Below are 57,424 nucleotides of genomic sequence, written 5' to 3' on the forward strand. Positions count from 1 at the left end.
GCGCGTGATCAACTGTTGTTTTCGACCAGCGTTTTCAAATTGGTCAAGCCGCGCTGGTAGTCGCCGCCCACCCAATTATCCATCATCAACCCCATCCATCTGGACATCGGATTAAGACCCAAATTAGATTCAAAGCCCCAGGTCACCAATGTCGCCCCTCCATCCGGTTCCAACAGGAAGAACGCCGAGGCTGTCCCCATCGGACCGAAATCCAGTTCCGTTAGGACCTGCTGATTCTCAGTACTTTCGACGATCACCTGCGAACCAGTACCAACCTGTGGATGGTCCGAGGCCCAGTTCAGAGTGTTTCCGACCCCACTGTCGGGTCCGGAATAGGTGAGTTGGGTGTCAGGATCACGGTGCAGCCAAGGAGACCATTGTTCCGTCTCTTGCATGGAATTCACGTAGGGAAAAATCGCCTCGGCTGGCGCATCGATGGTGATGCTGCGGGACACTTCGGCCTTGCCGGGCAACAGATACGACACCGCGGTCAGCGCAACAACAAGCAGGCCCAATCCCGCCAGAATGCGTAAAAAAACTTTCATCTCAATCTCCGAAACTGGAAACGCATGCACATATCATACAGGATTGCGGCTCTGAATCAGAACCGTAATGCGTTTCGTTTCTTCGATGTCAGATTGGTGTCAGACCGAGACAAACTTCTTTTGATGGGGATCAAAGCATTCCAGACCACCCGCGCCGATATCAGTCCACAAACCATGCAGGCTCAGCGCGCCCTCTTCGACCGCCGAAGAGATAAACGGGAAGGTCATCAGGTTTTCCAAAGATGCCACAACCGCCTGGCGTTCGAATTGCCTGGCTTGATCGACCGGGTCTTCGATGTCCGCGACCAGCCCGTATTTTGGTTTTAGGATGTCCATCCAACGGCCAACAAAGCTTTCTTTGGCTTCCAGTTGCGGCGCTTCGCCCTTGCACATGTCGATGCATCCCTGAACGCCGCCACATTGCGAATGGCCCAACACGATCAGATGCGCGACCTTCAGCGCGGTAACGGCGTATTCAATCGCGGCACTGGTGCCGTGGTGATCGCCATCAGGCGCGTAGGGTGGAACCAGATTGGCGATATTTCGGTGAATAAAGAAATCACCCTGGTCGGCCCCGAACATCGAGGTCACATGAACCCGGCTGTCACAGCAGGAAATCACCATCGCGCGGGGGCGTTGCCCCTCTTCTGCCAACCGCTTGTACCAAACCTGATTCTCGGAATAAGTTGTGGCTTTCCACCCGTGATACCGCTTGACCAGATAGGTCGGCAAAGGCTTGGCAAAGTCCATTATGATGTCCCAGTTCTTCTCGCTTTAGGACGCTCTAAACCGAATTCAAGGAAAATTCGACCCATTATCCGATTTCCCCGCAAGGTTTTGCAAAGGAATTTACCTCCAATATCAGTTCCACGCCGTGGGGGCGTTAGAACTAGGGTGAATGTGGTGGATAAGATTACAACGCTTGAACACAAAGAATCCGTCCGGCTGGACCCGGATCAACTCAATGGGCTGTACCGCCAATTGGGGGACAAGAACGCGCTGGACGTGCTGTGCCGCACGGTTGAAGAACTGGCTGTACGCCTTTCAAACTGCGAACGACACTGGCGGCATCGCGAATGGGCCAATCTTCGCAAATGTGCCAAATCGTTGGTCGCAATCTCTGAGCAAGTCGGGATGACGGCGCTGGCGCGTGTAGCCACTGATGTGGCCCAAACCGTCGATGCCGGTGATGCCGTAGCAGCGGGTGCAACGTTGGCGCGACTGATCCGCGTCGGTGAACGCTCTTTGACGGCCGTGTGGGATCAACAGGATCTTTCCGTCTGACAGGGGTTGCAGGCGGATCAGGCGCGGCTAGTCTGGGCTTAGAAATCAACTGCTGAGACACATATGACTCTGTCCTTTGCCGCATCCTCCGACACCTCGATACCGCTTCATGTAATCGCCCAACCGGACCTTGAAGCGTGGCTGCACGAACAGACGCAGCACGTGCAATCCTGGGTCGCAGTAAACGGGTTTTCAGCGGCGCTGGGTCAGACTTTGCTGGTGCCCGATGCAACTGGCACGGCAGAGGTCGCGCTTGCCGGATACGGAACCGATGAAAAGCGCGCGCGCAAACGGTTCCCACTGGCCGCTGCTGCCCTGTCCCTGCCGGAAGGCGTCTATCATATCGCGTCCGGCCTCCCTTCGGATCGGTTAGAGATTGAGTGTTTTGGCTGGCTGATGTCTGGCTATGCCTTTGATCGCTACGCCTCACAATCCGGTGGATCAGCGGCTTTGGTCGCACCGGATGGGGTGGATGCGGCGCGTATCGAAGCAATGGCGCAGGCCGAGGCTTTTACGCGCGATCTGGTCAACACACCGGCGTCAGATATGGGACCCGAACAGTTGCAACAGGCGGCAGAGGCATTGGCCGGAGAATTTGGCGCTGCGTGCAACGTTACCCTGGGTGACGCGCTGTTGGATCAGAACTTCCCGATGATCCACACAGTCGGGCGCGCCGCGGAACAGGCCCCACGACTGATCGAACTGAATTGGGGAAGCAGCGGCCCCAAACTGACGCTTGTGGGCAAGGGCGTGTGTTTTGACACAGGGGGGTTGAACCTGAAACCGGGCGCTTCGATGGGCCTGATGAAAAAAGACATGGGCGGGGCCGCCAATGTGCTTGGATTGGCACGCATGATCATGGCGCTGAATCTGCCGGTGCAGCTGCGTGTCCTGATCCCGGCTGTCGAGAACGCGGTTGCGGGCAACGCGTTCCGGCCCGGTGACATCTTGACCTCACGCAAGGGTCTAACGGTTGAGATCAACAACACCGACGCTGAAGGGCGTTTGGTTCTGGCCGATGCCCTGACGTTCGCGGATGAGGGTGAGCCCGATCTGGTGATCTCGATGGCCACGCTGACCGGCGCGGCGCGCGTCGCCGTGGGCCCCGACTTGGCCCCGTTCTATACGGATGACGAGACCTGTGCGTTGGCTCTGTTCAACGCTGCAGTTGTTTCGGCCGATCCGGTCTGGCGTATGCCGTTTCACACACCTTACGAGGCGATGATCGAACCCGGCATCGCCGATCTGGACAATGCGCCTTCGGGCGGGTTCGCAGGTTCGATCACCGCCGCCTTGTTTCTGCGCAGGTTCGTAGGATCACGCCGCTATATCCATTTCGACATCTACGCGTGGCAACCCAGCAAGGAACCCGGGCGCAGCAAGGGTGGTCTGGGTCAAGGGCCGCGCGCGATTCTGAACGCTTTGCCCGAGATGTTGGGCCTATGACTCGCCTGCGCATATCCAAGCCCGTGGTTGATCTTTTGCGCGACCCTGAAGGGCCTCGCGACAGGCAGGTGCTTTTCGGTGATACGGTTCAGGTTGCAGATGAAAAGGACGGCTGGAGCAGGGTCATCGCCGACAAAGACGGGTACACTGGTTGGGTGCAAACGGATCAATTGACCCATGACATCCCCGCCACCCATTGGATCAAAGCACCTGCGACTCATGCCTATGAAAACGCAGACTTCAAAAGCCGCGATCTGGTATCGCTCAGCTTCGGAAGCAAGATCCATGTTTTGACGGAAGCAGATCGGTATCTGGAAACCGAGTTGGGCTTTGTTCCGAAGGTACACACCGCACCAATCTCTGAGTCCCCACAAGACCCTGTCGCAGTCGCCAAGTTATTCCTTGGGACGCCCTATTTGTGGGGCGGAAACAGTCGGTTTGGTATCGATTGTTCCGGACTTATCCAAGCAGCGCTCTTGGCCTGCGGCGTGCCGTGTCCCGGCGACAGCGGTGATCAAGAACGTACTTTGGGCACGACACTCGCCGACGGGTCAGCCCCCCAAAGGGGCGATTTGTTGTTCTGGAAAGGTCATGTGGCCTGGGTGTCCGGGGACAACATGATTTTACACGCCAACGCCAGCCATATGGCGGTAGTGTTTGAACCTATGGATCAGGCTATTGAGCGTATTCAGGCGCAGGGTGATGGTCCGGTCACGGCCCGAAAAAGGCTCTAATCGGGCTTAACTGCTCGGATCAGCTTACGCTCCAACACCCGAAGAACCGCACGCAAATCGTGGCCGCGCTTCAGGATGCGACCGTCCATGCCGACAACCGAATACATCCCCTGTCGGGACCTTAGCCGCGGGTGTTTTTCGACACGATAGATCGGGTGTTCAGCAGTGCGCCGGAAGATCGAGAACACTGCCATGTCGCGCAGGTTCGAGATACCGTAGTCCCGCCATTCTCCGGCGGCGACCATCCGGCCATAAACGGACAGGATTTGGGACATCTCATGCCGGTCAAAGGCGACGGGCATCTGCGCTGCACTTGCCGAGAACCGGCTGGGAGGCTGCATATTCATACCTCCAGCCTTGCCGGAAATCGCGTTTGAATCAAGCCTGATGCGTTACGACCCCAGAATTCAGGCAGAAGTGTTACCGCCGACCAACCTGACGGCAAATCAGGATCACCGGCAACAAACCAACGGCCAGAATGACCAGTGATGGCACGGCCGCGCCCTCCAACCGCTCATCCGAAGCCAACCTGTAGGCTTGCACGGCCAAGGTATCAAAGTTGAACGGCCGCATGATCAGCGTGGCGGGCAATTCCTTCATCACGTCCACAAAAACGATCAACAGCGCCGTCAGAAGGGAAGGCGTCAGAATAGGCAAATGAACACGCCGCAAGGTCCCCAGCGGTGACTGACCCAGTGACCGCGCAGCAGCATCCATATTGGCGTGCACCGTGCTTTGACCCCCCTCATAGGCGCTGAGCGCGGCTGCTAGGAACCGCACCATATAGGCAGCGACAAGCAACCAGATCGAACCTGTGACCAGCAATCCGGTGGATACATCGAATGTCTCGCGCATCCAGGCATCCAGCGCATTGTCGAACCCGGCGAACGGTACGATCAGACCCACCGCAATCACGCCCCCAGGCACGGCATATCCCAACCGCGCCAGATAAGCCGTCGCAGAGGATGCCCGCCCGGGCCTTAGACGTTGGAAGAACCCGATGCTGATCGCCGCAAAGACAGTGATGACCGCTGCCGTCCCGGCCAGAGTCAGCGAGTTCTGGATGAATCCGATATAGCGCCGCGACAGCAGGTTTTGTTCCGATTCCAGCCCCATCTCGACCAGAATGATCACAGGCAGCAAGAACCCGAACAGAACCGGTATCGCACACAGCAGAAAGGCCCCAAAGGCGCGCAGGCCCGTCAGATCGGCTGCCGGTTGCGCAACATGTTGTTTTCCTGCCTGATAATACTTCGCCTTTCCGCGTTGGGTGCGTTCAGCCACAGCCATGAACAAGGCAAAGACCAGAAGGCACAGCGCCAATTGCGCCGCCGCCGCGCGGTCCGCCATGGAAAACCAACTGGTGTAGATACCGGTCGCAAAGGTCTGCACGCCGAAATACGAAACGGTGCCAAAATCCGCGATGGTCTCCATCACCGCCAACAGAACGCCGCCCGCAATCGCCGGCCGTGCCATAGGCAACGAAACGCGCCGAAACGCCAGCCACGGGTTGTTCCCCAACGCCCGGGCCGCCAAAAACGCCGTTGCGCTTTGCTGCAGAAACGCGGCACGCGCCAGCAGATAGACATAGGGGTACAGAACAAGGATCAGCATCACCGCTGCACCTTCGGTCGAGCGTATTTCCGGGAACCAATAGTCGCGCGGACCCCAGCCCGTTACGTCCCGCAATGTGCTTTGTACGATCCCCGGATGGTCCAGAATGAACGTGTAGGCATAAGCCAGAACATAGGCCGGGAAAGCCAATGGTAGAACCAGGGCAATCTCAAGAAACCTCACACCCGGAAATCGGGTCATCGTCACCAGCCAGGCCGCGCCGGTGCCGATGCAGAACGTACCTGTTGCGACAAGCACCACAAGGATCAGCGTGGTCACCGTATAGCTCGGCAGAACGGTTTGCATCAGGTGCGAGATCGTATCGGTCCCACCCGTCACCGCTGCCAGCACCACCGCAACCATGGGCAGCAGGCAAGCCGCCGCCACAAGGTAAGCGATCCCAGCCAGCAGGCGGGTTCCGCGTACGCCACGATTGCGCGATCCGTTTTGTGAGTATTCGATCTGGGCCATCATCCCGGCTTGTGACTGGCAAAGGCGAAGGGTTCGCCTTTAATCGACCAAAAAGCTCGGAAACACCAGTGCACCCGGCAACAAATCTGCGGCATTTAACGCCGCAGACGTGCTTTTTGCAGCTATTCGTAGACCCTTTGATCCTCGATGACCAAACCGTCTTTGGGAAGTGAGCCCGGGGCTACAACCTCGATCGCGCCTTTCAGCTTCAGCACTTCGGCCACCGACTTAGCATAGGCCGGGTTATCCCCGCCTGCGCTTTCGATTTGTACGGTCATCGTGTCCATCTCGCCTTGACGCATCGCGATGACGCGGGCTTTGACAATCTCGTCATGTTTGTCGACCAGTGCCGCCACCTGTTCCGGGCGCACGAACATACCTTTGATCTTGGTGGTCTGGTCCGCGCGGCCCATCCAGCCCTTGATCCTCGTGTTGGTGCGGCCGCAAGGCGAAACACCCGGCATAACGGCAGACAGATCCCCTGTCGCAAAGCGGATGAGCGGGTAATCAGGGTTCAAAGAGGTCACGACAACCTCGCCCACTTCACCCGGGGCGACCGGAATACCAGTGCCGGGGGTCACAATCTCGACGATCACATGTTCGTCGATGATCATCCCTTCCATTGCTGCGCTTTCGTAGGCGATGTTACCAAGATCCGCCGTCGCATAACATTGCAGGCACGAAATTCCGCGATCCGCATATTCCTGACGCAATGACGGAAACAGCGCCCCGCCGCCAACAGCAGCTTTCGAGAAGTTCAGCGAAACGCCCATCTCATCGGCTTTGTCCAGAATGACTTTCAGATAATCCGGCGTTCCTGCGTAGGCCGTACAACCGACATCCCGCGCGGCTGTAACCTGCAACTCGGTCTGACCAGTTCCAGCTGGCAGAACCGCCGCCCCGACTGCACGTGCACCGTTTTCAAAGATCATGCCCGCCGGGGTCAGGTGATAGCCAAAACAGTTCTGCACAATATCACCGGCGCCTACACCCGCGGCATTCAGGAACCGCCCCATGCGCCACCAGTCGTGATCCGTGCTGCCCGGTTCATAAATTGGGCCCGGCGACTGGAATACATGATGAAAATGCCGTGCCGGTTTCAACGTGAACCCTCCAAACGGGGGACGTTCGGCTTGCGCGCGGGTCAGGTCCGACTTTCGCAACACCGGCAAAAGCGGCAAATCTTCTGTTGAAACCACTTTATTAGTGTCTGAATCCGTCAGATGCGCCGCGAACCCGGGCGCGGATGACACGCGCTTGATCTGTTCGACAAGCGCTGCCGCCTGATCGGAGGCGCGTTGGTCTGCCGAACGGGTTTCGAGTGAATCGAAATAGGTCATCGCAATATCCTCCATCCGCTCACAGCCACCTCTTGCGACGGCGGTAAGACCGCACGTCACGGAAGCTCTTGCGGCCTTCATCTGACATGCCGAGGTAGAATTCCTTAACATCCGGGTTCTCGCGCAGCTCGGCAGCAGGGCCGTCCATCACCACGCGCCCGGATTCCAAAATGTATCCGTAATGTGCAAACCGCAGAGCCACATTTGTATTCTGTTCTGCCAAAAGGAAGGACACGCCTTCTTTTTCGTTCAGGTCTTTCACAATGCCAAAAATCTCTTCGACCAGCTGCGGCGCAAGACCCATTGAGGGCTCGTCCAACAGGATCGTTTCAGGCCGCGACATCAAGGCCCGACCCATAGCAACCATTTGCTGTTCACCGCCCGAGGTATAGCCCGCTTGTGACTTGCGGCGTTCTTTTAGACGCGGGAAATAGTTGTAGACCAGTTCCAGATCCTGCTGGATCGCTGCAGACCCATCTTTGCGGGTATAGGCCCCCGTCAGCAGGTTTTCTTCAACAGTCAGGTGTTCAAAACAGTGGCGACCTTCCATCACCTGGATGACGCCCTTTTCCACCAGATCAGCCGGGTCGCTTTCATGTACGCTTTGACCGCGATACTTGATCGAGCCTTTGGTGACCTCACCCCGTTCCGAATGCAGCAGGTTTGACACAGCCTTGAGGGTTGTCGTCTTGCCAGCGCCATTGCCTCCCAGCAATGCCGTGATACCGCCTTTGGGCACAGTCAGGCTGACGCCCTTCAGCACGAGGATTACGTGATTGTAGATCACCTCGATATTATTGACTTCAAGCAGGGTTTCCGCCTGCACGTCAGTGGTATTTGCCGCATCCAGCATCAGCGCGTGTCCTCATGCCTTGTTCTGTAGGAGCGGCAGAAAAACCGCCGCTCCGAACGGGTTACGAGGCCCAGACAAGACCTGGGCCTCGGGATTTGCTTACTCGCAGCGCTGCGAGATGTTGTTTTCGGCCGCATAGGCTGCCGAGTCTTCCTCGATCAGCGCGTTGATGACCTCGACGTCAGTTGGCTTGAAATCCTGAACAGGGTTCCATGTTCCAGCGGCTGCATCCCACTGGACAACACCGACAAGACCCGGACCGCCGTGATTGTCACACGAGACCGCGAATTCAGGTCCAAACCCGGCCATGCCCAGCGCTTCCATCTTGGCGTTGGTGATTTCAAGCGCTTCCATGCCATCGCGCATCATCGACGCGTCGATATCTGCGGTGCCGTGCATCTCTTGCGCGGTTTTCACCGCTTCAGCGGCAAGCATCGCGGCATAAAGACCACGGTTATACTGCACCGTGCCCAGCTGATCGCCCGCACCTGCGGCCTTGCCAGAATCGACAACGTATTTCTGCAGATCGTCATAAACCGGGTAATCGTCACCCAGCCCCGTGAAGGTCAGCGCCTTGTAACCGGTGGCCTTTTCACCTGCGGGTTGCACGTCGAATTCAGCGCCGGACCACCATACACCGATGAAGTTTTCCATCGGGAAGCGGATATTGGCAGCTTCCTGAACCGCAACCTGGTTCATGACACCCCAGCCCCACATGATGACAAAGTCAGGCTTTTCACGACGAATTTGCAGCCATTGCGACTTTTGTTCCTGACCAGGGTGGTCGACAGGAAGCAGTGTCAGGTCATAGCCATGCTTTTCGGCCAGTGTCTCGAGCGTGCGGATCGGCTCTTTGCCGTAAGCCGAGTTGTGATAGACCAGCGCAATCTTCTTGCCGCTCAGATCTCCGCCGTTTGATTCCAGTAGATAATTGATCGCGCCTGACGCGCCATTCCAGTAGTTGGCAGGATAGTTGAACACGTGGCTGAACACTTTACCGTTCGCCGCCGAGGTTCGGCCATATCCCATCGTGTGCAGCGGAATGCCGTCTGCGGTCACCTTGGGAATCAGCTGATAGGTAATGCCGGTCGACAACGGCTGATACACCAGCGCGCCTTCGCCCTTGGTGGATTCATAGCATTCCACACCTTTTTCGGTGTTATACCCGGTTTCGCATTCCAGCACGCGGGCAGGAACGCCTCCGATGCCGCCATCGCGTTCGTTCAGCAGGGTGAAATAGTCGGCATAACCGTCAGCAAACGGGATACCGCCTGCAGCATAAGGGCCAGTCCGGTAGCTGAGCGACGGGAACACAAGGTCGGCCATGACCGGACCTGCGGCCATCACGGCGCCCAGCGCCAGGGTTGCCAGTTTCTTGTTCATCGGGTGTCTCCTCCCTTGATTGATCCGATGTTGTGTTTCAGGCTTTCCGCCTGTCTTTTCCTTGGGCCAGCCCCTTAGTGCGGGAATGGCCAGAGCCTGAGCTTTTCTTTCGCAACGCGCCACAATTGGGCCAGCCCGTGTGGTTCGAGGATCAGGAACATGATGATCAGCGCACCAACGATCACGAGGTTCAGATGCGCCACGATATCTGTCGGCCAGCCAAGCAGGTCGACACCAAGCAGCTTTAGAACCACAGGTAGCAAAACCAGGAAGGCCGCCCCGGCGAATGACCCAAAGATCGAGCCTAACCCGCCAATAATCACCATGAAGAGCACCAGGAATGATTTCTGGATACCAAAGACCTCACCCACTTCGACTGCACCCAGGTAAACCGCAAAGAACAGCGCACCTGAGATTCCGACAAAGAACGAACTGACAGCAAATGCAGTGAGTTTGGCCTTGAGCGGGTTCACTCCAATGATTTCGGCGGCGATGTCCATATCGCGGATCGCCATCCAGGTCCGACCTGTTGTTCCACGGGTCAGGTTACGCGCAATGATGGCGCAGACTGTCAGGAAGATCAGACAGAACAGGTATGTGCCCCAGGCTGGCGCATTCGGACCGGTGATGATGATGCCGAACACGTCCCGTTCGGGCGCGTTGATCTGACCTGATGCCGAATAGTTGTAGAACCACGGCACCCGGTTGAAGAGCCACACCAGAAAGAACTGTGCCGCCAACGTGGCCACGGCCAGATAAAACCCTTTGATCCGCAGTGAGGGCAGGCCAAACAAGACGCCCACAATGGCTGTGATGCCCCCAGCGAGGATCACGTGGATGAACATGCTGACATCGGGGAAAGCGGTCATCAGCTTGTAGCAGGCATAGGCCCCGACCGCCATGAAACCGCCCGTACCCAGGCTGACTTGTCCGCAATAGCCCACCAAAATGTTCAACCCGATCGCGGCAATCGCATAGATCAGGAACGGCAGCAGCAGCGCGTTCGCCCAATAGTCGTTGATGATAAAGGGAATAATCCCAAAAGCCACCGCCAGGACGACGTAATACCGGTACCGGTCGAACTTGATCGGGAAGGTCTGGCTGTCATCAATGTACGAGGTTTTGAAATCCCCGGCCTCACGATAGAACATGTCTTACTTTCCCCATTCTTCCTGCGCCCGGTTCCGGGTCGCGGCGTCCAGTTGGTTGGATCCTTTGGCATATCCGCTCGCCTCTGAGGCGCGCACCAGTTTCAAGTAGGCCAGGACCCCCATGATCAGGCCCGCAAAGGCCAGAATCGCAGCGATGGTCAGCTGGCCTTCGGTCAGATCATCCGAAGTCAGGGCGATATACCCGAAGGCCCAGAACCCGGCCCATGCGATCACGTTGATGATGGCGATCAGCTTGGTCATGCACTACACCCTCTCAATGATCTTCTCGCCGAACAGACCCTGCGGTCGAAACACCAGGAAGATCAGTGCAAGAACATAGGCAAACCAGTTCTCGGTCGCGCCGCCCAAGGCGGGGCCAAGCGCGAATTCGAAGAGTTTCTCGCCCACACCGATGATCAGCCCGCCCACAATGGCGCCGGGGATCGAGGTAAACCCACCCAGCATCAGCACCGGCAGCGCCTTGAGCGCGATCAAAGACAGCGAGAACTGAACGCCCGATTTGGTGCCCCACATGATCCCTGCGACCAGAGCGACGAAGCCTGCCACCGACCAGACCATGATCCAGATGAAGTTCAGCGAAATCCCGACCGACAGCGCCGCCTGATGGTCATCCGCCACCGCGCGCATCGCGCGGCCTTGCTTTGTGTACTGGCTGAACGCGACCAGTGCTGCCACCAACAGTGCCGCGATGACCGTCGCTACGATGTCCAGATTGTCGATGAAGAAACCGTAATCGAAGATGTTAAAGGTCGTCTCGTCGATCCACAGGTTGATCCCTTGTGGCAGACCAACATCAAGCGTCTTGATCTCGGACCCCCACATCAGGTCGGCCACGCCCTCAAGGAAATAGGCCAGACCGATGGTCGCCATGAACAGGATGATCGGCTCTTGCCCGACCAGATGGCGCATCACGAAGCGCTGCACCGCCCAGGCCAACAGCACCATAACCGCCATTGTAAGAATGATCGCCACCAGCGCAGGCACGTTCCAGCCGAAGTAATGAATATGAGTGCCGAAGATCGCGTTGATCAGATGCGCAAACGGAACCTGCCCATTCATAATCCCAACCAGCGTCATCGCCGCAAACAGGGCCATAACCCCTTGCGCATAGTTGAAGATCCCGGACGCCTTGTAAATCAGCACAAAGCCCAACGCGACCAGGGCATAGAGCACTCCTGCCATCAGGCCGTTGAGGATGACCTCCATTGCAAAAACGAGTTGTTCAGGCATCTAGGCCTCCCCAAATATCTGTCCGGATATCAATCATGGCTGACCCCCAGATAGGCGTCGATGACCTCTTGGTTGTTGCGCACCTCATCGGGTGTTCCGTCCCCGATCTTCTTGCCGTAATCCATCACAACCACCCGGTCGCTCAGGTCCATCACAACGCCCATGTCATGTTCGATCAGAGCAATCGTGGTTCCGAACTCATCATTCACGTCGAGGATAAAGCGGCTCATGTCCTCTTTCTCTTCAACGTTCATGCCCGCCATGGGTTCATCCAGCAGCAGCAGCTTGGGTTCCGCCGCCAGCGCTCGCGCCAATTCGACGCGTTTTTTCAAACCATAAGGCAGGCGGGACACGGGCGTTTTGCGGATGTGCTGAATCTCAAGGAAATCGATAATCTTTTCGACTGCCTCACGGTTCTCCGTCTCTTCCGCCTCGGCCTTGCCCTTCCACCACGCCTGCTGAAACATGTTGGTTTTCATAAAGCTCAGCCGCCCGGTCATGACGTTGTCCAGAACGCTCATGCCTTCGAACAGAGCAATGTTCTGGAACGTCCGCGCGATGCCCTGCTGCGCCACCTCAAAAGGTCGCATTGGCGGGCGTTTTGAGCCGTGGAACCAGACCTCCCCCTCTTGCGGGACGTAAAAGCCCGAGATCACGTTCAGCATCGAGGATTTGCCCGCCCCGTTCGGGCCGATGATCGCCCGGATCTCTCCCTCGCGAATGTCGAACGAGATATCCTTGATCGCCACCACACCGCCAAAGCGCAGCGTGATGTTCTTCATCTCCATCACCACACCGCCAATCTGGCGGCCGTCTTCGGTGATGTATCCTTCGGAATTATCCAGCATCAGTTACTCCCTGACACGAAAACGAGAAGATGGGCGGCAGGTCGAGCGGCGCTCATTCCGCCGCAACCTTGTGCTGCGCGACCGGCACAACCGGTGCGTCTACGATCTCCAGAGTTGCAGAAATCGAGCCCTTGCGGCCATCCTCATAGGTCACTTCGGTGGTGGTCGAAACGCTCTCGGACCCGTCATATAGCGCGGCAATGATGTCGTGGAACTTGTCCTCGACAAAGCCGCGACGCACCTTGCGGGTCCGGGTCATCTCGCCATCATCGGCGTCCAGTTCCTTGTGCAGAACCACAAAGCGATGCACCTGGCAGCCCGACAGCATTTCATCTGCCGCGACCGACTTGTTGACCTCTTCCACATGGCTTCGAATCGTCTCTAACACACGGGGATGTCCCGCAAGTTCCTGATAGGACGCATAGGCCACGTTGTTGCGTTCCGCCCAGTTTCCGACCGCCGTGAGATCGATATTGATGAAGGCCACGCAGCGATCCTTGCCATTGCCGAACAGCACGACCTCAAGGATATCGGGATAGAACTTCAGCTTGTTCTCGACATATTTCGGCGCAAACATCGACCCATCGGCCATTTTCCCCACATCCTTTGCACGGTCGATGATCCGCAAGTGACCCGAGGTCTCTTCAATGAACCCCGCATCCCCTGTGGCCACCCACCCTTCGGCATCTTTGGTCGAGGCCGTCGAATCGGGATTGTTGTAATACTCAACAAACACACCGGGCGAGCGATAGTGAATCTCACCCTTATCGTCGATCTTCAGCTCCACATCCGGTGCGGGAACCCCAACTGTATCGGCACGCACCTCGCCATCGGGCTGCACGGTGATGAACACGGTCGCTTCGGTCTGGCCGTAAAGCTGTTTCAGGTTGATGCCCAAAGAGCGGTAGAAATCAAAGATTTCCGGCCCAATCGCCTCACCCGCCGTATAGCCGACGCGAAAGCGGCCATAGCCCAACGTATCCTTGAGCGGGCCGTAGACCAGCATATTGCCCAACGCGTATTTCAGCTTATCGCCAAAGCCCACCGGTTTGCCGTCCAGCAGCAATCCTCCGACCTTCTTGGCGTGCGCCATGAAGTGGTGGAACATGCGCTGCTTCAGCTTGCCCGCATCCTCCATCCGGATCATCACATTGGTCAGCTGAGTCTCAAAAACGCGCGGCGGTGCGAAGAAATAGGTCGGCCCGATCTCGCGCAGGTCTGTCATCATCGTGTCGGCGCTTTCGGGGCAGTTCACGCAGAAACCGCACCAATAAGCCTGACCAATCGAGAAAATGAAATCCCCAACCCAGGCCATCGGCAGGTAAGAGAGAATGTCTTCGTTCCGCGTCAGATGATCAAACTCGGCAGAGTTCTTGGCGCTCTCGATAACGTTACGGTTCGACAGCACCACACCCTTGGGTTTGCCCGTGGTGCCCGAGGTATACAGCATCACGCAGGTATCGTCGTAAGTGATCGCAGAGATGCGTTTGTCCAGCTCGGCATCGAACCGTGCGTGACCCGCGCTGCCCTCGGCCATGATGTCCTCAAGCGCGTTCATCTGGGAATGGTCATACTTCCGCATTCCACGCTTGTCGGTATAGAGGATGTGTTTGACCTGATGCAGGTTTTCCTGAATTTCGATGACCTTGTCGACCTGCTCTTGATCACCGCACACGACGTATTTCGCACCACAGTGTTCCAGCACATAGGCCATCTCTTCGGCGACCGAGTCCTGATATAATGGCACCGGAACTGCGCCGACCATCTGCGCAGCCACCATCGACCAGTAATGCGCGGGACGGTTGCGGCCTATGACGGCGATATGGTCGCCTTTCTCAACACCCAATTCCAAAAACCCAAGCGCAATCGCTCGGATTTCCTTGGCGGCTTCCGCCCAGGTCCAGCATTGCCAGATCCCGAATTCTTTTTCCCGATAGGCCGGGGCATCCCCGAACTGGGTCACGTTGCGGTGTAACAGCGCCGGAAGGGAGCTTAACCCCTCAGCGCCCGACTGCATCTGAGCCAATCTTTTTCTCCTCCCCATCCGGCCCCTCCTCCGAGCCGGAAACGACAGATCGGGAACACGCCCCAGTTGTCGATGCCCCGATAAGGGACGTAGGAAAGATCAACGTCAAGTTTTGCCTGATGTTTTCTCAATTCTTACGAATTGTAACAGGGGTGGGCTCGACTTTTGGTAACCAGTCGAAGGTAAAGCTGGTGAACCTGAAAGGCGGGTGTAAAAAATGGCAAATCCAAATATGGCTCAATGAAGCGGGACGTGACCGGCTTATTGAACTTCTCCAATCGCTTGACCGAGATGATGAGCACTTTCACATAGCCCCAGCTGGTTACGATGGGGATTGCACTGTTTCTGAAGTTCCATATGGAGAAACTGACCGTGTCTTATCTTGGGGCAAGGTGTTACTTCGCCTAGACGAATGGGATCGAGAGTACTTTCCGCATGTGATGGGCGAAGATACGTGAAAGACGGATTCGTCCGCACAGCAGATATTCCACTAGATCATTGGAAAACCTTTAATTTACCTCCCTATAACCAATCCCTCAGAATCGGAATCAACGGTATGTCCGCCGCAGGCATCGGGTAGTTCCGCAGATCGTTCGCGCGCACCCATTTCAGCGCCTGCCCTTCTTTCGACTGCGGTATCCCCTCCCATTTGCGGCACGCAAACAGAGGCATCAGCAAGTGGAAATCATCATAGCTGTGGCTGGCGAAGGTCAACGGCGCGAGGCACGAGGCCCAGGTGTCGATGCCCAACTCCTCATGCAATTCGCGGATAAGCGCGGCTTCGGGGGTTTCGCCGGGTTCGATCTTGCCGCCGGGGAATTCCCAGAGACCGGCCATGGATTTGCCCTCGGGACGTTGGGCCAGCAGGACGCGCCCCTCGATGTCGATCAGGGCAACGGCAGACACTAACACTGTCTTCATGAACGATAATCCGCGTTGATCTCGATATATCCATGGGTCAGGTCGCAGGTCCAGACGGTGGATGCGCCCTCGCCCAGCCCCAGATCGACCGCGATCACAAGGTCCTGACCCTTCATATATTCGGCCGCATCCTCCTCACGGTAGTCAGGGTTGACCCAACCTTTTTCCGCCACAAGAATGTCGCCGAACGAGATGCTCAGCAGGTCACGATCCGCCGCGGCGCCAGATTTGCCAATGGCCATGACGATACGACCCCAGTTCGGGTCCTCACCCGCGATGGCGGTTTTGACCAGCGGAGAGTTGGCGATGGCCAGCCCGTGGGTTTTGGCGTCGGCGTCCGTGGCGGCTCCGGTCACACGAATTTCTACGAATTTCGTGGCCCCTTCCCCGTCACGCACCACCTGTTGCGCGAGGTCCAGCATCACGGTTTCCAAAGCCTCGGCAAAGGTGGAATTGCCAGTGGCGTCCACACCAGATGCCCCGGTGGCGCAAAGCAACAGGCTGTCCGAGGTCGACGTATCGCTGTCTACGGTAATGCAGTTGAAGGTCCGGTCAGTCTGCGCGCTCAGCATGGACTGCAGCGCCGATTGCTCGACCTGTGCGTCGGTGAAGATATAGACCAGCATCGTCGCCATATCGGGCGCGATCATGCCGGACCCCTTCGCAATCCCTACAATAGAGACTGTTTTTCCGTCAATCTCGACCTGTGCTGATGCACCCTTGGGGAAGGTGTCGGTGGTCATGATGGCACGCGCCGCATCCTCGATGGCTTGACGGCTCAGGCCGGACTTCAACGTCTCAAGCTGCGATACGATACGGTCATGCGGCAGCGGTTCGCCGATCACGCCGGTGGACGAGGTAAAGACGCGTTCTATCGGAACGCCGGTGGCCTTGGACACGGCTTGTGTCACCTCGGCCACCGAGGTCTGGCCATAGTGACCTGTAAAGGCATTGGCATTGCCCGAGTTCACCAGGATCGCCGCAGGCCCTTCGCTGGACCCACCGATCTTGTCCTGACAATCCAGCACCGGCGCAGCCCGTGTGGCCGAGCGGGTAAAGACCCCGGCCACCGAAGTGCCCGGGTCCAGAACCGCCAGCATGACGTCGGTACGGCCCTGATAACGCACGCCGGCCTCGACAGTTGCGAAACGCACACCGTCAATCGCGGGCAAATCGGGGAAAGACGCTGGGGCCAGCGGCGAAACCTTGGTGATCTTGGCCACGGGTCTTTACTCCTGAATCAGATCCAGTTGGCGCATGATCTCGGGGCCTGCGCCTTCCAATGCGGGACGCTCGATCTGGGCCTGCTGCGTCAGTTCATCAATGCGGGCCTGAATGACTTCTTGCTGGATCGTCTGCACAAGCTCTTCGCGCACAACGTCCAATTCAGGCGCTTCGGTCTTGCGCTTGTCGTTCAGCTTGACCAGATGCCAGCCAAATTGGGTCTGAACCGGGTCCGAGATCTGCCCTTTTTCCAACGCGATCACGGCACCTTCGAATTCGGGTACCATCTGGCCTTTGCCGAACCAGCCCAGCGCACCTCCGTTTGGGCCGGACGGGCCGGTCGAGTTCTCGCGCGCAAGCTCGGCAAAGTCGGCACCGTCATCCAACTGCGCCTTCAGCTCTTTTGCTTTTTCCTCGGTCTCGACCAGAATATGGCTGGCGTCAAATTCATCTTCGCCCGCGAAATCTTTGAACTGCGCATCATAGGCCGCCTGTATGGCCTCATCCGTGACGGCAGCTTCCGTCAACGCAGTGACAGTCTGTACTGCACGCAACGAGCGTTTTTCATTTTCCAACCGCAGGGCGTTTTCGGTGGTCAGATCTTCCTGCTGCTGGCCCAGCAGTTGCTGTTGAATCATCTGCTCCAGCACAAAGTCGAACAGAACATCATCTTCAGCCTGCAGGTACTGCTGAGGCAGCGCAGCAACGGTCGCAATCAAGTGACCAAGTGTGATTTCATCGCCATTCACACGTGCCAAAACTGTGGACGCGTCGGGCTTGGTTTCGGCGGCCAGCGGCAGTGCCATCATGGCAGTCAGAGCCAGCGATGGCAGAAAAGTGAGGCCTTTGGGCATTGAATCATCCTATTTCCTTGCCGCGACAGGGCGCAGCGTTGACACTCTGGAACCTGCCGCTTACATCGCTTTGAAGCCTTGGACAGGGCCGCCTTTCACCCCCCGTATCTATGGGTTGCGCGCAAGGTGGGCAAGCCTGTCGAAACCAAGACAAGAACAGATCCGCTGGAGTGAACATGCTGGGACTCGGAACGCTCGCCAAAAAGGTGTTCGGAACACCGAACGACCGCAAGATCAAGGCGACCCGCCCCCTGATCGAAAAGATCAACGCATTGGAGCCAGAGTTCGAAAAACTGTCGGATCAGGGCCTGATCGACAAGACCGAGGAACTGCGCAAGCGCGCTCTGGATGGCGAAAGCCTGGATGATCTGCTGCCCGAAGCCTTTGCAAACGTGCGCGAAGGGGCCAAGCGTGCTTTGGGTCTGCGCGGCTTTGACGTGCAGTTGATGGGCGGCATCTTCCTGCATCAGGGCAACATCTCGGAAATGAAGACGGGTGAAGGTAAGACACTGGTTGCAACCTTCCCTGCCTATCTGAACGCGCTGACCGGCAAGGGTGTGCATGTGGTCACAGTGAACGAATACCTGGCCAAGCGCGACTCGGAATGGATGGGCAAAGTATTTGCCTCTGTGGGCATGACCACGGGCGTGATCTGGTCGGGTCAGCCCGATCCAGAAAAGATGGCCGCTTATAAGTGCGACATCACCTACGCCACCAATAACGAGCTGGGTTTCGATTATCTGCGCGACAATATGAAGGCAGATCTGGAACAGGTTTATCAGAAATACCACAACTTCGCGATTGTGGACGAAGTCGACTCGATCCTGATCGACGAAGCGCGGACACCGCTGATCATCTCGGGACCTGCACAGGACCGTTCGGATCTTTACACTGCGATTGACGCGCTGATTCCAACGCTCAGCGATGATCATTTCACGCTGGATGAAAAGTCGCGCAATGTGACGTTCACCGATGAGGGCAACGAGTTTCTGGAAGCTCAGCTGCTTGAGACCGGGCTGATACCAGAAGGCCATTCCCTGTACGACCCGGAAAGCACGACAGTCGTGCACCACGTCAATCAGGGCCTTCGCGCACACAAGTTGTTCCAACGCGACAAAGACTACATCGTGCGTGACGGCAATGTCGTTCTGATCGACGAATTCACCGGCCGCATGATGCCGGGCCGCCGCCTGTCGGAAGGTCTGCACCAGGCAATTGAGGCCAAAGAAGGTGTGCAGATTCAGCCCGAAAACGTGACGCTGGCCAGCGTAACCTTCCAGAACTATTTCCGCCTGTATGACAAGCTGGGCGGCATGACCGGTACAGCCCTGACCGAGGCCGAGGAATTTGCCGAAATCTATGGGCTTGGCGTGGTCGAGGTTCCAACCAACAAGCCAATTGCCCGGATCGACGAGGACGATCAGGTCTATCGCACCGCAATGGAAAAATACGGTGCAATGATCGGCGAAACAAAAAAGGCTCAGGAAAAAGGCCAGCCTGTTTTGCTGGGCACTACGTCCATTGAGAAATCTGAACTGCTGAGCCAAATGCTGACCAAAGAAGGCATCGAGCACAATGTTCTGAACGCCCGTCAGCACGAGCAAGAGGCGCAAATCGTTGCGGATGCAGGCCGTTTGGGTGCCGTAACAATTGCCACAAACATGGCCGGTCGTGGTACCGACATTCAACTCGGCGGCAATGTCGAAATGAAAGTGCTGAAGGCACTGGCCGAAAACCCCGAAGCGGATCCATCTGAACTGCGGGCCGCAGAAGAAGCGCGCCACGCTGAGGAAAAAGAAAAGGTTCTGGCGGCGGGCGGCCTGTACGTCATGGCGTCTGAACGCCACGAAAGCCGCCGCATCGACAACCAGCTGCGAGGTCGTTCCGGCCGTCAGGGTGATCCGGGCCGCACTGTGTTCTACCTGAGCCTTGAAGACGATTTGATGCGTATCTTTGGCTCGGAACGTCTGGACAAGGTTCTGACGACGCTAGGCATGAAAGAAGGCGAGGCAATCATCCACCCTTGGGTGAACAAGTCGTTGGAACGCGCGCAATCCAAGGTCGAAGGCCGCAACTTTGACATGCGCAAGAACGTTCTCAAGTTCGACGACGTGATGAACGACCAGCGTAAGGTGATCTTTAGCCAACGCCGCGAAATCATGTCGGCCAATGACCTGTCCGAGATCGTCTCGGATATGCGCGAACAGGTGATCGATGACCTGATCGACGAATATATGCCGCCAAAGTCCTATGCGGATCAGTGGGATACAGACGGGCTGCATGAAGCGATCAAAGACAAGCTGACCGTCGACGCGCCGGTTCAGAACTGGGCCGCTGAAGAAGGCGTGGACGACGAACAGGTGCGCGAGCGCCTGATCAAGACCGCAGATGAGATGATGGCGCAAAAAGCTGTCGCCTTTGGTCCGGAAAACATGCGCAACATCGAAAAGCAGGTATTGCTGCAAACCATCGACAGCAAATGGCGCGAGCATTTGCTGACGCTGGAACATCTGCGTTCGGTTGTCGGTTTTCGCGGTTATGCCCAGCGCGATCCGCTGAACGAATACAAAAACGAAAGCTTCCAGTTGTTCGAAGGCATGCTGGACAGCTTGCGCGAAACCGTCACGCAGCAATTGTCGCGCGTGCGCCCTCTGTCTGAGGAAGAGCAGAAAGAGATGCTTGCCCAGATGGCCGCACAGCAGGCTCAGGCGCAACAGGCGGTGGACAAAGCCGCCGATCAGGCCGAAGCCAAAGCCGAAGCCGCTGCGTCTGGCGATGCACTGCCAGGGTTTGATGAGACAGACCCGTCAACCTGGGGCAACCCGTCGCGGAACGATCCCTGCCCCTGCGGTTCAGGCAAGAAGTTCAAACACTGTCACGGCAGATTGACCTAACGTTAACAACCTCTGATCACATTGAGTCCGTATCGCGGCCATAAATTGGCCGCGATTCGTGGCGAGAGTGCAAGCTGCTCCTTCAACTGGGGAGGGTGTCTTGTTTGTAGTTCGCAACTACGTGACCATGTGCGGAACGGTGGTATGTGCTTTGGGCATCGGCTACCTGATGCAAAACGGATCTTCTGCGCAGCACAACGCCGCGCAGGGCGGTATTGATGTCGCATCGGCGTCAGAGCAGTCTTCGGTTTTGTCCGGGCTGGAAGATATCGTTTTGACCTCAGCCACACCGTCTGACGCAATTCCCAGCAATGCAGCTCCTGTACCTGGTGGGGTTCCCTCTGCGGTCAGACCGACGGATTGCAACATCAGCGCCCGCGCTACCGCTATTCCGGGCGCGATGGCCCGCCTAACACTTAAAGCGCCTTGTAACGCGGAAGAGCGTGTTGAGGTCCATCATAGCGGTCTGACGGTCAGTCAGATGACCGACGCGTCCGGCGCACTGCAAATGACGATCCCGGCCTTGTCGGAGTATGCGATTTTTCTGATTTCATTCGAAGACGAAAGCGGCACTGTCGCCACCACTCACGTTTCTGACATTGTCGAATACAATCGCGTTGCCCTTCAATGGCAGGGTGAGACCGAATTGCAGATCCATGCTCTGGAGTTCGGCGCCACCTATGGCGGCGATGGCCACGTTTGGGCTGATGCTTCGGCGCAAGGAACAGGCGACATTGTGCGACTTGGTCAACAAGGACTAAGCAAGACGCAAAATATCGAAGTCTATTCTTTCCCGGCCAGTGCGTCGGACCAGTCTGGCACAATCGATCTGACGGTCGAGGCGGAAGTGACCGAGGCAAATTGCGGGCATACTCTGAACGTGCAAGCGTTAGAACTTTTGTCAGACCGCCGCCTACGATCCCGCGACATGTCGCTGGACCTGCCCGATTGTTCACACGCAGGTGAGTTTCTGGTGTTGAATAATCTTCTCTCAGACCTGACAATCGCGGCAAAGTAATCCGCAGGCAGGTTTGACTCTCTTATGACATTATTCCGTGTAGCGGCAGCTGCGCTGATTTCATTTGCCACTGGCGCTTTGGCGCAGGACATCACGCTGACGTCGCATGACGGCAAGGTCGAAGTGACCGGCAATCTGCTGGGTTTTGACGGCGAGTTTTATCGCGTTGAGACTCAGTTTGGCCCGCTGACAGTAGATGGCTCTGGCGTCACCTGCGACGGCCCCGCCTGTCCAAACCTGACGGATTTTGTGGCTGAGCTGTGGCTTTCCGGCTCCTCCGTTATGGCTGAAACGGTTCTTCCCGCACTCATTATAGGGTTCGCACGGCAAGAGAACCTGACAGCAACCCCAGCCCGCGTAGATTCGGACAGTTTTGTCTATGAGCTCAGGCAGGTTGACCGCTCAGCACCACTTGCACGGTTTTATTTTGACGTTGGAACAACGGCGCGTGGGTTCAGGGATCTGGTTGCGGATCAGACAGATATTGTGATGGCCCAGCGGGAAGTGCGCGAGTCAGAACGAGAGGAAGCCGAAGCTGCCGGTCTGGGTAATCTGAAACGGGCGCGGCGCTCACGGGTCATTGCGTTAGACGCTATGGTTCCGGTGGTTGCTGCTGACAGCATGATGCAGCAAATCTCGATGGCAGATTTGGCCCGTATCCTGTCCGGGGAAGTGACCAATTGGGTGGAATTGGGCGGACCGGACGCGCCGATTGCCCTGCATGTCCCGGAAATGGGATCCGGGCTTGCACAAGCTGTTGAAGACCAGGTCCTGAAAACCGTGGATGCAGATTTGTCGCCGTCAGCGATCCCGCACAGCCGAATCGGAGATCTGACAGACGCCGTGGCCAAAGACCCCTTCTCAATTGGGATAGCCAGCAAAGCTACAGCTGATGGCACGCGCCCCCTGCCGTTGACCGGAGGCTGCGGTCATCCGCTTGCCGCCACCCGACAATCAATCAAGACCGAGGATTATCCGCTGACCCTGCCGATGTTCCTCTACCTGCCGGATCGACGCCTGCCACGGATCGCGCGGCAGTTTCTGGCATATACCCAAGGCCCCGGCGCACAGATGGCGATACGGGGCGCTGGTTATGTGGATCAATCGCCCGAAACTCTGCCAATTGGCGTGCAGGGCGACCGGCTTGCCAACGCTATTGTCACCGGCGGCGCTGAGGTCGAGCTGGAAGAATTGCAGCGTATGATCGACACGCTGCGTCCGCTGTCGCGCCTGTCCTTGTCCGTTCGGTTTGAACCCGGATCATCGCGGCCCGATGCGCAGTCTCGTTCAAACATCCAACACTTGGCGCAAATGCTTGAAACCGGAACGCTGAAGGCGCGCAAGCTGGTGTTTGCTGGCTTCAGCGACGGTGATGGCGGGGCCGCTGCCAATGCCCGCATCGCCTTGCGGCGCGCTCAAACCGTGCGAAATACTGTGCTGGCGGCAATGGAATCGTCACTGCCCGAAGGTATCGAGGTTTCAGCCGAAGGGTTTGGTGAGGCGATGCCAATGGCGTGCGATGACACCGAATGGGGCCGCAAAGTTAACCGTCGGGTCGAAATCTGGGTTCAGTAAGCGCTACAGGAATCCTTCCGACCGAAAACTCAATTCGGTCGATTTCCCAATGATCAGGTGATCGTGCAAGGTTAGGCCCAACGCCGAACACGCATCCTGAATACGGTTGGTCATATCTATATCCGACTGCGAAGGCGTTGGGTCACCAGACGGATGGTTATGAACCAAAATCAAGGCCGAGGCATTCAACTCCAGCGCGCGTTTGGCAACCTCGCGCGGATAGACCGGCACGTGATCAACGGTGCCTTTGGCTTGCTCTTCATCCGCGATCAGAACGTTTTTTCGATCCAGATAGAACACGCGAAACTGCTCGGTCTCACGATGGGCCATGGTGGTGTGACAATAATCCAGCAGCGCATCCCAGCCCGAGATCACATGCCGCTGCATCACCCGCGCACGCGCCATCCTGTGGGCGCAAGCCTCAAGGATTTTCAGATCAGTAATCACCGTATCGCCCACGCCTTTGATCTGGCGCAGTCGTTCTTCGGACGCGGTCAACACGCGGTTGAAATCGCCAAACGCATCCATCAACGCACGCGCCAGCGGCTTTACGTCTTGTCGCGGTATGGATCGGAACAGCACCAGTTCCAGCAACTCGTAATCCGGCATTGCCGCTGACCCGCCTGCCATGAACCGTTCGCGCAGCCGCTTGCGATGGTCTTTGATGTAGGAGGGTATCCGACCAGAGGGCAGCGGCTGCGCCAGCGCTTCGTCCGTGTCAAACAGCATAGGGGCTTCGGCAAAGGCGTTCTGGGTCATAGCTTCACCCTGACGCAGAATCGGTTTCTGATTGGTTAACGCGCCTCGCCCGCCATGCGCGCGGTGGCGCGGCGGACGATCATGTGCAGAAGGATCGAGAACACACCCAGCGTCAGCATCGCCGCAAACATCAGGTCGGTCTTGGCGCGACCATTGGCCAGCAGCATCAGATATCCCAAACCTTGCGACGAGCCGACCCATTCACCAATCACCGCCCCGATCGGCGCATAGACTGCCGCCAGACGCATGCCCGAAGCCAGCGAAGGCAGCGCCGCCGGAATACGGATGTGCCACAGCACCGACCGTTTGCTGGCCTGCATCGTGCGCGCCAGATCCAGATAACCCGGTGGCGTGCGCATCAACCCATCAAAGAAAGACGAGGTGATCGGGAAATAGATGATCAGCACCGCCATCGCGACTTTGGACCACAGACCATAGCCAAGCCACAGGGTCAGCAACGGTGCCAGCGCAAAAACCGGCAGCGCCTGAGTGAACACCAGCATGGGCTGCACCAAAACCCGCGCGGCGCGCGAATTCGCCAATTGAAGCGCTGTGATGACGCCCAGAACCGTTCCGACACCCAAGCCTATGACAACTTCAACTGCGGTGATCCACGCATGTTCGGCGATCACCCATCTGTTTTGCCACCAGGTTTCGGCCACCAAAGCGGGGCCGGGCAGAATGAATTTTGGCAAACCTGTCAGGGTCACGATCCCTTGCCAGATGATCATTGCAAACAGTGTAGCTGCGATTGCCGACAGGTACTTCATACCGCGTCCTCCCGCAGAAGTCGCAGCAACGCGCCCTGAGTTTCCAGCGTTTCCAGATCATCCACGCTGCGTGGGGCCGGAGCGTGAGGTGGGTCGCAAGGGGTCAGGCCATGTTCGGTCATGACAACAATGGACTGCCCCAAGCGCGCGGCTTCACCGGGGTCATGCGTGACTAAAAGGACAGTTCGCCCTGCCAGCGCCTCGGCCGCCAAATCCTGCATATCGGCGCGGGTCCGGGCGTCGAGCGCTGAAAACGGCTCATCCAGCAGAACGATGGGCCGGTCTTCCATCAGCGTACGGGCCAGCGCGACGCGCTGTCTTTGGCCCCCCGACAGCTCGGTCGGTTTCTTGGTCATGTGATCCTGCAGGCGCATCCGTTTGATCAGGCCGTCACGCCGATCCAGATCAGGCTTTTCGCCCCGCAGCCGCGCACCAAGCGAAACGTTCTGCGCCACTGTCGCCCAAGGCAACAGTAGGTCGTCCTGCGCCATGTAAGCCACCCGATCCGAGACCGGTAAACCGTCGCTTGCTGTGATCTGGCCCGAGAACTCGGCCCCGGTTTCCAACCCGGCAATCAACCGCAAAACGGTCGTTTTTCCCACGCCCGATCCGCCCAGCAAACAGGTCCATGCCCCTGCCCCAAGGGTCAGGGTCAACGGAGCGAACAGGGTTGCGCCGTCGATTTTGGCAGACCCGTTTATGGTCAGATCAGGCGCAGGGGTCACGGGGTCAGGCCCATTTGCCAGAAATTCACCTCCAATTCCGTCGCCGTCCGGAAGGTTTGACACAAACGATCCCAGCGGGGCGAAGATTCAAAATCCGCCCCAAGTCGCCGTGTTAGAGCCGAATCCAGCAACTCACCTACCGCTTGGCACGCGCCTTGATACTCTTCCCCGGCATAGGTGTTGATCCAGTCGCGATAGGTATCGGACGTCGCCTCTTCTGCCAGCCGGGTACCGATCTCACCATAGCCCATAACGCAGGGAGCCAACGCTGCCAGCAAGTCCAGCAGATCGCCGCTGTATCCCGCTTCGAGGACGAACCGCGTATATGCAAGATTTTCGGCGCGTTCAGGGGTGGCAAACAATTCATCCTGTGAGATTCCAGCAGCCTCACAGATACCGATGTGCAGTTGCATTTCTTCCGCGACCAGAGCGTTCACGGTACCGACCGCTGTCAGCATTTCGGAATGCGTTTCCGATTTCACTACCGCCAAAGCCCAGGCACGAGAAAAATGGATCAGAAACACGTAATCCTGTCGCAGATAGTGAAGAAACGCCTCACGCGGCAGCGTGCCGTCTTTCATTCCTTCGACAAAGGCGTGGCGGGTATAGTCCCGCCACGGTCCCTGCGCCGCGTCACGCATCAATGTGAAGGCTTTGCCATACCCGCTCATTGTGCGGTCACGTCGATGGTCAGATCACTGACCGGAAGGACACTGTCGATCATGCCGCTTTCGTTCAGGAACGCCTCGAACCGGGCATAGCGACCGGCATCAAAGCCTGCGGGGCGCAGTGCAAAACGCGGTAGCGTGTCGACCCAGGCGCGGGCGTTCAGCTCATCTTGCAGTTCAGGTGACGTGCCTGCGAAGATCTCCCAGCTTTTTTCCGGGTTGTTGACGATATACTGGGTCGCCTTTTCGGTCGCGGCCAAGAAGCGGGCGATCTTGTCTTTGTCCATCGTCTCGGGGTTGGCGACATAAATCAGTTCGTCGTAGGATGGCACGCCTTCTTCCTCGATATAAAAACAAGTGCCCGGACGACCTTCGATATCCATCTGGTTGAGTTCAAAGTTACGGTAGGCGCCGATAACCGCATCGACCTGACCAGTCATCAGCGAGGGCGAGAGCGAGAAGTTGACGTTGATCAGCTCCACATCGTCCAGAGCAACGTCATATTTGCCCAGAACGGTGCCAAGGATGGCCTCTTCGACACCTGCGACAGAGAAACCGATCTTCTTGCCCTTGAGGTCGGCGGGCGATTTGATCGGGCCGTCTTCCAGCACCAAAAGGCAGTTCAAGGGTGTTGCAACCAGCGTGCCAACGCGTTTCAGGGGCAGGCCCTCGTGGACTTGCAGATGTAGCTGGGGCTGATACGACACGGCCAGTTCTGCCTGACCAGCAGCTACCAGACGCGGCGGGGCGGACGGGTCCGCAGGTGGGACGATTTCAACCTCAAGCCCCTGCTCGGCGAAATAGCCGTTTTCCTGCGCCACAATAATAGGGCCGTGGTCAGGGTTGATAAACCAATCCAGCAGAACGGTCATCTTGTCTTCGGCCCAAGCTGGCGCGGCGGCCAGAAGGGCAATGGCTGTCATCAGCTTTTTCATGTCTCGCGTTTCCTTTTCACTCACGAGGTTGAGGCCGCGACAAGGACGATCTCGCCCGGCCAATCTGGTTGTAACTGTTCGGCGGCGCGCCAAGACCGCAGGCCTGTGGCGCAGCAAAGTGCAAGCCTTTTGCCTTTGTTAGGGTCTAACTTGTGAAGTTCATTCGGCAAAAAGCGAGCGGCGTTTGGATGGGCAGGAATCGGCGCTTCTTCGACACCGCGCAGCTCCACGATCTGGTCGGTATCCGTCAGTTGGCCAGCCGACAGGAACCGAAAACGCGTGGTCGGCTCGGGTGCATCGTCAAACCGGAACCCGGTACTGCGCAGAGTACGCGCGTCATACTGCACCATCTGCCCCAAAGGCGACGGCTCCAACCCGAGGATCAGGTTCAGCACCATCTGTGCCTGCATCGCCCCGATCACGCCAACCACAGGACCCAGAACGCCCGCTGTCGCGCAACTGGCCCCACTGTCCGGCGCATCCGGGAACACAGCGCGCAGGGATGGCGCACCGCCACAGAACCCGCCGACATAGCCCGAAAGCCCCAGAACCGATGCGCTGATCAACGGTTTGCCTTGCTCCAGGCACGTGTCCGACAGGATATAACTGGCCGCGTAACTGTCAGCGCAATCCAAAACGGCATCGGCTTGCGCGACCAGAGAGGCCGCATTTTCACTGGTAAGCGCGTGATTGAAGGCGACAACTTCAACCTCGGAATTCAACGCGCGGCACCGGTCGGCGGCCCGCTCTGCCTTGGGCTGTCCGCAATCGGCCTCAGCAAACAAGGTTTGCCGATGCAGATTCGACAGATCCACGTTGTCACCATCTACAATCGTGATCTGCCCCAAACCAGCCCCGGCCAAAAGCGGTAGGACCGGCGCGGCCAACCCGCCCGCGCCGACCACCAGAACATGAGCCGAAGTCAGGCGACCCTGCCCTTCTTCGCCCACTTCTGGCAAAAGCGTCTGACGGGCATAGCGGCTCATCTTGTGGCCTTGATCCACGCGCGCACCCGCGCTTCGGGGTCAGCATTCAGAGTAATGTCCGTCACGGCCGAGACAATATCGGCCCCGGCCTCCAGCACACCTGCCGCGCGCTCAACGCTCATACCGCCGATGCCCACCAAGGGAATGTCGCCAACGCGTGCCTTCCATTCGGTCACACGGGGCAGGCCTTGCTGATGCCATTTCATCTTTTTCAGGATGGTTGGATAGACGGGCCCTAACGCCACATAGTCGGGATCCATGGCCAACACACGCTCAAGCTCATCGTCGTCATGGGTAGAAACACCCAGCTTTAGACCCGCTTTTCGGACGGCTTTCAGATCTGCATCGTCCAGATCCTCTTGCCCCAGATGAACCCAGTCGCACCCCAGATCAATGGCATGTTGCCAGTAATCATTGATCACCAGAACCGACCCATGATCGCGGCACAAATCGCGCGAAGCCGCTATCTGGTCGCGTACCTCATCATCCGGCTGATCCTTGACGCGCAGCTGCACCAGCTTGACACCCAGCGGCAACATCCGTCGCAGCCAGTCCGAGTGATCGAAGATCGGATAAAAACGGTCCAGCGTCATGACAGGAATGCCTTTCCAACAACAGGGGTAGAAGGTTCAGCCATATCGCGCGCCTCGATCGGGTCAGCCTGATGGGCCAACTGCCCGGCCAGCGTCGCCTGCGCCATCGCTTTGGCCATCAGAACAGGATCTCCGGCGCGGGCCACGGCAGTGTTCAACAGCACGGCGTCATAGCCCAGCTCCATCGCGTGGGCCGCATGGCTGGGCAGGCCAATACCGGCATCGACCACCAGTGGAACATCTGGAAACTCGGCCCGCATCGCGCGCAAGGCATATTCGTTGTTCAGACCACGCCCAGACCCAATCGGCGCGCCCCAAGGCATCAGCACCTCGCACCCAGCTTCCAGCAAACGTTCGCCCACGATTAGATCATCGGTGGTATAGGGAAACACCTGAAATCCGTCTTCGGTCAGGATGCGGGCGGCTTCGACCAACTGGAACACATCCGGTTGCAGGCTGTCGGTGTGTCCAATCAGTTCCAGCTTGATCCACGAGGTCTCAAAAACCTCGCGGGCCATATCGGCCGTGGTCACGGCCTCTTTCACTGTGTGGCAACCAGCGGTGTTGGGCAGGATCAGGACACCCAGTTCCCGGATCATCTGCCAAAAGGTCTGCCCGGCACCGGATTCACGGCGCAAGGATACGGTTGCAACACCCGCACCACTGTCGCGGAAAGCCTGCTCCAAAATGGCCGGGCTGGGATACTGGGCCGTGCCGAGCATCAAAGGGTTGGGCAGTTCGGTTCCGTAGAAGGTCTTCATGCTCACCCTCCCTGCATCGGTGCAACAACTTCGACCCGGTCGCCATCGGCCAATTCGTGCGCAATGCGTAGACTGGACGGCACGAAATCCTCGTTCACTGCGGTGGCAACGCGGCCAGTGAAGCCGCATTCGTCCAGCAGCTCGGCCAGGGTTTCGGCGCGTACGTCCCGCGCCTCTCCGTTAAGCACGATCTTCATCGACCATCTCCGAATGTGTGTTGTCCAACGCCAGATCCGCCACACCCTGCGCCAACGCCGGGGCCAGCAGGTAACCGTGTCGATAAAGCCCGTTGGCATAGATTGTCCTGCCCAAGCGGCGGATGCGGGGCAAATTATCGGGAAAGGCAGGGCGCAGATCGACGCCTATTTCCAACACCTCAGCCTCACCAAAGGCCGGGTTCAGGGCATAAGCCGCGCTGAGCAGTTCCAGCATGGACCGGGCCGTGATGCGGCTGCTGTCTTCGCTTTCGATCATGGTCGCACCCAGCATGTAGATGCCATCGCCCCTCGGCACGATGTAAAGCGGCATCCGGGGGTGCAAAAGACGCACGGGACGGGTCAGCGTCACGTCGGGGCTACGCACGACCAGCATCTCACCCTTCACACCCCGAAGATCATGAAGGTACTCGCGCGCGTGCAGACCGCGACAGTCGATTGCGTTCTCAAGCTGCACGGGGGCCAGTTTGCGATGGAACTCCACCCCTTGCTCTCGCAGACCTCGATGCAAGTCCTGCAATGCCTGACGGGGATCAAGGTGGGCTTCTTGGTCAAAGAACAGACCTTTCCCAAACCCGTGCAGATCGGGCTCTAATTCAGCGATTTTCGCGCGATCAGCATCCACATACGCCTCAGTCCGGCGCGCAAATCTGCGTAGGTCTGGCAGGTCTCTTGCACTTGCAACGACCAAGGTACCGCACCGCTGTACCTGTGTGCGACCAGCCCACCAGTCGATGGCCTGCTGACCCAGTCTCAGCACCGGTTCTTCCGCGTTTTCATATTCACACCAGGGGGCCAGCATGCCCCCGGCCCACCACGAACACCCGTGCGGGCCCGGCGGGCCGCCGGGATCAAACACCTGCACCTTCGCGCCGCGCGACACCAGTTCGCTGGCGACGGCCAGACCGGCAACCCCGGCTCCTATGACAGACCAGACGGTCACTTGGGCCAGACCTGATAGAAATGATGCACCGGACCATGCCCGGAACCCACGTTCAGCTCATCTGCGCGTCCAATCGCGCCTTGCAGGTATTCATGCGCCTGCGCAGCGGCCTGCTTCATCGGCAGACCCTTTGCCAAACCCGCGGCAATCGAGGATGACAAGGTGCATCCGGTCCCATGCGTGTTTTTGGTGTTCAGGCGCGGGGCCAGAAACTCTGCCACGATACCTGTCGGGTCGATCAGCAAATCATGACACACCTCGCCCGCACCGTGACCGCCTTTCATCACCACAGCGCGCGCACCCAAAGCGCAAAGAGCCTGACCCTGAGCGGCCATCTCCTCGGGCGTTTCGGCCTCTTGTGCATCCAACAGGCAAGCGGCTTCGGGAAGATTTGGGGTCAAAACCGTCGCCATCGGCAACAACACATCGCGCAAGGTTTGAATTGCCTCTTGCGCCAGCAAGGCGTCACCGGACTTGGCGATCATTACCGGGTCCAGAACAATGGGGCCTTGAAAGTCAGCCAGCCCCTTGGCAACGGATTGAATGATCTCGGGTGTAGCCAGCATACCGATCTTTACGGCTTTGACGTCCAGATCGCCCAGCACCGCGTGAATTTGCGCCTCGATCACGTCCAGAGGGATACCATGCACCGCTGTGACGGCCTGTGTGTTCTGTGCGGTGACAGCGGTGATCACGCTGGCCCCAAAAACACCAAGTGCTGACATGGCCTTCAGATCGGCCTGTATCCCGGCACCGCCGCCACTGTCGGATCCCGCAATGGTCAAGGCAATTGCAGCCATGTCGTCGCTCCATCTTATTTGGGCAACGATGTAGGAAAACTGTCTGCATTCATAAGACCGTTCCCTACGCCGGAATTGCCCGGATCAGGTTCGATGGGTTAGCGCAGCCGCGCCTCTCAGCCCTGCGATCAGGGCACCCCAACGGTTGGCGCAGACAATCTCAGCCGCCGACGCCAAACGCAAGAGCCAATTGGGCGTAATCAGCCTGCAAACTGGATATATCGCTGACCCGTTTTGTCACACGCATAGCAGGGCGGCAGGCGCACAATGAAAGAGGCGCGGCACCCGGGACCGGGAAACCGCGCCTTTTATCGGTCTAAAAGCAATCAGACGCGCGTTGACGTCTGATTCAAATCGATCAGCTTTTACCTTTCCAGGGCACCAGAACACGTTCGGCCCAGCGCATCAGCATGTCGATACCGAAGCCGATGACGCCAATCAGGATGATACCCATGATCACGATGTCGGTGTTCTGAAATTTCGAGGCAACCATGATCATCATGCCAGCCCCTTTTTCAGCAGCGACCAGTTCTGCAGCAACAACCGTGCCCCAGCAGACGCCCATCGCAACCCGCGCACCGGTGAAGATCTCGGGCAGCGAGTTGGGGATGATCACATAGCGCATCACCTGCCACTTTGACGCCCCAAGGGAATAGGCCGCGTGTACCTTCGAGATGTTCACGCCGGACACACCAGAACGGGCCGCAATCGCCATGATCCACAGCGCCGCCAGGAACAGCAGGATAATCTTGCCGCCCTCACCAATCCCGGCCCAGATGATCACCAGCGGGATCAAGGCCAGCGGCGGAACCGGGCGCATGAATTCGACGATCGGGTCGAACCATCCACGGAACCAGTTGGACAGGCCCATTGCATATCCCAACGGAATGCCCACAAGCGATCCCAGAAGGAAGCCCACGATCACGCGGAACAGCGAATAGCCCAGATGCTCCCAAAGGGTGAAGTTCCGGAAGCCTTCGCTGGCAATCTCGCCCAGCCGTTCGAAAACGTTTTCCGGTGCGGGCAGCCAGATCGGTTCCATCTGCCAGCCTTTGTCCGGGTCAATATTGAGTGTGCCACGCTGCGACATGACCACACGGCCGAAATCGGTGTTCACAACGCCACCGGGTTCAATCGGCTGACCATTCACAGCAACGATCTTGGCCCCCTCGTCGCGACCGACCTCATCATTTCGGTCAAGGCGGGCCAGCTTGCTGCGATAAGCCTGAACCACTACGGCATCGTCTTTGGCAAATCCGTCACCGGGTGCGACCTCGGGTTCGTCCACCGGTGCGTCCGCAGGGTGCACAATTACCGTCACCGTGGCGTCATCGGTCTGACCATCTGCCGTTTCAACCGTGTAGGTGAACGTACCTTCTCCGACATACGGCCCCGGCGCGTGCAAGAACGACGGCAACAAGGCCGACCCGGTGAATGCGCCCCAAAGCACGAAGATGGCGATGATCGAGATGATTGACGCCTTACGATCCGAGACAACGGCGCTTTCATCGCCGAAAGTGACCGTCTTAAGTGACGTGAAATCATGGCGGTCTGTGCCTGCGGTCACCAGTTTGACCACAAAGAATGCGCCGATGAATATCGCGATATAGATCAGAATGGGGATCATTGCGCTGCCTCCGTCCGACCCATGATTTCTTCTTCCATGTCCCAAATCATGCCCAGGATTTCTTCGCGGTTGGTGGCGAAGTCGGGGTGTTTCTTGACCTCACGCAGATCCTGGTCGACGCCCATATCTGCGAAGGGAAGGCGATATTCCTTGTGAATGCGCCCCGGTCTGGGTGCCATCACCAACAGACGCTCACCCAGCAGCAGCGCCTCTTCGACCGAGTGGGTGATCAGGATGATGGTCTTGCCGGTCTCTTTCCAAAGTTTCAAAACCAGCGATTGCATTTTTTCACGGGTCAGCGCGTCCAGCGCACCCAGCGGTTCGTCCATCAGGATGACATCGGGGTCATTGGCCAGACATCGCGCCAGCGCCACGCGCTGCTGCATCCCGCCAGACAACTCGTAGATCGCCTTTTCCTTGAAGTCCTGAAGGCCCACGACCTCAAGCAGATGATCGACCTCGGCCGCGTATTGCGCTTCCTTCTGGCCCTTCATCCGGGGACCAAAACTTACATTGTCACGCACGCTCATCCATTCGAACAAAGCGCCTTTTTGAAACACCATGCCACGTTCGGCATCAGGGCCAGTGACCGTGTGGCCATTCATCACGATCTGCCCTTCGGTCGGGGCCAGAAAACCCGCTACGATGTTCAGCAGTGTGGTCTTGCCGCAGCCCGAGGGGCCCAGCACGCTCATCAACTCGCCTTCGTTCAGATGCAACGTGACATCTTTCAACGCCTGCACTGCCGTTCCATTGGGCAGGTCGAAGCGCATGGAGATGTTTTCGATGGATAAACCTGTCATATCCGTCTCTCTTTGATACAGGCGCCCTCACGCGCGGGCGGCGCGCCCAATTGCCGGGTCAGCACCGGCGGGCGCATCGAAATGCGCCACGCCGGACTCTGTTACTTGCCGTCGGCAATCGTCATCGGTTCAGTGTTGACCGAGTTGGCATAGCTGTCCAGCGCACCGTCGATGCTGCCGGCTTCGACAAACACGTCGGCCACACCTTTCATGAAGGTCTGCACATTGCCGCCCAGCCATTTCTCTGACAGCTGATCATCCATGCTGGGGAAGCCCATTGTCCCGATAGCGGCGCGTGCGCCGTCAAGGTCCATGCCGGATTCCTTGGCAACAACCTCAAGCATCGCATCACCGCCGGCACCCGAGTTCCAGCGCTCGTTTGCGTCTGCAGTTACCTGCAGGAACTGTGCGACCAGTTCCGGATTTTCCGAGATAAAGCTTTCCGGGGAAGAGGTTACGTCGAACACCAGAATGCCCAGTTCTTCTTTCTCGGCACCAGTCAACAGAACGTTGCCGTGTTCTTTCATCCGGGACAGACCGCCGCCATATCCGCAGGCGAAGTCAACCGCGCCCTGGCTCAGGGCTGCCGCGCCTTCAGGCGGGGCCATGTCGACAACTTCAAGGCTGGCCAGGTCGATTCCGAAATGATCCATCTGGCGCAGGAAGCCATAATGCGCAGCTGTACCCAGCGGAACAGCGACCTTTTTGCCCGCCAGTTCGCTGGCGTTTTCCTTGTCGATCTCCAGCGCTTCCGACACGACACAGTTGTCATTCTCGGAATACGTCACGGCGACATCAACCACCTGAATCGCCTGGCCGGCGGATGCGGCAACAACGAAAGGCGGAATGCCCTGGCTGACCGCAATCTGTACGTCGCCCGAGGCCATCGCCGCGCTCATCGCGGTGCCGGTTTCAAAACTCACCCAGTTGACCTTGAGGCCAAGCGCTTCGTCATAGGTTCCGTTGGCTTTGGCTTCCAGCATGGGCAGGGGCCATTCCAGGAAGTATGCGACTGTGATTTCTTCCAGATCCTGCGCAAGTACCGCATGGCTTGTCAGTGCAAGCACACTGGTCGCTGCGAGAGTAGCGAGTGTCTTCTTCATAGTATCCTCCGGTTGGGTCACTTTTTGTTTTCAGCGCGAACCGCCGTTTTATCTTTTGAGGGAGCGTTGGTTGCGTCTTGCGACACGGTGCCGATTCTTTTGCACACCGCTTACCTCGAAGCCCTTCGCTCTATCGTGGTGCAGAACAGTTGTTCTGGAATAAAACACTAGAGAGTGCGCGTTCTTTCCGTCAACTGTTTATTGTTCAACTATACATAAACAAGCGCTCAAAAGCTTGAAATGAACAAAAACTCGTCGTAGTTCTGCAATGTAGTAGATGTGAGATCAGGTATGGCAAGACCCACAGACAGTTCCATCGTCGCAAAATGCGCAAGGATCATGGATGTCCTAACCCATGCGAAACGGCCGATGGTGTTTTCAGACATTGTCGCACAGACGGGCTTTGTCAAAAGTTCGTGCCATCGCGTCCTTGCCGTTCTGCAAAGCGAAGGTCTGGTCGAGTATGAGAAAACCGGCAGAACCTACAAACCCGGGTCACGGTTTCAGGCATGGGCGCGTGCAGGGTTCCGCCACCCCGATCTTCAGCAAGTTGTCGCCGAACCCGTTGACCGCCTCAGCGAAGTGACCGGTATGAACATTGCGCTGTCTGTTCTGGATGGCGATACCATTCTGTACCTGCGAACGTCCAACCATGTCGCGATTCGATATGCTGCGCGAACAGGCGACCACGCGCCGCTACACTGCACCGCCGCTGGCAAGGTTTTCCTGGCGTTTATGACCGAGAAACAGCGCGATTCCGTACTGGGGTCATCTGGGTTGGAAAAGTTCACCGAGTTCACCAGAACCCACCTGCCCGAGCTTGAAGCGGATCTTGATGTCGTTCGAAGCCAGGGTTACGCGATGGTCGTCAAAGAAGAATTCCTGCAGGTCATGGGCATGTCCGTCCCGATCTGGAATGAACAGGGTAAAGTAGCCGCCTGCTTGTCAATGTGGACTTTGACGGCAGACAACACACCTGACGAATTGCGCGCAAATCTCAACTTGCTGAAACAAACCGCCGCCGAGATCTGCGACCAGATCGGGGGTGAGGCACCGGAAAACTTCGGCTTGACGACCTGAGTTTTACTATCGAATAATGGAATGAATGTTCCGTAATGCGAGAGCAAAATGCTTGCAACGCCGCCCGCCGTGGCGACACGGCCAAATTCGCTTTGGGCCACCACGGCACAAAAGAAGCCCGATAGCCCGCAATTGTCCGGCGATCTGCGCTCGGATGTGGTCATCATAGGCGCTGGCTTCACTGGTCTACGCGCAGCGCTGGCCCTTGCCGAAGCAGGAACGTCTGTTGTTGTGCTTGATGCCGGTGACGTCGGCTGGGGTGCTTCGGGTCGCACGGGCGGGCAGGTTAATCCAATGCTGCCCTTCAACTCGCCCAAAGACTTACAGCGTATGCTTGGACAGACTTATTTTGAACGCCTGACCGAAGCGTCGCTGAATTCCGCAGACGAATTGTTTAGCCTGATCGACACCTATCAAATCCCGTGCCAGGCCCGGCAAAAAGGGTGGTTGCGCGTGCTGCATAATGACCGGGCATTGCGCAAGGCCGAGGCAGATGTGAAAGCATGGAACGACTTTGGCGCAGGAATGGAGGTTTTGCGCGGGGATGATCTGCGAATCACATCAGGCACCGCTGCCTATTCAAGCGGTGTCGTGACCCCACGCGGCGGCGCGGTACAGCCAATGAGGCTGGCACGCGGCGTGGCAAATGCCGCCCAACAACGTGGCGTTTCAATTTTCGGAAACAGCACTGTTACCTCGATGAACAAGGTAGGCGGCAAGTGGCAACTGCGCACGGATCACGGCTCGGTCACGTCCGACACTGTTATTGTTGCAACCAACGGCTATACAGGCCCGCTGGTGCCGAAACTACCCAACAGCATCTTGCCCCTGACCCCGATTCAGATCGCAACAGACCCGTTGCCGGAAGACGTCATCGCTTCGATCCTGCCGCAGGGACACACGATCTCGGACAGCCGACGTATCATCATGTACGCACGGCGAGAGCCGGACAATCGGTTGGTCTACGGTGGGTTGGGGCGCGTGGATGGCGCAGGCAACTTGGGCGGTTTCGATTGGCTTCAACGAGACGCCGAACGCGTTTTCCCTCAGTTGAAAGGTGCCAATTGGTCCCATCGCTGGGGAGGGCGCATTGCGGTAACAGACGACCACTTGCCCCACCTGCATGAACCTCAGCCGGGTCTTTTAATCGGGCTAGGATACAACGGACGCGGCGTTGCCATGTCACATGTGATGGGCCGTGTTCTGGCCGAGCGTGCTCTGGGCGCTGACCCTGAGGCTCTGACCTTTCCAACAACCCCTGTGCGAACCATGTCCTATCGCCCGTTCAAGGTTGCAGGTCTGGGAACAGCGATCTGGTCGATGCGTTTGATGGATTGGCTGGAAACCAGATAGCGTAAAACGAAACCGTGTCGTGTTGGTTTTCACAACGGCCAAAACGTAAAAGAGGCGGCAAACGCCGCCTCAGCCTTAGCCTTTCATTCCGTCCCAGAAGGACTTGACGGAAGAGAAAAAGCTTTTGGATTCCGGGTGGTTGTCTTCACCCAGATCCTCAAATTCGCGCAGCAGCTCTTTCTGACGACTGGTCAGATTGACCGGAGTTTCCACCGCCAGTTCGATGAACATGTCACCAACGCCACCACCACGCAGCGCGGGCATGCCTTTGCCACGCAGGCGCATCTGGCGACCTGACTGACTGCCTGCCGGAATCTGGACACGGCCCCGTCCGCCATCAATGGTCGGCACTTCGATCGAACCGCCCAGCGCCGCCTTGGCCATGCTGACCGGAACCCGGCAATAGAGGTTTACGCTGTCGCGTTCGAACAGCTTGTGGTCAGAGACCTCGACAAAGATATAGAGATCGCCCGGAGGACCACCGCGCATCCCAGCTTCGCCCTCGCCAGCCAGCCGAATCCGTGTTCCGGTTTCGACCCCAGCCGGGATATTGACGGACAAGGCACGGTCTTTTTCGACACGACCTGATCCCTGGCAGGATTTGCAGGGGTTCTTGATGATCTGACCCAGCCCTGAACATGTCGGGCAGGTGCGCTCGACTGTAAAGAAGCCCTGTTGCGCCCGCACCTTACCCATGCCCGAACAGGTGGGGCAGGTTGTGGGTTCAACGCCACCTTCAGCGCCGGTTCCGTCACAGGACGAACAGGCCACGGCGGTGGGGACGTTAATGGTTTTCTGCAGGCCCGAGAACGCCTCTTCCAGCGTCACGCGCAGATTGTAGCGCAGGTCTGATCCGCGTGCGGCACGACGCCCGCCGCCGCCACCGCGTTGACCGCCCATGAAATCGCCGAACAGATCATCGAAAACGTCCGAGAATGCGCTGGAAAAGTCGCCCTGACCAAAGCCGCCGCCGGGACGCCCGCCGCCGCCCATGCCGTTTTCAAAAGCGGCATGGCCAAAGCGGTCATAGGCGGCCTTGCGCTCGGCGTCCTTCAACACGTCATAGGCTTCGTTCGCTTCCTTGAACTGCGCCTCGGCATCCGGGTTGTCCTTGTTGCGGTCGGGATGCAACTCTTTGGCTTTCTTGCGAAAACCCTTTTTGATCTCGTCCGCCGATGCACCCTTGGCTACGCCGAGCACATCGTAATAGTCGCGTTTTGACATCAGTGTTTCCTTCTGCCTCAACGTAATCGGGCCGGCCCGGCGAGCGGACCGGCCCAGATTGGCCCGGTTACCCGTTACTTACGCTTGTCGTCGTCCAGATCTTCGAACTCAGCGTCGACAATGTCATCGTCACCTGGTGCGGCATCTGCGGCGGCAGGCTCATCTTCACCCTCTTCGGCTTGCGCCTTGTAGATGGCTTCGCCCAGCTTCATGGCCGCTTCGGTGACGTTCTGGATGCCCGACTTGATCTTGTCGGCATTCTCGGTTTCCAACTCGTCCTTCAGTGCGGCAATGGCCAGCTCGATGGCTTCGATGGTAGTCGGGTCGACCTTGTCGGAATGCTCTTCCATCGACTTCTCGGTCGAGTGGATGAGGCTTTCCGCCTGGTTCTTGGCGTCGACCAGCTCGCGGCGTTCCTTGTCGGCTTCCGCGTTCTCTTCGGCGTCCTTGACCATCTTTTCGATATCCTCGTCGGACAGACCGCCCGAAGCCTGGATGGTGATCTTCTGCTCTTTGCCGGTGCCTTTGTCCTTGGCCGAAACCGAGACAATGCCGTTGGCGTCGATGTCAAAAGTCACTTCGATCTGAGGCATGCCGCGCGGTGCGGGCGGAATGTCTTCAAGGTTGAACTGACCCAGGATTTTGTTGTCCGCAGCCATTTCACGCTCACCCTGAAACACGCGGATGGTCACGGCATTCTGGTTGTCCTCGGCGGTCGAGAAGACCTGAGACTTCTTGGTCGGGATCGTGGTGTTGCGGTCGATCAGACGGGTGAACACGCCACCCAGCGTTTCGATGCCCAGCGACAGCGGGGTCACGTCCAGCAGAACAACGTCTTTGACGTCGCCTTGCAGAACACCGGCCTGAATGGCGGCGCCCATGGCAACCACTTCGTCCGGGTTCACACCTTTGTGCGGCTCTTTACCGAAGAATTTGGTGACCTCTTCGATCACTTTCGGCATCCGGGTCATACCACCGACCAGAACAACTTCGTCAACGTCAGCAGCCGACAGGCCGGCGTCTTTCAGAGCAGCGGCGCAAGGCTTCATCGACTTCTTGATCAGGTCCGCAACCAGCGACTCCAACTTGGCACGGGTCAGTTTCATGACCATGTGCAGCGGCTGACCGTTCGAACCCATCGAGATGAACGGCTGGTTGATTTCGGTCTGCGAGGTCGACGACAGTTCGATCTTAGCTTTTTCAGCAGCTTCTTTCAGACGCTGCAGGGCCATCTTGTCTTGGGACAGATCGACGCCGTGTTCCTTTTTGAACTCATCCGCCAGATAGTTGACGATGCGCATGTCAAAGTCTTCACCACCCAGGAAGGTGTCGCCGTTGGTCGACTTGACCTCGAACAGGCCGTCGTCGATTTCCAGAATGGTCACGTCGAAGGTACCGCCACCAAGGTCATAGACCGCGATGGTTTGGGTTTCTTCTTTATCCAGACCATAGGCCAGAGCAGCCGCTGTCGGTTCGTTGATGATCCGCAGCACTTCCAGACCGGCGATTTTACCGGCGTCTTTGGTGGCCTGACGCTGTGCGTCGTTGAAGTAGGCCGGTACGGTGATGACCGCTTGCGTGACTTCCTCACCCAGATAGCTTTCAGCCGTTTCCTTCATCTTGCCCAGGGTGAAGGCCGAGATCTGGCTTGGAGAGTATTTTTCGCCGCGGGCTTCGACCCAAGCGTCGCCGTTGCCGCCATCAACAATGGCATACGGCACCATTTTCTTGTCTTTTTCGACTTCTGCATCATCCACACGACGACCGATCAGACGCTTGACGCCAAAGATCGTGTTGTCGGGGTTGGTGACCGCCTGACGTTTTGCAGGCTGACCGACCAGTCGCTCATCTTCGGTGAAGGCGACGATCGAGGGCGTGGTCCGCGCCCCTTCGGCGTTTTCGATGACCTTCGGCTGCGAGCCGTCCATGATGGCCACACAAGAGTTGGTGGTACCGAGGTCAATCCCGATTACTTTTCCCATTTTTGCAATCCCTTTCTCTTCAAGGCGATGTCCCGAGAACCGGACCCGTTACGGCATCCTGTCCCCGATCTGATGTGCGCGACAGCACTACCATCGCGCGTCCCGGCGTATATAAGGGCCAGACCAAGGGCCTGCAAGCACCGTAAAAGGCAGGTTTTCGGGAATCTGTGGCCTTTTTTGGCAAGGATTTGGAAAGGATTGGGGTTTCCGGAATGGCGCGGCTGGTTTTGCGTGGGTTCGATATCAGAAAAGGCTATCTGGATCCTGCCGCTCAGACGCAGGTCATTGCCGATTTGCGACCGATTCTGAAAGCGGCACCCTTGTTTCGCCCCGTTACGCCTTCGGGCAAAGAAATGTCGGTGCGTATGACATCGGCCGGGGATTTGGGTTGGGTGACAGACAAGGCAGGCTACCGTTATCAGGAACAGCATCCCAAGGGCGGAGTTTGGCCCGGCATTCCCGACAGTATTTTGGGTATTTGGCACGACTTGGTCAGTGCGGAACGTGAACCGGATTGCTGTTTGGTCAATTACTATGGCGAAGGCGCAAAGATGGGCCTGCATCAGGACAAGGACGAGGCTGATTTTTCCTGGCCCGTTTTGTCGGTTTCTTTGGGCGATGACGCCCTGTTTCGCATTGGCAACACCACCCGCGGCGGCAAGACCGAGTCGATCTGGCTGAGCTCGGGGGATGTGGTCGTTATGGGTGGGCCCGCACGGTTGGCATATCACGGGGTGGACCGGATCAGGTTCGGATCGTCGCGCCTGTTGTCCAAGGGCGGGCGGATCAATCTGACATTGCGGGTGGCGCGTTAACGGCGGGCATTCCAGCTTTGCGAAACATGCTGGCGCGTAAAGAACTCACCCATCAATCCGATCATCAAAAGGGCGATCCCAACCCAGACCGCATATTCCCAACTGGTATTACGGGGGAAGTAGTTGCGGAAAATGAAGCCGCGACATTGATCGATGATGTGGAAAAGCGGATTCCACGCAAACATCATCAACAACCAACCACCCATAGTGTTTGCGACAAACATCTTTCCCGAGAAAATCATATTCATCCGCCGATAAATATTCGTCAGCATGGAAACAGTTTTCGGGAACCAGGGCTTGATGGCCATGAACACAAGTCCGATCGCGCACCCCGTAAACCACGCCAGCAGCACCATACCAAAGGCGCCACCCGGGTTCTCAATCTCTAACGGAGCGACCGCGACACTGTATATGAACAGAAGGACGAACATCGCCATCACCTGCTTGTACAGCGTGCTGAAAGCGGCCGACAAGATCAGAACCATTACGTTCATTGGTGAATGCAGCGTCATTGGGTTATTGGCAGCACCAACCCCCGAGATTGCCCCAATCGACTGTATGTGGATCATGAATGGAAAGACGCCGGACAAGATATACAGCAGGAATTCACCCCTGATCTTGGCAATGCCACCCCGGCCCATCAAAGTTATGAGCAAGTAGAACACCATGCACATCACAACCAGCTGCACGATGTTCATCAGAATTGCGATCACCGCATTCGGATGTTGCGAGCGTACGTTCCTAACGACTGCATGGAACACCAGTTCAGCAGTTGTAAACGCGCCGCCCAGCAGCGATTGATTACGCTTGAAGTAATACACTCGAAGGTCTTTCCTGCCTCGCCGCCCTCAATCTGGCATGAATATCTTGCCGTTCCGTAACCGCCGCATCATAAGTCGGTCATGAGTTTGGATCAACAAACCACAGGAACGGAGCATTTTTGTGACTTACGACGCGCTTATCCCGGTCATCCGACGTCTGGCCCTAGAAGCAGGTGACAAGATCATGGAGATCTATGAGGCGGATGATTTTGATGTCAAAGTCAAATCAGACTCCAGCCCGGTGACCGAAGCGGATGAGGCTGCAGACGCATTGATCTCCGCCGGTTTGCGCGCAGCTTTCCCGGACATCCTGCTGGTTACTGAAGAGCAGGCCGCGTCACACTCGGAAAAAGGCGATACTTTCCTGATTGTGGATCCACTGGATGGCACCAAGGAATTCATCAACCGCCGTGGTGATTTTACCGTCAACATTGCGCTGGTTGAAAATGGCACGCCAACGCGTGGCGTGGTGTATGCGCCAGCACGGGGGCGTATGTTCTATACGCAAGTTGACGGCCGGTCGGTCGAGGAAACAGGCGCGTTTGATAAGGACACACCCGGTGCGCTGACTGAAATATCAGTCTCTAAACCGGACAATTCTGCACTTTTTGTGGTGGCTTCGAAATCCCACAGGGATCAGGCGACCGAGGATTACATCAGCAAATACCAGACCAAGGACAGCAAAAGCGCCGGGTCTTCTCTCAAGTTCTGCCTGGTGGCGACGGGTGAGGCGGATGTCTACCCGCGCGTTGGGCGCACGATGGAATGGGACACCGCAGCGGGCCACGCGGTTTTGGCTGGCGCCGGTGGCCGGGTTGTGCGTTTTGACGACCATTCGCCGCTGCTCTATGGCAAAGAAGGATATGCCAACCCGTTTTTTATCGCCTACGCTCCGGGTGTTGAACTGAAGGAAGCCTGATGTCTGTTCTGATTGCCATCCCTGCCCGATACGCTTCGACCCGCTATCCGGGCAAACCATTGGTGCCTCTATCTGGTGCCACAGGTACGGCTATGACATTGATCGAACGGTCCTGGCGTGCGGCCAAATCTGTGTCGGACGTTGATCGGGTGGTCGTTGCAACGGACGACGACCGTATCCGCGAGGTCTCGGAGGGGTTTGGAGCCGAAGTGGTCATGACCTCTGAGAATTGTCAGAATGGCACCGAACGTTGTGCCGAAGCGCATGAAATTCTGGGGGGTGGGCATGATATCGTGGTCAACCTGCAAGGCGATGCACCGCTGACGCCGCACTGGTTTGTCGAAGACCTGATCGAAGGTTTGCGCGCCGCACCAGATGCCGGTGTTGCGACACCCGTTCTGCGCTGCGACGGCGACGCGCTGAACAGTCTGCTGAACGACCGTAAGCATGACCGTGTTGGTGGGACAACGGCCGTATTCGGGCGCGATCACAGTGCGATGTATTTCTCGAAAGAAGTCGTGCCGTTTACATCCCAGACCTATGCGGGCGACGAACCGACCCCAGTGTTTCATCACGTGGGCGTATATGCTTATCGGCCCGATGCGCTTGCCGCATATCCAGGCTGGCCCACTGGCCCGCTGGAACAACTGGAAGGGCTGGAGCAACTCAGGTTCATGGAGAACGGCCGCAAGGTCCTATGTGTCGAGGTCGAAGCCAAAGGCCGCCAGTTCTGGGAGCTGAACAACCCGCAGGACGTGCCCAAGATCGAAGAGATGATGGCGGCGATGGGGCTGGAGTAACCGATTTTCCCCATGACATCCGGCGGCCCCCACATCTTTTATACAAGCAATTTGGTTCCAAAGGACGCAAAATGACAACTATCCTCGTAACTGGCGGCGCCGGGTATATCGGCTCGCACGCGTGCAAAGCGCTGGCGAAGGCAGGCTACGTCCCGGTGACCTACGACAATCTGGTCACAGGGTGGCAGGATGCGGTGAAATACGGACCGTTTGAGCAAGGCGACCTGCTGGACCGGGACCGTCTGGATCAGGTGTTTGCCAAACACAAACCAGCCGCGGTAATGCACTTTGCGGCCCTCAGCCAAGTGGGTGACGCAATGCGCCAGCCCGGGCTGTATTGGTCAAACAACGTCACGGGTTCGTTAACCTTGATCGAAGCTGCGGTTGCAGCCGGGTGCCTGGATTTCGTGTTCTCATCCACATGCGCCACCTATGGCGAGCATGACAACGTGGTTCTGGATGAATCCACTGCGCAGTATCCTCTGAACGCCTATGGTGCCTCAAAACGCGCAATCGAGGACATTCTGAATGATTTCGAAGCGGCCCACGGCCTGCGCCATGTCATCTTTCGCTATTTCAATGTCGCCGGGGCAGACCCGGAAGGAGAGGTGGGCGAGTTTCACCGACCCGAGACCCACCTGATCCCCCTGATGCTGGATGCGATTGACGGAAAGCGTGAGGGCCTGACCGTCTTTGGCACCGATTACGACACACCCGACGGCACATGTATCCGCGACTATGTACATGTCTGCGATCTGGTCGACGCGCATGTGCTGGGATTGGACTGGCTGGAACAAGGCAAGGGAAGCCGTGTCTTCAACCTGGGCACCGGATCGGGATTTTCCGTGCTTGAGGTGATCGAGCAATCCAAATCCGTCACAAATCGCCCCGTGCCCTATTCAACCGGGCCGCGTCGGGCGGGCGATTGCACCAAGCTGGTCTCGGGCTCTGCGCGGGCCGAAACCGAACTGGGATGGACGCCAAAACGTTCAACGTTAGAGACGATGATAGCGGACGCCTGGCGCTGGCATCAGAACGGCCATTACGAAAAATGAGCCGTCCGTGACCTCCGACTCCCTGCAGAGCCTGCCCCTGATCAGTTGGCGGCAAAAGTATCTGCTGCGTTGGAAACGTCGTCGGCTGCTGTGGCGGTCCTTGCGCAGTCGGCACCAATTGGCGTGCCTGAAAGATCAGACCCGCGAAATCAACGCGGGCGATGTGCTGGCCTTTATCACCTTGCGCAACGAGATTACCCGCCTGCCCTGGTTCTTTCGTCACTATCGTCAATTGGGTGTGCGTCATTTTCTGATCGTGGACAACGGCAGCGATGACGGTTCAACTGAGCTTTTGCTGGATCAACCAGATGTATCTGTCTGGCAAACCTACTCCAGTTATCGGGGATCTCGGTTTGGACTGGATTGGCTGACCTGGCTTCAGATGCGATATGGGCACAATCACTGGTGTCTAATGGTCGATGCGGATGAGCTGTTGGTTTATTCCCAGTGCGATACCCGACCCCTGCAGGATTTGACGGCCTGGTTGGACCGACAAGGCCGGGTGGGTTTTGGCGCGTTGATGCTGGACCTCTATCCCAAAGGTCCATTGGGCCGTGATACCTATGATCCAGTTACCGACCCAACAAATCTGCTGTGTTGGTTCGATGCCGGCCCCTATCGCGCCCAAAGACAAAGCCCGATGGGCAATCTTTGGGTTCAGGGTGGGGTTCGGGAACGGATGTTTTTCAGCACGACCCGGCAACGGTCACCGACACTGAACAAACTCCCCCTGATGCGCTGGTCGCGACGCTATGCATATGTGAACTCATGCCATTCCGCCCTGCCGCGCCACCTGAACAACGCGTATGACGGGCCGGGCGGTTCGGCGCCTTCTGGGGTGTTGCTTCACACGAAATTCCTGCCCGAGGTTGTTGAAAAGTCCAGATCCGAAAAGCAACGACGCCAGCACTTTCATGATCCGAACCAATTCGGCGCGTATTATGACGGCATACTTAATCAACCGGACATGTGGACACCACAATCGGTGCAATACACTGGCTGGGCACAGTTGCAAGAATTGGGGCTGATGTCAGACCAAGGCTGGGTCCGGCAATGAAAACGCATCAGTCAACGACACATTTACCTTTACCTGGGTCTAAATTGTTGCCTCAGAAGATGCAAAAGTGGCATAAACCGGTAATGCCTTGTCGTGCCAACAGCAAAGACGAGGTCGGGGAAAGCTCGCGTTATAAAAAGGGTTGGGCAGTCACGTGAGCCTGTTTGAGTCCTACAAAATGAGATTGCGGCGCAAGCGCCGAATTTTGCGTTGCCTCAGGCGACGCCGTGAACTGAAACCCGCCAGCGTCAACACATCAGCAATTCGGCGCGACGACATCCTGTTGATGAGCGTTATCCGCAACGAAAAAATCCGCCTGCCCTTTTTTCTGGAATATTACCGCAAGCTTGGCATCGACCACTTTCTGTTCGTCGACAACAACAGCGATGACGGAAGCTTTGAGTTCCTGAAGGAACAGGCCGACGTGTCAGTCTGGCGAACAACAACCAGTTACAAACGCGCGGGATATGGTCTGGACTGGTCGAACTATATCCTGCGCAAATACGCCCATGGCCATTGGGTTTTGACCGTCGATCCCGACGAGTTCTTCATCTATCCGTATTGCGATACCCGCCCGATCCGCGCCTTGACGGATTGGCTGGATGGCAGCGCCGTGCGCAGTTTTGGAACCATGTTGATCGACATGTACCCCGAAGGTCCTGTCGATGCCGAACCCTACCGAGAAGGTCAGGATCCGTTCGAAATCGCGCGTTGGTTTGATCCCGGGAACTACATGATCACCAAAAACCCGGATTACAAAAATCTTTGGATTCAAGGCGGCCCCAGGGCGCGCGTGTTCTTCCGCGAAAACCCCTCCAAGGCTCCGGCTTTGAACAAGATTCCCTTGGTCAAATGGGATCGGCGGTATGTCTATGTCAGCTCGACTCATTCACTTTTGCCCCGTGGGTTGAACCAAGTTTATGACGAATGGGGCGGAGAAAAAGCCAGCGGGTCCCTGCTTCATGCCAAACTGATCAACACCCTTGGCGACAAAGCACGCGAGGAACTGGAACGTGGTCAGCATTATCTCGGATCGGGTGAATACAAAGCCTACGCCGCGCAGCTAGAGGAAAAACCCGTTTTCTGGTGCGAATGGTCCGAGGCTTACATAAACTGGAGACAACTTGAGATTCTGGGCCTGATGTCCAAGGGGAACTGGGCATGAGCGGTCTGGGCATCGTCATGTTGGTCCATACTTCGCTGGACCGGGCCGAACAGGTGGCGCGTCACTGGACGGCCGCAGGATGCCCGGTCGTGATCCATGTGGACCGCAAAGTAGCCGACGGTGTCTATACGCGCTTTAAAGCGTCCTGCTCGAACGATCCAAAGATTGTGTTTTCTGAACGCCACAAGTGCGATTGGGGGGGATGGGGTATCGTCGCCGCCTCACAAAGCGCATCCGAGGTGATGCTGGACCAATTCCCAGACGTACGGCATGTGTTTCTGTCCTCAGGGGCCTGCCTGCCGTTGCGGCCCGTTCAGGAACTGATCGATTACCTGGCCGACCGACCCCGTGTTGATTTTATCGAGAGCGCGACAACATCCGATGTCAGCTGGACGATTGGAGGGCTGGACCATGAGCGATTTACCCTGAGATTCCCGTTTTCATGGCGCAAACAACGTAAGCTTTTTGACACATATGTCAGGCTGCAACGTGCAGTGGGGTATCGCAGGCGCATTCCAGACGGTTTGGTGCCACATATGGGCAGCCAGTGGTGGTGCCTTACCCGCCAAACACTCTCGGCTATTCTTCAGGACCCCAAGCGCAAGCAGTATGACCTGTATTTCCGTCATGTTTGGATCCCGGACGAAAGCTATTTCCAAACCCTGGCCCGGCAGTATTCCACACATATTGAAAGCCGGTCCTTAACCCTGTCCAAGTTCGACTATCAGGGCCGCCCGCATATTTTCTACGACGATCACCTGCAATTGCTGCGACGCTCGGATTGCTTTGTCGCCCGCAAGATATGGCCTCAGGCAGAGCGGTTGTATCAGGCGTTTCTGACGGACCAGACCAGCGCTATGAAACCGGCAGAACCCAACCCCGGCAAGATTGATCGCATCTTCTCGAAAGCCGTTGAAAGACGAACACGTGGGCGCGACGGGCTGTATATGCAAAGCCGCTTTCCCCGACACGGCAGCGAAAATGGCCTGACATCTTCGCCGTATTCCGTGTTTCAGGGCTTTTCTGAATTGTTTGAGGATTTCGAAACCTGGCTAGCAACGGCCACAGGCACAAAGGTCCATGGTCATCTGTTTGGACCCGATCGGGCCGAATTTGCACAGGGCGAAACCATAACAAACGGGGCCTTAAGCGATAGCGCATCTTTGCGCGACTATAACCCCACAGCTTTCCTGTCTAGTTTGATCTGGAACACGCGGGGTGAGCGGCAGTGTTTTCAGTTCAGCCCTCGGGACACACAGGAAATCAACTGGCTTCTCGCACGTGACAAGAATGCTCAGATTTCGATTATCACTGGGGCATGGGCAATTCCGCTGTTTCGGTCAAACCTGAACTTTTCGGAAATCCGATGCGAAGCCGCGCGGTTGCAGCAGATTGAAACCAAACAGCTTGAGGTTATGACTTCGGTCTGGACCAAAGCCCGTATGCGCAACTGGACTTTGGCCGATTTCATTGAATCGCCGATGGATCCCTTGCAGACGATCCTGGACGAGATCGGTGCAAATCAGGCCAGCCACCTGACAGAAGTGCCCACCATGGTTGACTTGTCGGGGTTCGGTAAGTTCCTGCAAAACCTCAAGAACCAGGGCATGCATCCTTATCTAATGGGAGATTTCCCACCCGACGATGTGTTTGGTCGGCAAACAAAACCTTTCCGCAAACCCTATCTGGTGCAGTGACGGTCGATGGCAGCCAACTATGATTACTTCGTCGTACTGGCGGCCATGCGCACAGGATCGAATTTGCTAGAGGCAAACCTGAACGCGCTGGACGGCGTGACCTGCCACGGTGAGGCTTTTAACCCGCATTTTGCCGGCAATCTGAAATCTGAAACTCTGCTGGGCCTGTCGTTGGAAGACCGTGACGCGGATCCGGCAAAGTTGCTCAAGGCCATTCGCTCGGCCCCCGGTGACATCAACGGGTTCCGATATTTCCAGGAACATGACCCACGCATCCTGAAACCGGTTCTGAATGACCCTCGCTGCGCCAAGATCATTCTGACACGCAACCCTCTGGACAGTTACCTTTCGCTGAAAATCGCGCGGGCCACCCAGCAATGGCTGCTGAAAAACGTCAAACGGCGCGTCGAGGCCGAGATTGCTTTTGATACGCAAGAATTCGCGGACTATCTGAATCAGATCCAAAACCACCAGCACATGTTGCGGCGACATTTGCAGAAGACGGGTCAGAACGCGTTTTTCATCACCTATGATGATCTGACCGAGCTGGACGTTCTAAACGGTCTGGCGGCATGGCTGGGGGTTAAAGCGCGTTTGACCCGGCTGGATGACACGCTGAAACCGCAAAACCCGGCCCCTGCGGTTTCAAAAGTCACCAACCCCGAAGAAATGACCCAAGCTTTGAGGGATGTCGACCGCTTTGGATTGCATGAGACCAAGGGCTTTGAGCCGCAACGCGGGGCCGCCGTACCGCAATACATCGCAGCGTCAAAATCAGCCCTGATGTATTTGCCCATTCGTAATGGATTAGAGCCTGTTATCGCCCAATGGTTGGCCGATTTGGATGGCAGCGCGGACGACGATTTGATCACCGATCGAAACAGAAAACAAATCCGAACCTGGCTGAAGGATCATCCCGGTCATCGAAAGTTCGCCGTCCTGCGACACCCGCTGGCACGGGCGCATACGGCATTTTGCCAACACATCCTGAGCACAGGACCGGGCAGTTATAAAATGGTGCGAAACTATCTTCGCAATCGGCTCAAGATGCCAATCCCCGGACAGGTGCGGGACACGAATTATTCGGTCGAGCAGCACCGCGATGCATTTGCGGCTTTTCTGGGCTTCTTGCGCCTCAACCTGAACGGTCAGACACCAATCCGCGTTGATGGGACGTGGTGCAGCCAATCCCGGGTTTTGGACGGGATTGCCAGTTTCCTTTTGCCGGACCTGATCCTGCGAGAGGACGAGTTGGCAACAGCACTTCCCGCACTGGCACGCGAAGTTGGACATTCGAACCCGCCCGAGCCGGGCCCATGCGCACCCGATGTGCCATTTACGTTGAGCCAGATTTACGACGCAGAGCTTGAGGCGCTGGCAGCAGAGGTCTACCAGCGCGACTATGAAGTGTTTGGGTTTGGTGCCTGGGCGCCGGACGCCACTAAGGGCGCAAGGTGATAAGCGTACCTTTGTTCACCATGGCATAGATCTCTTCCATCTCGGCATTCTTGACCGCGATGCATCCCGCCGTCCAATCCGGTGTTTTGCGCGCACGCTTGAACTCGGACCGAAGATTGGGCTGGCCGTGGATGAAAATATCGCCCCCCGGATCAACGCCCGCTGCCTTGGCCTGCGCGACATCCTGAGAATTGGGGTACGAAATACCCAGCGACAGATGATAGCGGCTGCGGGGGTTCCGGCGGTCGATCAGGTATGTGCCCTCGGGCGTTCGACCATCGCCTTTCTTGGTCTTTGTTCCGCGTGGCGCAAAGCCCAAATCAACTTCATATTCACGCAATACCTGCTCATTATGCAGCAGATAGAGTTTGCGCGCGCCCTTGTTGACCACCAAAGAGGTCACTTCGGGTCCATTATATGTCAAAAATCTTGGGCTGGCGGAGGCACAAGCCGAAAGGCTCAGCGTTGCCATCGCCCCCAATCCGAATGCTCGACGATCCATTTTTTCACTGCCTGCTCTGTTTTTTGGGGATTAATATGCCAAAAACCTTCAGAAACGGAAATCACTTTTTGCTGTTCATCTGCTCGGTCAGGCGACGTTCGATATTTTCTAGCCGTTCCAGCACCTCATCACGATAGGCGTCGGTTTTGACTTCATCCTCGGCGTGATGTGCATCCTGCATCGAGTTCACGATCAGACCGACCAGCAGGTTCACCACGGCAAAGGTCGTGACCATGATAAATGGCACAAAAAACAGCCATGCGTAGGGATAAACCTCCATAACGGGGCGGACGATGCCCATGGACCAGCTTTCCAACGTCATGATCTGGAACAGGGTGTAAGCCGACAGGCCCAGATCACCGAACCAAACGGGAAATGACACCGAGAACAGCTTGGTCGAGATCACCGCACCGATGTAGAACAGGATGGCCATCAGCAGGAAGACGCTGGCCATTCCCGGCAGGGCCGAAATGAATCCTTCGACCACGCGCCGTAGACGGGGTGCAACAGAGATAACCCGCAACACCCGCAGAATTCGCAGGGCCCGCAGCACAGACAAGCTGCCGGCACTGGGAACAAGTGCAATGCCCACGATAAGAAAGTCGAAAATATTCCAGCCGCTGGTAAAGAACCTGCGCCCGGTCGCAATCAGCTTCATCGTGATCTCGGCAACAAAGATCGCAAGGCACAGCTTGTCCAGCGTGACAATCAGCGGTCCTGCTGCCTCCATCAGGGTGGGCGACGTCTCCATCCCCAAGAGAATCGCGTTGAAAATGATGACAGCCGTGATGAAACGTCCGAAAGCCGGGGCTTCGATGATGGTCAGCAAGCGCTGTTTGACGCCCATGTGTCGCGTTCTCCTGTCTGGTCAAGATGCGGCGTTCAGGACGAACCGCGCAGCAAGTTCCGTATGTGACGACCACCGAAATTGGTCAACGACCTGTACCCATTCAAGGGTGTAGCCTGCGTTAAAAAGGATTTTCGCGTCCCGCGCAAAGCTCACCGGGTTGCACGAAACGTAAGCAATCACCGGGCGCTTGGCTTTGGCCAGCTCTTCCACCTGCGCCTCGGCTCCGGCACGGGGTGGATCCAACACGATCGCGTCAAACGCCTTCAACTCATCGGGCATCAATGGACGACGGAACAGGTCGCGGGCCTCAGTCGTTACGCGCTTCAAACCATGCGCCTTGCGCCAACCCTGATCCAATGCCTGAACCATGGCGGACTCGCCTTCCACAGCATGAACTTCAGCAGTTTGGGCCAAGGGAAGGGAAAACGTACCGCTACCTGCGAACAGATCGACAACGCGCTTGGCGCCCTGTGTAGCCTCTGAAACAGCCTGTAATAGAGCCTGTTCTCCGTCCTTTGTCGCCTGCAGGAACGCGCCGGGTGGCGGTGTGACTTCAGCCGTTCCAAAACGTTGAAGCGGCGCTTGTCGCATGGCGATCACTTCATCATCCCAACTCAGCCGCGCCAAACCGTGTTTCTCTGTCGCTTGAGCCAGTGCCAGTTCCAACGGCCCGTCCAATGGTTTGCCGCCTTTGACGGCTACATCCAATCCCCCTTCGGAGAGTGTAAGCGTCACCGCCAGAATACCCTTACGGCTTCCTCCCAGAACGGCCAGCGCCTCGGCCACAGGAATGGCTGCGATCAACTCGGGATCAAGCAACCGGCAGTCGGGGATTTCCGTGATCGTGTCCGACGCGCGACCATGAAACCCGGCCAATGTGCCCTTCTTTGTTCGTCTTACAGCAACCGTTGCACGCCTGCGCGACTGTTCGGGTGACGTGTGGATCGGGCGCATCTGTGCATCCAGACCCTGCACGGCCAAGGCGTTGCGCACAATTTCAAGCTTCCAATCGGCCACAAAGGCGTCAGAGGCATGCTGCAACTGACACCCGCCGCAGGCTTTGTAATGGCGACACGGCGCTTTGACCCGATCTTCGGATGACGTTTCCACCCGGATATCGGTCAGCACTTGACCCGTCAAAGTGCCGCTTACGACCTCACCGGGCAGGGTGCGCGGGGCGTAGACGGGACCATCGGCAATACCATCGCCCTGATGACCGAGCCGTGTGATTGTGAATTGCTGCGTCATGAAGGGCCTGATAGCCGGGCTTTCAAGTCAACAAAACCCCTTAGGGCATTTTGCGCTTGCATTGAATCACAATACGCTGCCTCTCCCTCCGGTCGAATGCGCATTCCGATACGGTGTGGTTAAGAAAACCGCAAAGGTTCTTATTCCGCAGCTTCCGCCTGAATGAAGCCGCCTGATTGACGATGCCAGAACCGCGCATAAAGCCCGCCTTGATCCAGCAGCGCCTCATGCGTTCCGCTTTCGACAATCCGCCCCTGGTCCAGAACAACGATCCGATCCATCTCGCTGAGGGTGGACAGTCGGTGCGCAATGGCCAGAACGGTCTTACCCTCCATCACCCGATGCAGCGCGGTCTGAATCGAGGCTTCAACCTCGGAATCCAGCGCCGAGGTCGCTTCGTCCAGAACCAATATCGGCGCGTCCTTCAAAATGGCACGGGCCAAAGCGATCCGCTGACGCTGCCCGCCGCTGAGTTTTACACCCCTTTCGCCCAGATGAGCGTCATAGCCTTGGCGACCATTGGCATCCTCAAGGCTGAGGATGAATTCATGTGCCTCGGCCTTTTTTGCGGCGGTTATCATATCATCCTCGGACGCATCCGGGCGACCGTACAGGATGTTTTCGCGCGCCGAACGGTTGAACATCGCCGTTTCCTGCGTGACCATACCGATCTGGCGGCGCAGGCTGTCTTGTGTCACCTGCGACACGTCCTGCCCGTCAATACAAATAGCGCCATCTTCCCTGTCATAGAGTCGAAGCAGCAAGGACACGAGCGTCGATTTCCCCGCCCCTGAAGCGCCAACAATACCCAGCTTTTCACCGGGTTTTATGGTCAGGGACAGATCGATGACGCCACCAACATCCCGACCATATGCAAAACTGACATGCTCGAACGAAATAGATCCGTCGTGCACTTCCAGTTCTTTTGCGCCCCCCGCGTCTTCGACCCGGTCCCGCTTGGCCAGCGTTTTCATCCCGTTTTCGATTTCGCCCACGTTGGCATACAGACCCATCAGCGTGAAACTGACCCAACCCGTCATTTGCGCGATGCGGATTGAGACCGCCCCGGCCGCAACAATATCCCCTGCAGTGGCCATACCGAGTTGCCATAACCATAGCGTTGCGCCCAACAGCAGCACGGGCAGTACCCCGGCCAGCGTCATCAGGATGAACCGGAAACTGGCGGACAGTTTTCCAAAATCCAGCGATCGTTCACGCAGTTCCACCATCGAGTCGCGCGCAGCCTGATCTTCGAAAGCGGAATGCGCAAACAGCTTTACAGTCTTGATATTGGTGATCGTATCGACCACCTGCCCCGACACCATAGCCCGCGCCCCGGCCCGTGCGGCTGAACGTTTTCGGATACGCGGCAGATACCAACGGACCAGCATAAAATAGACAACTAACCAAGCGGCAAAGGGCAGCATCGCAAGCGGGTGAATAGACCCTAACAAAAGCAAAGATCCTGCCAAAGACGCCAAAGCAAACACAATCGCGCTGATCGTTTCCGACACGACGGAAGCCATCGCGTTCGACGTTTGCATCTGCTTCTGCGCAATGCGCCCAGCAAAATCATCGTCGAAATATGTCACCGACTGGCCCAGCGTCCAACGGTTCAGCTTGGCCAACACCAAAGGGGTTATGTTGGGCATAACGATGTAGTTGTTCGACAAGGACGACAGGCCAAACAAGATCGGACGCACCAGCATAAAGAACACAACCGCGCCGAAAATCATCCACATGTTTTGCGCGGTCAGAAACTGTTCGGGACCGCTGGACGTTGCCACATCAATCACGCGACCCAAAATCCAGGCCGTGCCAGCCTCCATTGCACCGGCTGTGGCCGAGAAGAAGGCTGCAACAAACAACATCGGCCAGGCCCCGGACAGACTCCAGCGAATGAACGCCCCCAACGTCTGTGGTGGGGGCGTTTCAGTGGTTTTGAACGGTTGGATGAGGTCAGCAACCCTCATTCCGCGGCCTCCGGATTCATGAAGCCGCCAGATTGCCGCGCCCAGAACTGCGCGTAAAGGCCGCCCTGCGCCAGAAGATCGGAATGCGCGCCTTCTTCAACGATACGGCCACCGTCCATGACCAGAATACGGTCCATCTGCGCGATCGTGCTGAGCCTGTGCGCAATGGCGATCACGGTTTTGCCTTGCATCATGCCGTAAAGGGTTTCCTGAATTGACGCTTCAACCTCGGAATCTAGGGCGGATGTCGCCTCATCCAACAACAAAATCGGTGCATCTTTCAGGATCACCCGCGCCAGTGTCACGCGCTGCCGCTGCCCGCCGGACAGCTTTACACCACGCTCACCAACATGCGCATCGTACCCGGTGCGTCCCTGGGGATCTTGCAGGTCAAGGATGAAGTCATGCGCTTCGGCCTGCTTGGCGGCCTCTATCATCTGATCCTCGGTCGCATCAGGGCGGCCATAAAGGATATTGTCCCGCACCGACCGGTGCAGCAAAGCGCTGTCCTGCTGAACCATGCCGATATGACTGCGCAGGCTGTCTTGCGTGACATCAGCGATGTTCTGCCCGTCAATCAGGATCGCACCGCGTTCGACGTCATAAAACCGCAAAAGCAGCTTAACCAGAGTCGATTTACCAGCACCAGACCGCCCGATCAGACCGATCTTTTCGCCGGGCTGAATGGTCAGGTTGATATGGTCCAGACCACCGGCTTCACGGCCATAATGGTGCGACAGGTCGCGGATTTCGATCTCGCCTTTGTTCAGCGTTAGCGACTTGGCATCAGGCGCGTCTAGCAACTGGATCGGCTGGGCAATCGTCTCCAACCCCTCGGCAACGACGCCAATCTGGCGGAACAGGCTGGTCAGCGCCCACATGATCCATCCGGTCATGGCATTTAGGCGCAAGGTCAACGCGGTTGCAGCCGCGACCACGCCAACCGAGGCTTGGCCCTGCATCCAAAGCACAATCGCCCAACCAACTACCCCGACGATCAAAAAGCCGTTCAGAGTGACCAGAAACGCATCCATAATGGTGAAAATCCGCATCTCAACCTGCACGGTTCGGCGGGTTTCTTCGATTGCCTCGCGGGCATAAGTCATTTCTTGATCCGCATGCGCGAACATTTTGACCGAATGGATGTTTGTGTAGCTGTCGACCACACGCCCCGTCACAGTCGAACGTGCATCAGATGCCGCCTTGGACGCCGGACCAACACGCACGATTGCCCATCGGACCAACACCGCATATAGCGCAAACCAGATAACCAAAGGCAAAAGAAGCCGCGGATCGGCGGCCATCAGCAAGACAGAAGCCCCAATCAGATAAGCCAGCGAGAAGGAAATCGCGTCAAAGACCTGAAAGACCACCTCACCTGCGGCAGGCGGTGTCTGCATGATCCGGTTGGCAATCCGCCCGGCAAAATCGTTTTCAAACCAACTGACCGACTGACGCAAAACGTGTTTATGCGCCCGCCAGCGGAACAGCGTGCCGTATTGAGGTAGGATCGCATTGTTGATCACCAGCACATCCAGAACGTGCAGAATCGGCCGCAACAGAAGGATGAACGCCGCCATCAGCAGCAATTCGGTCCCGTGGTTCTGCCAGACTTCGGTGGGAGAGCCGACAAGCAAATCTACGACGCGCCCCATGTAATAGATCAGACCGACCTCAACCCCCGCCACAACAATGGATAGCAGCGTGGCCCAGACAAACACCCGGACGAAAGGCCGCGAATAATCCAACATGAACGGCCACAACTTGGTTGGTGGCGTGTCGGTCTCTTTGTAGGCGACAAAAGGGTCAACGAGATTTTCGAAATAGCGAAACATGGAGAGTGCTCCGATTGAGCAAAAATTTAGACGTGCGAAGAAGAATGGCGCCTGAACACCACCCTTTACGGGGCAAGTGTCCTGGCTTTAGCCGAACCAGATCCCGTAATACATTCGCAGTCCTCCATCCATGTGACAGTCGCACGTAACCACAAACGTGTTGGTTTGTCATCCCCTTTTGAGACTTAGCGCTAACTTGCCAGCAACTCCTCGCGCGACAACGCAAAGCCAGACGCGATCCAGCGGTTTTCAAGCTCGGCCAATTTCTGGCCCAGCGCTGGTCCTGTGAAGGTGGGGATCAGATCCTTGGCTTGAATCGGGAAACGGGCAGCCGCTCCTGTATGTAAGTCATGCCTCAGGTCTTCGGACCAAGGTTGTTCCAAAAAAGCGCAACGCAGAAGGGTCTCGTGCAAACCGCCTTCGTCGCCATAGCGATAGCCCAACTCGGCCACGCTGGTGGTGGCTTGTGC

The 57,424-nt window shown here is 57.2% G+C and carries 55 protein-coding genes and 1 riboswitch (1 of these 56 only partly in view); of the genes, 17 read left to right on the plus strand and 38 right to left on the minus strand.

Going from position 1 to position 57,424, the window contains the following annotated elements; translation table 11 throughout:
- Nucleotides 1-8: 8 nt before the first annotated feature.
- Complete coding sequence (locus ACXADZ_RS17035; RefSeq protein ID WP_475198167.1) at nt 9-545, minus strand: SRPBCC family protein; 537 nt, start codon at nt 543-545, stop codon at nt 9-11.
- A 99-nt stretch (nt 546-644) separates the two neighbouring features.
- A complete protein-coding gene (locus tag ACXADZ_RS17040) occupies nt 645-1,295 on the minus strand; it encodes a carbonic anhydrase (protein ID WP_171092950.1) in 651 nt (216 codons plus the stop codon).
- A gap of 144 nt (nt 1,296-1,439) precedes the next feature.
- Between ACXADZ_RS17040 and ACXADZ_RS17045 the strand changes: the two genes are divergently transcribed.
- From ACXADZ_RS17045 to ACXADZ_RS17055, 3 genes are all read left to right on the plus strand, one after another.
- Nucleotides 1,440-1,829 (plus strand): hypothetical protein, encoded by a 390-nt coding sequence (locus ACXADZ_RS17045; protein ID WP_475198170.1) that lies wholly within the window; start codon nt 1,440-1,442, stop codon nt 1,827-1,829.
- A gap of 63 nt (nt 1,830-1,892) precedes the next feature.
- The gene (locus tag ACXADZ_RS17050; protein ID WP_475198172.1) at nt 1,893-3,275 is read left to right on the plus strand and encodes a leucyl aminopeptidase family protein; all 1,383 of its coding nucleotides are present in this window, start codon (nt 1,893-1,895) and stop codon (nt 3,273-3,275) included.
- A complete protein-coding gene (locus tag ACXADZ_RS17055) occupies nt 3,272-4,009 on the plus strand; it encodes a C40 family peptidase (protein ID WP_475198174.1) in 738 nt (245 codons plus the stop codon). Before ACXADZ_RS17050 ends, ACXADZ_RS17055 begins: the two co-directional genes overlap by 4 nt.
- Here the strand turns inward: ACXADZ_RS17055 and ACXADZ_RS17060 are convergent.
- The 10 genes from ACXADZ_RS17060 to ACXADZ_RS17105 all read right to left on the minus strand — a co-directional run bounded on the left by ACXADZ_RS17060 (nt 4,006) and on the right by ACXADZ_RS17105 (nt 14,937).
- Nucleotides 4,006-4,356, minus strand: a complete 351-nt coding sequence (locus ACXADZ_RS17060; protein ID WP_171092942.1) for a DUF2794 domain-containing protein — start codon at nt 4,354-4,356, stop codon at nt 4,006-4,008. The genes ACXADZ_RS17055 and ACXADZ_RS17060 overlap by 4 nt on opposite strands.
- Before the next feature lie 73 nt (nt 4,357-4,429).
- A complete protein-coding gene (locus ACXADZ_RS17065) occupies nt 4,430-6,094 on the minus strand; it encodes an ABC transporter permease (RefSeq protein ID WP_475198176.1) in 1,665 nt (554 codons plus the stop codon).
- A 122-nt stretch (nt 6,095-6,216) separates the two neighbouring features.
- Nucleotides 6,217-7,434 (minus strand): phenylacetate--CoA ligase family protein, encoded by a 1,218-nt coding sequence (locus ACXADZ_RS17070; RefSeq protein ID WP_475198178.1) that lies wholly within the window; start codon nt 7,432-7,434, stop codon nt 6,217-6,219.
- A 19-nt stretch (nt 7,435-7,453) separates the two neighbouring features.
- Nucleotides 7,454-8,287, minus strand: a complete 834-nt coding sequence (locus tag ACXADZ_RS17075) for an ABC transporter ATP-binding protein (RefSeq protein ID WP_171092937.1) — start codon at nt 8,285-8,287, stop codon at nt 7,454-7,456.
- A gap of 99 nt (nt 8,288-8,386) precedes the next feature.
- Nucleotides 8,387-9,670 (minus strand): ABC transporter substrate-binding protein, encoded by a 1,284-nt coding sequence (locus ACXADZ_RS17080; protein ID WP_171092935.1) that lies wholly within the window; start codon nt 9,668-9,670, stop codon nt 8,387-8,389.
- Nucleotides 9,671-9,744: 74 nt separating this feature from the next.
- Nucleotides 9,745-10,821 (minus strand): branched-chain amino acid ABC transporter permease, encoded by a 1,077-nt coding sequence (locus ACXADZ_RS17085; RefSeq protein WP_475198180.1) that lies wholly within the window; start codon nt 10,819-10,821, stop codon nt 9,745-9,747.
- Nucleotides 10,822-10,824: 3 nt separating this feature from the next.
- The gene (locus ACXADZ_RS17090; RefSeq protein ID WP_171670162.1) at nt 10,825-11,082 is read right to left on the minus strand and encodes a hypothetical protein; all 258 of its coding nucleotides are present in this window, start codon (nt 11,080-11,082) and stop codon (nt 10,825-10,827) included.
- Nucleotides 11,083-11,085: 3 nt separating this feature from the next.
- The gene (locus tag ACXADZ_RS17095) at nt 11,086-12,072 is read right to left on the minus strand and encodes a branched-chain amino acid ABC transporter permease (protein WP_475198183.1); all 987 of its coding nucleotides are present in this window, start codon (nt 12,070-12,072) and stop codon (nt 11,086-11,088) included.
- A 29-nt stretch (nt 12,073-12,101) separates the two neighbouring features.
- Entirely contained in the window at nt 12,102-12,920 is an 819-nt protein-coding gene (locus ACXADZ_RS17100; RefSeq protein WP_475198185.1) for an ABC transporter ATP-binding protein, read from the minus strand.
- Nucleotides 12,921-12,972: 52 nt separating this feature from the next.
- Nucleotides 12,973-14,937: an AMP-binding protein gene (locus tag ACXADZ_RS17105; RefSeq protein ID WP_475198601.1), complete on the minus strand. Its 1,965-nt coding sequence runs from the start codon at nt 14,935-14,937 to the stop codon at nt 12,973-12,975.
- 128 nt (nt 14,938-15,065) lie between these two features.
- Between ACXADZ_RS17105 and ACXADZ_RS17110 the strand changes: the two genes are divergently transcribed.
- Nucleotides 15,066-15,404 (plus strand): hypothetical protein, encoded by a 339-nt coding sequence (locus ACXADZ_RS17110; protein WP_475198188.1) that lies wholly within the window; start codon nt 15,066-15,068, stop codon nt 15,402-15,404.
- A 64-nt stretch (nt 15,405-15,468) separates the two neighbouring features.
- On the opposite strand, the gene mutT is transcribed toward ACXADZ_RS17110, so the two are convergent.
- Genes mutT through ACXADZ_RS17125 form a run of 3 tightly spaced genes read right to left on the minus strand, consistent with a single transcriptional unit; the run spans nt 15,469 to nt 17,945 of the window.
- Nucleotides 15,469-15,867 (minus strand): 8-oxo-dGTP diphosphatase MutT, encoded by a 399-nt coding sequence (mutT, locus tag ACXADZ_RS17115; protein WP_171620365.1) that lies wholly within the window; start codon nt 15,865-15,867, stop codon nt 15,469-15,471.
- The gene (gene argJ, locus ACXADZ_RS17120) at nt 15,864-17,090 is read right to left on the minus strand and encodes a bifunctional glutamate N-acetyltransferase/amino-acid acetyltransferase ArgJ (RefSeq protein ID WP_475198190.1); all 1,227 of its coding nucleotides are present in this window, start codon (nt 17,088-17,090) and stop codon (nt 15,864-15,866) included. Before argJ ends, mutT begins: the two co-directional genes overlap by 4 nt.
- 6 nt (nt 17,091-17,096) lie before the next feature.
- The gene (locus tag ACXADZ_RS17125; protein WP_171670157.1) at nt 17,097-17,945 is read right to left on the minus strand and encodes a peptidylprolyl isomerase; all 849 of its coding nucleotides are present in this window, start codon (nt 17,943-17,945) and stop codon (nt 17,097-17,099) included.
- Between the two features lie 176 nt (nt 17,946-18,121).
- Between ACXADZ_RS17125 and secA the strand changes: the two genes are divergently transcribed.
- The 3 genes from secA to ACXADZ_RS17140 all read left to right on the plus strand — a co-directional run bounded on the left by secA (nt 18,122) and on the right by ACXADZ_RS17140 (nt 23,432).
- Nucleotides 18,122-20,839: a preprotein translocase subunit SecA gene (gene secA / locus ACXADZ_RS17130; protein WP_475198192.1), complete on the plus strand. Its 2,718-nt coding sequence runs from the start codon at nt 18,122-18,124 to the stop codon at nt 20,837-20,839.
- Between the two features lie 100 nt (nt 20,840-20,939).
- Nucleotides 20,940-21,857, plus strand: a complete 918-nt coding sequence (locus ACXADZ_RS17135; RefSeq protein WP_171092917.1) for a hypothetical protein — start codon at nt 20,940-20,942, stop codon at nt 21,855-21,857.
- A gap of 24 nt (nt 21,858-21,881) precedes the next feature.
- Nucleotides 21,882-23,432 (plus strand): phosphate ABC transporter substrate-binding/OmpA family protein, encoded by a 1,551-nt coding sequence (locus ACXADZ_RS17140; protein WP_475198194.1) that lies wholly within the window; start codon nt 21,882-21,884, stop codon nt 23,430-23,432.
- 3 nt (nt 23,433-23,435) lie between these two features.
- Here the strand turns inward: ACXADZ_RS17140 and radC are convergent, their stop codons facing one another.
- From radC to ACXADZ_RS17210, 14 genes are all read right to left on the minus strand, one after another.
- Nucleotides 23,436-24,191, minus strand: coding sequence for a RadC family protein (radC, locus tag ACXADZ_RS17145; protein WP_475198197.1), 756 nt, complete (start codon nt 24,189-24,191; stop codon nt 23,436-23,438).
- 35 nt (nt 24,192-24,226) lie between these two features.
- Nucleotides 24,227-24,961: an ABC transporter permease gene (locus ACXADZ_RS17150; RefSeq protein ID WP_475198198.1), complete on the minus strand. Its 735-nt coding sequence runs from the start codon at nt 24,959-24,961 to the stop codon at nt 24,227-24,229.
- The gene (locus tag ACXADZ_RS17155; RefSeq protein WP_475198603.1) at nt 24,958-25,686 is read right to left on the minus strand and encodes an ABC transporter ATP-binding protein; all 729 of its coding nucleotides are present in this window, start codon (nt 25,684-25,686) and stop codon (nt 24,958-24,960) included. Before ACXADZ_RS17155 ends, ACXADZ_RS17150 begins: the two co-directional genes overlap by 4 nt.
- Entirely contained in the window at nt 25,683-26,357 is a 675-nt protein-coding gene (gene tenA / locus ACXADZ_RS17160) for a thiaminase II (protein ID WP_475198200.1), read from the minus strand. The genes ACXADZ_RS17155 and tenA overlap by 4 nt, the downstream gene beginning before the upstream one ends.
- The gene (locus ACXADZ_RS17165; RefSeq protein ID WP_475198201.1) at nt 26,354-27,289 is read right to left on the minus strand and encodes an ABC transporter substrate-binding protein; all 936 of its coding nucleotides are present in this window, start codon (nt 27,287-27,289) and stop codon (nt 26,354-26,356) included. The genes tenA and ACXADZ_RS17165 overlap by 4 nt, the downstream gene beginning before the upstream one ends.
- A gap of 20 nt (nt 27,290-27,309) precedes the next feature.
- Nucleotides 27,310-28,275: a ThiF family adenylyltransferase gene (locus ACXADZ_RS17170; RefSeq protein WP_475198203.1), complete on the minus strand. Its 966-nt coding sequence runs from the start codon at nt 28,273-28,275 to the stop codon at nt 27,310-27,312.
- A complete protein-coding gene (locus ACXADZ_RS17175) occupies nt 28,272-28,868 on the minus strand; it encodes a thiamine phosphate synthase (protein WP_475198204.1) in 597 nt (198 codons plus the stop codon). Before ACXADZ_RS17175 ends, ACXADZ_RS17170 begins: the two co-directional genes overlap by 4 nt.
- Entirely contained in the window at nt 28,865-29,629 is a 765-nt protein-coding gene (locus tag ACXADZ_RS17180; protein WP_475198206.1) for a thiazole synthase, read from the minus strand. The genes ACXADZ_RS17175 and ACXADZ_RS17180 overlap by 4 nt, the downstream gene beginning before the upstream one ends.
- Before the next feature lie 2 nt (nt 29,630-29,631).
- Nucleotides 29,632-29,826 carry a sulfur carrier protein ThiS gene (gene thiS / locus ACXADZ_RS17185; RefSeq protein WP_171184601.1) on the minus strand — a complete coding sequence of 65 codons (195 nt, stop codon included), beginning with the start codon at nt 29,824-29,826 and terminating at the stop codon, nt 29,632-29,634.
- Nucleotides 29,810-30,787, minus strand: a complete 978-nt coding sequence (locus ACXADZ_RS17190; protein ID WP_475198209.1) for an FAD-dependent oxidoreductase — start codon at nt 30,785-30,787, stop codon at nt 29,810-29,812. Before ACXADZ_RS17190 ends, thiS begins: the two co-directional genes overlap by 17 nt.
- Nucleotides 30,784-31,587, minus strand: coding sequence for a bifunctional hydroxymethylpyrimidine kinase/phosphomethylpyrimidine kinase (gene thiD, locus ACXADZ_RS17195; RefSeq protein WP_475198210.1), 804 nt, complete (start codon nt 31,585-31,587; stop codon nt 30,784-30,786). The genes ACXADZ_RS17190 and thiD overlap by 4 nt, the downstream gene beginning before the upstream one ends.
- Before the next feature lie 44 nt (nt 31,588-31,631).
- A riboswitch (TPP riboswitch) is annotated at nt 31,632-31,738 on the minus strand.
- 207 nt (nt 31,739-31,945) lie between these two features.
- Nucleotides 31,946-33,214, minus strand: coding sequence for an ABC transporter permease subunit (locus ACXADZ_RS17200; protein WP_171648197.1), 1,269 nt, complete (start codon nt 33,212-33,214; stop codon nt 31,946-31,948).
- On the minus strand, nt 33,211-34,017 hold the full coding sequence (locus tag ACXADZ_RS17205; RefSeq protein ID WP_171092888.1) for a taurine ABC transporter ATP-binding protein: 807 nt from the start codon (nt 34,015-34,017) through the stop codon (nt 33,211-33,213). Before ACXADZ_RS17205 ends, ACXADZ_RS17200 begins: the two co-directional genes overlap by 4 nt.
- A gap of 101 nt (nt 34,018-34,118) precedes the next feature.
- Nucleotides 34,119-35,120 (minus strand): taurine ABC transporter substrate-binding protein, encoded by a 1,002-nt coding sequence (locus ACXADZ_RS17210; RefSeq protein ID WP_171092887.1) that lies wholly within the window; start codon nt 35,118-35,120, stop codon nt 34,119-34,121.
- A gap of 291 nt (nt 35,121-35,411) precedes the next feature.
- Here ACXADZ_RS17210 and ACXADZ_RS17215 point away from each other — a divergent pair, with 291 nt between their 5' ends.
- Nucleotides 35,412-36,200, plus strand: a complete 789-nt coding sequence (locus tag ACXADZ_RS17215) for an IclR family transcriptional regulator (RefSeq protein WP_475198213.1) — start codon at nt 35,412-35,414, stop codon at nt 36,198-36,200.
- A gap of 48 nt (nt 36,201-36,248) precedes the next feature.
- The gene (locus ACXADZ_RS17220; protein WP_475198215.1) at nt 36,249-37,553 is read left to right on the plus strand and encodes an NAD(P)/FAD-dependent oxidoreductase; all 1,305 of its coding nucleotides are present in this window, start codon (nt 36,249-36,251) and stop codon (nt 37,551-37,553) included.
- A gap of 75 nt (nt 37,554-37,628) precedes the next feature.
- Here ACXADZ_RS17220 and dnaJ read toward each other — a convergent pair whose 3' ends face one another.
- Both dnaJ and dnaK read right to left on the minus strand, forming a co-directional pair.
- Entirely contained in the window at nt 37,629-38,777 is a 1,149-nt protein-coding gene (gene dnaJ / locus ACXADZ_RS17225) for a molecular chaperone DnaJ (RefSeq protein ID WP_171092880.1), read from the minus strand.
- Between the two features lie 74 nt (nt 38,778-38,851).
- Nucleotides 38,852-40,759 (minus strand): molecular chaperone DnaK, encoded by a 1,908-nt coding sequence (gene dnaK / locus ACXADZ_RS17230; RefSeq protein WP_171092878.1) that lies wholly within the window; start codon nt 40,757-40,759, stop codon nt 38,852-38,854.
- 212 nt (nt 40,760-40,971) lie between these two features.
- On the opposite strand from dnaK, the gene ACXADZ_RS17235 reads away from it, so the two are divergent.
- Nucleotides 40,972-41,574 (plus strand): alpha-ketoglutarate-dependent dioxygenase AlkB family protein, encoded by a 603-nt coding sequence (locus tag ACXADZ_RS17235; protein WP_475198218.1) that lies wholly within the window; start codon nt 40,972-40,974, stop codon nt 41,572-41,574.
- Here ACXADZ_RS17235 and ACXADZ_RS17240 read toward each other — a convergent pair.
- Nucleotides 41,571-42,395 (minus strand): ABC transporter permease, encoded by an 825-nt coding sequence (locus ACXADZ_RS17240; RefSeq protein ID WP_171092875.1) that lies wholly within the window; start codon nt 42,393-42,395, stop codon nt 41,571-41,573. The genes ACXADZ_RS17235 and ACXADZ_RS17240 overlap by 4 nt on opposite strands.
- A 121-nt stretch (nt 42,396-42,516) precedes the next feature.
- Here ACXADZ_RS17240 and cysQ point away from each other — a divergent pair, with 121 nt between their 5' ends.
- The 7 genes from cysQ to ACXADZ_RS17275 all read left to right on the plus strand — a co-directional run bounded on the left by cysQ (nt 42,517) and on the right by ACXADZ_RS17275 (nt 50,546).
- Entirely contained in the window at nt 42,517-43,314 is a 798-nt protein-coding gene (gene cysQ / locus ACXADZ_RS17245; protein WP_475198221.1) for a 3'(2'),5'-bisphosphate nucleotidase CysQ, read from the plus strand.
- The gene (locus tag ACXADZ_RS17250; protein WP_475198223.1) at nt 43,314-44,114 is read left to right on the plus strand and encodes a 3-deoxy-manno-octulosonate cytidylyltransferase family protein; all 801 of its coding nucleotides are present in this window, start codon (nt 43,314-43,316) and stop codon (nt 44,112-44,114) included. The genes cysQ and ACXADZ_RS17250 overlap by 1 nt, the downstream gene beginning before the upstream one ends.
- A gap of 71 nt (nt 44,115-44,185) precedes the next feature.
- Nucleotides 44,186-45,169, plus strand: a complete 984-nt coding sequence (gene galE / locus ACXADZ_RS17255; RefSeq protein WP_475198225.1) for a UDP-glucose 4-epimerase GalE — start codon at nt 44,186-44,188, stop codon at nt 45,167-45,169.
- A 7-nt stretch (nt 45,170-45,176) separates the two neighbouring features.
- Entirely contained in the window at nt 45,177-46,226 is a 1,050-nt protein-coding gene (locus ACXADZ_RS17260; protein ID WP_475198227.1) for a glycosyltransferase family 2 protein, read from the plus strand.
- A gap of 178 nt (nt 46,227-46,404) precedes the next feature.
- On the plus strand, nt 46,405-47,391 hold the full coding sequence (locus ACXADZ_RS17265) for a glycosyltransferase family 2 protein (RefSeq protein WP_475198229.1): 987 nt from the start codon (nt 46,405-46,407) through the stop codon (nt 47,389-47,391).
- Nucleotides 47,388-49,088 (plus strand): DUF5927 domain-containing protein, encoded by a 1,701-nt coding sequence (locus ACXADZ_RS17270; RefSeq protein WP_475198231.1) that lies wholly within the window; start codon nt 47,388-47,390, stop codon nt 49,086-49,088. Before ACXADZ_RS17265 ends, ACXADZ_RS17270 begins: the two co-directional genes overlap by 4 nt.
- Before the next feature lie 6 nt (nt 49,089-49,094).
- Nucleotides 49,095-50,546, plus strand: coding sequence for a nodulation protein NodH (locus ACXADZ_RS17275; protein WP_475198233.1), 1,452 nt, complete (start codon nt 49,095-49,097; stop codon nt 50,544-50,546).
- Here ACXADZ_RS17275 and ACXADZ_RS17280 read toward each other — a convergent pair.
- From ACXADZ_RS17280 to ACXADZ_RS17305, 6 genes are all read right to left on the minus strand, one after another.
- A complete protein-coding gene (locus tag ACXADZ_RS17280) occupies nt 50,530-51,048 on the minus strand; it encodes a L,D-transpeptidase family protein (protein ID WP_171670096.1) in 519 nt (172 codons plus the stop codon). The two genes, ACXADZ_RS17275 and ACXADZ_RS17280, sit on opposite strands and share 17 nt — an antisense overlap.
- Nucleotides 51,049-51,109: 61 nt before the next feature.
- A complete protein-coding gene (locus tag ACXADZ_RS17285) occupies nt 51,110-51,895 on the minus strand; it encodes an ion transporter (RefSeq protein WP_171670095.1) in 786 nt (261 codons plus the stop codon).
- A gap of 21 nt (nt 51,896-51,916) precedes the next feature.
- The gene (locus ACXADZ_RS17290) at nt 51,917-53,146 is read right to left on the minus strand and encodes a class I SAM-dependent RNA methyltransferase (RefSeq protein ID WP_475198234.1); all 1,230 of its coding nucleotides are present in this window, start codon (nt 53,144-53,146) and stop codon (nt 51,917-51,919) included.
- Nucleotides 53,147-53,286: 140 nt separating this feature from the next.
- Nucleotides 53,287-55,119 (minus strand): ABC transporter ATP-binding protein, encoded by a 1,833-nt coding sequence (locus tag ACXADZ_RS17295; protein ID WP_475198235.1) that lies wholly within the window; start codon nt 55,117-55,119, stop codon nt 53,287-53,289.
- Nucleotides 55,116-56,954: an ABC transporter ATP-binding protein gene (locus ACXADZ_RS17300; protein ID WP_475198237.1), complete on the minus strand. Its 1,839-nt coding sequence runs from the start codon at nt 56,952-56,954 to the stop codon at nt 55,116-55,118. Before ACXADZ_RS17300 ends, ACXADZ_RS17295 begins: the two co-directional genes overlap by 4 nt.
- 191 nt (nt 56,955-57,145) lie before the next feature.
- Nucleotides 57,146-57,424 carry the end of a CCA tRNA nucleotidyltransferase gene (locus ACXADZ_RS17305; RefSeq protein ID WP_475198239.1) on the minus strand. 876 nt of this gene lie beyond the right edge of the window, so 279 of the gene's 1,155 nt are visible here — the last part of the coding sequence; its start codon lies beyond the right edge, outside the window — the gene reads right to left on this strand; the stop codon is at nt 57,146-57,148.

Source organism: Ruegeria sp. ABM4_193 (genome assembly GCF_056158705.1).

Excerpts from the sequence above, each read along its gene's own strand:
- ACXADZ_RS17040 (WP_171092950.1), bottom strand. The coding sequence starts at position 1,295 with ATGGACTTTGCCAAGCCTTTGCCGACCTATCTGGTCAAGCGGTATCAC.
- ACXADZ_RS17075 (WP_171092937.1), bottom strand. The coding sequence starts at position 8,287 with ATGCTGGATGCGGCAAATACCACTGACGTGCAGGCGGAAACCCTGCTT.
- thiS (WP_171184601.1), bottom strand. The coding sequence starts at position 29,826 with ATGAAGATCGTGCTTAACGGAGAGGCGCGGGACGTACGCGCCGAAACC.
- ACXADZ_RS17270 (WP_475198231.1), top strand. The coding sequence starts at position 47,388 with ATGAGCGGTCTGGGCATCGTCATGTTGGTCCATACTTCGCTGGACCGG.
- dnaK (WP_171092878.1), bottom strand. The coding sequence starts at position 40,759 with ATGGGAAAAGTAATCGGGATTGACCTCGGTACCACCAACTCTTGTGTG.
- ACXADZ_RS17150 (WP_475198198.1), bottom strand. The coding sequence starts at position 24,961 with ATGAAGTACCTGTCGGCAATCGCAGCTACACTGTTTGCAATGATCATC.
- ACXADZ_RS17235 (WP_475198218.1), top strand. The coding sequence starts at position 40,972 with ATGGCGCGGCTGGTTTTGCGTGGGTTCGATATCAGAAAAGGCTATCTG.
- ACXADZ_RS17285 (WP_171670095.1), bottom strand. The coding sequence starts at position 51,895 with ATGGGCGTCAAACAGCGCTTGCTGACCATCATCGAAGCCCCGGCTTTC.
- ACXADZ_RS17200 (WP_171648197.1), bottom strand. The coding sequence starts at position 33,214 with ATGATCCCCATTCTGATCTATATCGCGATATTCATCGGCGCATTCTTT.
- mutT (WP_171620365.1), bottom strand. The coding sequence starts at position 15,867 with ATGAAGACAGTGTTAGTGTCTGCCGTTGCCCTGATCGACATCGAGGGG.
- ACXADZ_RS17290 (WP_475198234.1), bottom strand. The coding sequence starts at position 53,146 with ATGACGCAGCAATTCACAATCACACGGCTCGGTCATCAGGGCGATGGT.
- ACXADZ_RS17300 (WP_475198237.1), bottom strand. The coding sequence starts at position 56,954 with ATGTTTCGCTATTTCGAAAATCTCGTTGACCCTTTTGTCGCCTACAAA.
- ACXADZ_RS17110 (WP_475198188.1), top strand. The coding sequence starts at position 15,066 with ATGTTTTCTCAATTCTTACGAATTGTAACAGGGGTGGGCTCGACTTTT.
- ACXADZ_RS17295 (WP_475198235.1), bottom strand. The coding sequence starts at position 55,119 with ATGAGGGTTGCTGACCTCATCCAACCGTTCAAAACCACTGAAACGCCC.
- ACXADZ_RS17170 (WP_475198203.1), bottom strand. The coding sequence starts at position 28,275 with ATGAGCCGCTATGCCCGTCAGACGCTTTTGCCAGAAGTGGGCGAAGAA.
- ACXADZ_RS17275 (WP_475198233.1), top strand. The coding sequence starts at position 49,095 with ATGGCAGCCAACTATGATTACTTCGTCGTACTGGCGGCCATGCGCACA.
- secA (WP_475198192.1), top strand. The coding sequence starts at position 18,122 with ATGCTGGGACTCGGAACGCTCGCCAAAAAGGTGTTCGGAACACCGAAC.
- tenA (WP_475198200.1), bottom strand. The coding sequence starts at position 26,357 with ATGAGCGGGTATGGCAAAGCCTTCACATTGATGCGTGACGCGGCGCAG.
- ACXADZ_RS17100 (WP_475198185.1), bottom strand. The coding sequence starts at position 12,920 with ATGCTGGATAATTCCGAAGGATACATCACCGAAGACGGCCGCCAGATT.
- radC (WP_475198197.1), bottom strand. The coding sequence starts at position 24,191 with ATGACCCAGAACGCCTTTGCCGAAGCCCCTATGCTGTTTGACACGGAC.
- galE (WP_475198225.1), top strand. The coding sequence starts at position 44,186 with ATGACAACTATCCTCGTAACTGGCGGCGCCGGGTATATCGGCTCGCAC.
- ACXADZ_RS17065 (WP_475198176.1), bottom strand. The coding sequence starts at position 6,094 with ATGGCCCAGATCGAATACTCACAAAACGGATCGCGCAATCGTGGCGTA.
- ACXADZ_RS17090 (WP_171670162.1), bottom strand. The coding sequence starts at position 11,082 with ATGACCAAGCTGATCGCCATCATCAACGTGATCGCATGGGCCGGGTTC.
- ACXADZ_RS17265 (WP_475198229.1), top strand. The coding sequence starts at position 46,405 with ATGAGATTGCGGCGCAAGCGCCGAATTTTGCGTTGCCTCAGGCGACGC.
- ACXADZ_RS17035 (WP_475198167.1), bottom strand. The coding sequence starts at position 545 with ATGAAAGTTTTTTTACGCATTCTGGCGGGATTGGGCCTGCTTGTTGTT.
- dnaJ (WP_171092880.1), bottom strand. The coding sequence starts at position 38,777 with ATGTCAAAACGCGACTATTACGATGTGCTCGGCGTAGCCAAGGGTGCA.
- ACXADZ_RS17215 (WP_475198213.1), top strand. The coding sequence starts at position 35,412 with ATGGCAAGACCCACAGACAGTTCCATCGTCGCAAAATGCGCAAGGATC.
- ACXADZ_RS17210 (WP_171092887.1), bottom strand. The coding sequence starts at position 35,120 with ATGAAGAAGACACTCGCTACTCTCGCAGCGACCAGTGTGCTTGCACTG.
- ACXADZ_RS17105 (WP_475198601.1), bottom strand. The coding sequence starts at position 14,937 with ATGCAGTCGGGCGCTGAGGGGTTAAGCTCCCTTCCGGCGCTGTTACAC.
- ACXADZ_RS17165 (WP_475198201.1), bottom strand. The coding sequence starts at position 27,289 with ATGAAAAAGCTGATGACAGCCATTGCCCTTCTGGCCGCCGCGCCAGCT.
- ACXADZ_RS17125 (WP_171670157.1), bottom strand. The coding sequence starts at position 17,945 with ATGCCCAAAGGCCTCACTTTTCTGCCATCGCTGGCTCTGACTGCCATG.
- ACXADZ_RS17250 (WP_475198223.1), top strand. The coding sequence starts at position 43,314 with ATGTCTGTTCTGATTGCCATCCCTGCCCGATACGCTTCGACCCGCTAT.
- ACXADZ_RS17055 (WP_475198174.1), top strand. The coding sequence starts at position 3,272 with ATGACTCGCCTGCGCATATCCAAGCCCGTGGTTGATCTTTTGCGCGAC.
- ACXADZ_RS17175 (WP_475198204.1), bottom strand. The coding sequence starts at position 28,868 with ATGACGCTGGACCGTTTTTATCCGATCTTCGATCACTCGGACTGGCTG.
- ACXADZ_RS17205 (WP_171092888.1), bottom strand. The coding sequence starts at position 34,017 with ATGACAGGTTTATCCATCGAAAACATCTCCATGCGCTTCGACCTGCCC.
- ACXADZ_RS17080 (WP_171092935.1), bottom strand. The coding sequence starts at position 9,670 with ATGAACAAGAAACTGGCAACCCTGGCGCTGGGCGCCGTGATGGCCGCA.
- ACXADZ_RS17050 (WP_475198172.1), top strand. The coding sequence starts at position 1,893 with ATGACTCTGTCCTTTGCCGCATCCTCCGACACCTCGATACCGCTTCAT.
- ACXADZ_RS17070 (WP_475198178.1), bottom strand. The coding sequence starts at position 7,434 with ATGACCTATTTCGATTCACTCGAAACCCGTTCGGCAGACCAACGCGCC.
- ACXADZ_RS17095 (WP_475198183.1), bottom strand. The coding sequence starts at position 12,072 with ATGCCTGAACAACTCGTTTTTGCAATGGAGGTCATCCTCAACGGCCTG.
- ACXADZ_RS17180 (WP_475198206.1), bottom strand. The coding sequence starts at position 29,629 with ATGAAGACCTTCTACGGAACCGAACTGCCCAACCCTTTGATGCTCGGC.
- ACXADZ_RS17280 (WP_171670096.1), bottom strand. The coding sequence starts at position 51,048 with ATGGATCGTCGAGCATTCGGATTGGGGGCGATGGCAACGCTGAGCCTT.
- ACXADZ_RS17060 (WP_171092942.1), bottom strand. The coding sequence starts at position 4,356 with ATGAATATGCAGCCTCCCAGCCGGTTCTCGGCAAGTGCAGCGCAGATG.
- ACXADZ_RS17085 (WP_475198180.1), bottom strand. The coding sequence starts at position 10,821 with ATGTTCTATCGTGAGGCCGGGGATTTCAAAACCTCGTACATTGATGAC.
- ACXADZ_RS17220 (WP_475198215.1), top strand. The coding sequence starts at position 36,249 with ATGCTTGCAACGCCGCCCGCCGTGGCGACACGGCCAAATTCGCTTTGG.
- ACXADZ_RS17140 (WP_475198194.1), top strand. The coding sequence starts at position 21,882 with ATGACATTATTCCGTGTAGCGGCAGCTGCGCTGATTTCATTTGCCACT.
- thiD (WP_475198210.1), bottom strand. The coding sequence starts at position 31,587 with ATGGCTGCAATTGCCTTGACCATTGCGGGATCCGACAGTGGCGGCGGT.